Here is a 57,087-nt window from a genome sequence, read left to right as displayed (position 1 = left end):
CTGCTCGTGATGTTCGATCGCTGGCGGCGTGGGTCGTTCGTCTTCGGGGCGGCGCTGCTCGTCGGCGCCGTGCTGCGAGCCTTCATACCGTCGTCGCAAGCCGGGTTGCTGCAGGTCAGGGGTAAGACGTTCGACGTCACGGTGATGGCGACGGTCGGCGGTGTGATGCTGTGGCTGGCGGCGTCGATCGACTCCTTGGGCACGGATTGATTACAATAGAGACCTGAGCGTGACCTGACGGCCAGTCGTCCGCTCGACCAGGCACTTTCCGCTGCCCTGCCGCAGACGCACCGACCGCTGGAGTTTGTATCACTGCATCACCAACCGACGACACCGTGAGCGAAGTGACGTCCATGGGCGTGTCAGCAGGTGCTGGCATGATCCACTACGTCCTCCTGACGCGTGACGATCTCGGTCGCAGTGTGGTCGACTCGCGCGTCATCGACGTCGACCCCACCGACGGTCTCGATGCCGCCGGCCGCGTCAACGCCGGGATCGACGTGATGCTGACCGCGGCTCGCGAGTCCGCGACGAGGGTGGGACCCATCGGGGTGGCCGCACGCACGGGCAGTCAGCGCCGACAACTGCGTTCGAGGGGCAGCGGCCCCCGTCGCCAGGTCCGCCTCGCCGGCGAGGACGAGGCCGTTCTGGCCTACCTCGCCGACACCGGGGAGGTCGACCGCTTCACCGCCGCGGTCGTCGTCGACTGCGGCGACACCGGTATGTCTCTCTACACCGTCGACCCCCGCGAGGGCCGGATCGGCAATCCCGAACACTCGACGGTTCTGAGCGGCCGTCGCCTGGACCGATCCATCGTCGACCAGCTGACCGCGGACAACCCGGCCCTCGGTGAAGCCGGCCGCACCCGGGCCGATCGCAGCGAGTTGCGCAGCGCCTGCCGGACCGCGAAGGAAGAGATCTCCTACGGCGGGACTTCGTCCGCGGCCGAGTCCGTGGTGGCGGTCTCGGCGGGCGCGGGGCGCGTGACGCTGTCGGCGGCGCATGTCGAGCAGGCGATCGAGCCGATGATCCGGGACGCGAGAGAGGTGTTCACCCGGTACATCGACGCCGCACGATCGCGCGGCGTACGGCCGGACGCAGTGATCTTCATCGGCGGCCTCGCCAACCTTCCCGCGGTGCGCACGATCGCATCGGGGCATGATCTGGAAGTTGTCGGTCCGACCGCTCCGGAATTGGTCGTGGCCACCGGCGCAGCCCTGCTTGCGCTCCAGAGTTATTCGGGCGCAGCGCGTCTGGCGTTCATCGGCGGCAAACCGCAACGTGAGTGGCTCTCCGCGACACCCATCGCGGTCGCCGGAGCCGTCATCGCCGCCACGCTCATGACGATCTACGCGGTGAGCTCGTCATTCGCGGATCGTCCGGCCGTTGATCCACAGCCCTCGGTCAGCAGCAGCGTGCCACCGGCCGCGGCGACCAGTGACAGCGACCCGCCGGTCGCCCCGAGACCCCCCTCGCAGCCGATCACCCGGATTCCGGATGAGCCCGTCGAGCCGACCGTCGTGGCCCCTGTCCCGACCCAACAGCCCATGCCGCAGACCGGCTGGAACGATCCGCCGGCCTGGGCGACAACGGAGTTGCCGCCGACCCGCCCGTCGACGAGCACCAGCACCCGCACGCTGTCGCCGTTCCCGTGGCCGGAGTTGCCGTTCCCGCCCGGATCGACGCCGACGATCCCGCCGGAACTGTTGCCGCCGGGTTTCCTCCCGCCGAGCGCCGCGCCCACGCCTCCGCCTCCGACGTATACGACGCCGACGCCGGAGTCTCCGCGCACCGGTTCGGCACGGCCGAGCAGCACGCGCGCCCAGGGGGCGACCCAGGCGCCGTCGGTGCCCGACTCAGGGCAGCCCGCTGATCGGGGCGGGGAGTCGGCACCGCAGATCCCGCCGTCGCCTCAGCCCAGCAGTCCGGTGCCCACGGTTCCCGCGCCGCGCTGACGAGAGGTCGCCGACGGCCGGATCGGGACGCCCTCAGGCGTCGCGTCGCGCGAGTTCGACTGTGCGCTTGAGCAGATCGCTGATGGCGTCGAACTCGGTCAGGAAGCCGTCGTGACCGGTGTCGGAGTGGACGACCTGGAGGCCGCCGACGCAGTTGCCCAGCTCCTCGGCGAGTTCGACCTGGAGCCGGATCGGGTAGAGGCGGTCGGAGTCGATTCCCCCGACGATCACCGGAACGGTGCATGCGTTGAGCGCCTTGGCTACTCCGCCGCGACCGCGACCGACATCGTGATGGTTGAGGACCTCGGTGAGGACGACGTAGCTCGCCGGGTCGAAGCGCGACATCAGCTTCGACGCCTGATGGTCGAGGTAACTCTGCACCGCGTAGCGCCCGCCGGTCAGCGGATTCTCGTCGCCCTGGGCGTCGTTCGCGAATCGGCTGTCGAGCTCGGGCTCGCTGCGATACATGAGATGGGCGATTCGACGAGCGATTCCCATGCCCTGCAACGGGGTTCGTCCAGTGCCGTGATAGTCGCCACCGCGCCAGTCCGGGTCGGCCTTGATCGCGGCGATCTGAGCGGACTGGATACCGATCTGGTCCGCGGTCGCGCGGGCGCCGACGGCGAGGACGAGTGCACTGCGCACCCGGTCGGGGTACTCGATGACCCACTCGAGGGCGCGCGCGCCACCCATCGACCCGCCGAGAACCGCACCGACGCTGGTGATTCCGAGGCGATCGAGGAGTGCCACCTCGGCGCGGACCTGGTCGAGGACGGTGATCTGCGGGAAACGCGAACCCCACGGACGGCCGTCGGGGGCGATGGAACCCGGGCCGGTGGACCCCTTGCATCCCCCGAGGACGTTGGCGGAGATGACGCACCATTCGTCGGTGTCGATGGCCTGCCCGGGCCCGATCAACCCGTCCCACCATCCGGCCGAGTCGTGGTCGGCGTCGGCGGGGCCGGTGACATGCGAGTCACCCGTCAGCGCATGGAGAGTGAGGATCACGTTGTCGCGGGACGGCGACAACGTCCCCCAGCGCTGGAACGCCAGGGTGACGTCGTCGATCCGTGCTCCGCTGTCGAGAGGCAGCGATCCGATCGGGATGCCGACGAGTTCCCCGTCTGGGACCGACTCCCAATCGGGCTGATCAGACGCTGTCGCGTTCAGGTCGATACTCACCGACAAAGCTGCCTCACCTGTTTCACTTGGCCGCCGCGAATCCCTGTTCGAGGTCGGCCAGGATGTCGTCGATTCCCTCGATGCCCACGGCCAGTCGGACCAGTCCGGGGGTCACGCCCGCGGCGAGTTGCTCCTCGGGGGTCAACTGACTGTGCGTGGTCGAGGCCGGGTGGATCACCAGCGAGCGCACGTCGCCGATGTTGGCGACGTGGCTGTGCAGGCTGAGCGCGTCGACGAACCTCTTGCCGGCGTCGACGCCGCCGGTGATCTCGAAGGCGATGATCGCGCCCTGACCCTTGGGGGCCAGTTCCTGGCCGCGCTTGTACCAGGGGGAGGACTCCAGGCCGGCGTACGCCACCGACTCGACCTGGCCGTGGCCCTCGAGGAAGGCGGCGACCTTCTGCGCGTTGGCGACATGGCGCTCGATGCGCAGGCTCAGGGTCTCCAACCCCTGTGCAAGGAGGAACGCGTTGAACGGTGCGATGGCCGCACCCGTGTCACGCAGCCACTGCACGCGGGCCTTGAGTGCGAACGCGGGCGCCCCGAGGTCGGCGAAGACCGCGCCGTGGTAGCTGGGGTCCGGGGTGGTGAAACCGGGGAACAGGTCTTTCCCGTCGCGCTGGACACGCCAGTCGAAGGTCCCGCCGTCGACGATGACACCACCGATCGCGGTGCCGTGTCCGCCGATGTACTTGGTGGCCGAATGCACGACGATGTCGGCCCCGTGGGCAAGCGGATTGATCAGGTACGGCGTGGCGACCGTGTTGTCGATGATCAGCGGTACGCCATTGCGGTGGGCGACCTCCGAGATGCCGGGGATGTCCAGGATCTCGTTGTTGGGGTTGGAGATCGACTCACCGAAGAACGCGCGGGTGTTGTCCTTGACCGCGGCCTGCCACGACGCCGGATCCTCGGGATCGTCGACGAACGTGACCTCGACGCCCAGCTTCGGCAGCGTGTAATGGAAGAGATTGAAGGTGCCGCCGTACAGGCGCGGGCTCGACACCACGTGGCCGCCGGTCTCGACGATGTTGAGGATCGCGTAGGTCTCCGCGGCCTGGCCCGATGCCACGAGCAGCGCGGCGACGCCACCCTCGAGTGCGGCGATCCGCTGCTCGACGGCATCCTGGGTCGGATTCATGATGCGGGTGTAGATGTTGCCCGGCTCGGCGAGCCCGAAGAGGTTCGCGGCGTGCTGTGTGTCGTTGAAGACGTACGACGTCGTCTGGTAGATCGGCAGCGCCCGCGCGTTCGTCACCGCATCGGCGGCCTGTCCGGCGTGGATCTGCTTGGTCTCGAAGCTCCAGTTGTCCACTGGGGAGGTGCCGTCGGCGGAAGTGCCGTCAGGGGCATCAGACATGGCGATTGATCACTTTCTACGGTCGGCAGGGCCAACTCGACCCTGTTGGGGTCCGACCTTCGGACCCGCGCTTGCCGGGGATCGTCGCTGCGATCCCACAACCCGGTCATCACCCGGAGCACCCCACCGCGGTTGGAGGGTTGCCGATCAGCCAGCCGGGGCTTGACGCTGATGCTCATGACCTGGCGACAAGGATATAACACGGATGTGAGTGCCGGAGAACCGTCCCGGTCAGGCCGCGTCCAACACTTTCCAAGCGCGGTCCGAAGGTGGCATGAGCTGTCCTCCGACCGAGTGAAATCACGTGTGGTCAGATACATAGTGCCAGGTCACGGTCGTTAGCGTCCCTCAGCGTGCTGTCGGTTTCACCGTCGCGGATCTAGCGTTCGGACCAGCCCCGGCTGCGTCGGAGGATTCCGATCGGGTGGTCCGGGTTCGCACAGGAGCGCCCCATGGCCGCGATCGCTCGTCTCCGAACCCGACGGACCTCGCTCACGATCGCCGCTCTGACCGCCCTGGCAGTCGCGGCAGCTCTCAGCCTGTCCGGGGCCCCTCCCGCGACGGCCGCCGAATGCAGCGACTCGGGCGCGGTCATCATCGTGGCCGGGACCAACGACCCGGAGAGCGCCCATCTCGTCGGTGTGAAGCAGCGCTACACCGGCAAGGTGCCGACGGTGCAGAACGGCGAGGTGGTCATCGAGGACGACCCGGGGAGTCCCTATCTCGCCGCGCCCAAGGACGTGATCCACGTCGACTACCCGACCACGCTCTGGCCACTCGGTGCCGCCGGATACGACGACAGCACCGGACAGGGCAGGAGCGCGACGGCGTCGGCGATCGCCGGCTATCAGCAACGATGCGGAGCAGGCGCCGACATCGTGGTCGCAGGCTATTCGCAGGGTGCCCGTGTCGCCGGGGACGTACTCGCCGACATCGGGAACGGTCGCAACGTCGAGCAGGTCGTCGCGACCGACGAGAACGGCGACGTCATGCTCGACGAGCAGGGCAATCCGGTTCTGGTGGACATCGTGACGGGGAACATCTCCGGCGAGCTGTACGCGGATCCCCGCCGCTCCGGCGACAAGACCGGCCGCGGTATCGAGTTGTCGTTGATCGGGATCATCCCGGGTCTGACGATGGCAGGGGCACGAGGTGCGTCCGAGACCGACGGCGGGTTCGGAGACCTCGAGGGCCGGGTGGTGTCGGTCTGCATCGATGGCGATCCCATCTGTGACCTGCCGGATCCGATCCACGACCCGATCGGCGCGATCGACGGCCTGCTCGGCTACTTCACCAAGCACAACCTCTATCCGTTCCAGATGTATCGGAATCCGCGCACATCGACGTGGAACGACGGGCGGACCGTTCGCTGCGATCCGGGGACCGCGGTGTGCGTGGTCACCGCCGATTCCGCATTCGCCGAACTCGTGCAGGGGTGGGCACGCGATCTGGGGTTTTCCGGTGACATCGGGGACTTCTTGTCCGGTCGTCCGATGATCGACCTGCCATACGGCATCGAACTCGCGAACCTGCAGCCGGTGATCCGGCTCGTGCAGGACCTCCTGCCACCGCTGCCGAAGCTCGGATATGGCGCCTATCTGCCGGATCTGTTCGTCTTCGAGGACATCCTGCAGGGGATCCTGACGCTGTCGCCGGCGAGATTCGTCGACGGAGCCACCGCCCTTGCCGCGAGCCTCCGCAGCATCGTCCTGCTCCCGGTGAACTTCGTGCGGTACTGGGCGGGAACGATCGTCGGACCGGTGGCGCCACAGGCCGGCACCGTCACGGTTCTCGCGGCGGATGCGTCGAGTCTGCGGTCGTCGACGTTCACGAGGCTCGCGACCGCAACCGGTGACGCCATCGAACCGGTTCGGGTCGAACCGGCCACCGGATCCGACGACTCGGTGATGCCGCCACCGGCCCCGGCCGACCCGACCGCCGACACTCCCGGGGGACCCGCCGGCACCGACGACGCGAGCGGTGTCGAGGCGCCCGACGAGGATCCCGCCCCGGCGCCCGTCCGCGACGAGGTCCCGGCCGCCACCGATCCGTCGTCGGGCGAGCTGTCCGGGGACGAACCGTCCCGAGAAGAACCGGCCGGGGAGGAACCGGCCGGGGAGGAACCGGCCGGGGAGGAACCGGCGGGGGACGAGCCGCCCGGAGACGACCCGGAGGCGGCCGACACGGCCCCGGCGGGAGACGGGTCCGGGGGCGGCGGCGCCGAGGCCGGCAGCTGATCCGGGGCGCACGGTCGCGGCGCCCGACCGCGACCCGGCCGATGCGATGACCGCGCGGGCAGGGGGGTGTGAATGAACTCACCGCCGTGTCCGGAATCAGGGCCTCCCGGACACGGTTGGCATCAACCGTGTCTGACGCTCTTTCCACCACCGATGCCCCGGCCGACGTCTCGCTGACGGATCGGCTCGCCGCTCCGGAGGTCCACCGTCCCGAGGGGGCCGTCTCGGTCGGCGTGTCCCGCCGGGTACGTCGCTGGACGATTCTCGCCCTCGCGCTCGGCGGTTTCGGGATCGGTACGACCGAGTTCGTCGCGATGGGTCTGCTGCCCAACATCGCCGGCTCGCTCGGAGTGTCCGAACCGACTGCCGGACATGTCATCTCGGCGTACGCGATGGGTGTGGTGGTGGGGGCTCCGCTGATCGCGGCGCTCACCGCGAGGATGTCTCGACGCACGTTGCTCATCGGTTTGATGGTGGCGTTCACCGTGGGCAACCTGGCCACGGTTCTCGCGCCGGACTACGGGCTGCTGCTGGTGGCGAGGTTCGTGGCCGGTCTGCCGCACGGCGCCTACTTCGGCGTCGCGGCGCTGGTCGCCGCTCACCTCGCGGGCCCGCGGAATCGCGCCAAGGCCGTGGGGCAGGTGATGCTCGGTCTGTCGGTTGCCAACGTGTTCGGCGTGCCGGCCGCCGCCTGGCTCGGGGAGACCTTCGGCTGGCGGTCGGCGTTCGCGATCGTCGTCGTCATCGGGGTCGCCACCGTCATCGCACTGATGCGCGCCCTTCCGGCGCTCACCGGGATGAAGACCACCGATCCGCTCACCGAACTCGGTGCACTCAAGCGGTCCCAGGTCTGGTTCACCCTCGTCATCGGGACCGTCGGATTCGGCGGGATGTTCGCGTTCTACACGTATCTGAACTCGGCGTTGACCACCGACACCGGGCTGTCGGTGTCGGTCGTGCCCTTCGCGCTCATGCTGTACGGACTGGGCATGGTGACCGGCAACTTCGTCGGCGGCTACATCGCCGACCGCAGCGTGTCGGTGGCGATCCTCGGTGGCCTCGCCGCCAGCGCCCTATCGCTCGGCGCGTTCGCGGTGCTGGCTGAGAATGCCTGGGCAGCGCTGTTTCTCACGTACATGGTGGCGCTCACCGGTACGGCGATGCTGCCCGCGCTGCAGACCAGGCTGATGGATGTGGCTGCTGACGCGCAGACCCTGGCCGCCGCGTTGAACCATTCGGCACTCAACATCGCCAACGCGGCCGGCGCGCTGCTCGGTGGTGTGGTGGTCAGCGCAGGCTACGGGTATCTCGCACCGTCGGTCGTCGGGGTGTTGCTCGCGCTGGCCGGCATCGCGGTCACCGTGGTGGCCCTTGCGACGTCGCGGCGCCGGCCGGTCGGATCCTGACCGAGCGAAGTCCTCTGTTCGACGACGAGGGCCGACCGGAGAGTTCCGGTCGGCCCTCGTCGTCGAACGCGTGGGTCAGCTGTTGGTCGGCGGTGTGGCGATGGTCTTCGAGAGATAGAGCTGCTCGCCGAGTTTGTTGATCAGCTCGAGCTGGGTTTCGAGGTAGTCGATGTGTTCTTCCTCGTCGGCGAGGATCTGCTCCAGGAGGTTCGCACTCGTGATGTCACCCTTGGACCGGCACAACGCGATTCCGGGGCGGAGTCGTTCCACGACCTCGACCTCGATCGCCATGTCCGATTCGAACTGCTCGCGGATCGACTGTCCGATGCGCAGCGGCAGCAGGCGCTGGTAGTTGGGGAGGGCATCGAGGAACAGGATTCGATCGGTCAGGATCTCGGCGTGCGTCATCTCTTCGATCGACTCGGCCCGGGTCTTGGCCGCGATCTCGGTCAGCCCCCAGCTCTGCTGCATCTTCGCATGCAGGAAGTACTGGTTGATCGCCGTGAGCTCACTGGTGAGCTGTTCGTTGAGCAGTTCGATGACCTCGTCGTCGCCACGCATGTGTCAGCCTCCGGTTCGCCGTGAATGTCCGGTCGAACCGTAACACGACAAAACCCCCCGCGCGTCGTGTCGCGCGAGGTTCGTCGGGTCGGCTGTCAGGTCATGCAGCGGTCGTCGCGGTTGACGCCCTTTCGCTCAGGATGTCGTGCAGTTGGTCCAGGCAGGTTCCGCAGCCTTCGCCCGCGCCGCATCGGTCGCTGATCGCATCGACGGTGTACGCACCTGCGTCGCAGTGTGCGTGGACCTCGTCGACCGTCACGGCGCGGCATATGCAAACGAACATCTTCGGACTCACCTTCGTGCCTGGATTAGGCAATGCTTACATATCTTAGGGTGTCCGCACAAGGGTTGCCTTACCTCTATCTGGCCGTGTGCGCCGCGGCCACGGCCGGCCGGGGCTGTCCGACCCGGTCCGTAGGATGTGGCCCCGTGCCACTCACGATCTCCACGGTGAACGTCAACGGAATCCGCGCAGCGGTGAAACATCGGTCGGAGGCCAACCGCGGCTTCCTGCCCTGGCTCGATCAGGCCGGACTGGAAGGGTCCGGGTTGGACGTGGTCCTGCTGCAGGAGGTCCGGGCCAGTGCGGAACTCGCCCGCGACGCCCTGGCGCCGGCGTTGGCCGAGGGCTGGCATCTCACGATGAGCGAGTCGGCCGTGAAGGGCCACGCGGGCGTCGGCGTGCTCACCCGGGGGGAGCCCGCCGCGGTGCGGGTCGGGTTCGGGAGCGCCGAGTTCGACGAACTCGGGCGCTATGTCGAGGTCGACCTCGACACCGATCTGGGGCCGTTGACCGCCGCGAGCCTGTACCTCCCCAAGGGGGCCGCGCTCTCCGACGCCGAGAAGGACATCGCCAAACATGACGAGAAGGTCCGGTTCATGGCCGAGTTCGGCGACCATCTCGGCCGGCTCGTCCGTCGTCGCCGGCATGTCGTCGTCGGTGGCGACTGGAACATCGCGCCCGCCGAGGCGGACATCAAGAACTGGAAGGGCAATCTGAAGAGCCCCGGTTTCCTGCCACATGAGCGTGCGTGGGTGGCCGATCTGCTGGCGGCCGGGTGGCGCGACGTCATGCGCGAGCTGTTCCCCGACGACGCCGGTCCCTACTCCTGGTGGTCGTGGCGCGGAAAAGCCTTCGACAACGACTCCGGGTGGCGTATCGACTACCAGCTCACCAACAAGATGCTGGCCGGCCGCGCGACCAAGGCCGAGGTCGCACGTGCCGCGGCATACGACCTCCGCTGGTCCGACCATGCGCCGGTCACCGTGCGGTACGAGTGACGGGATCTGACAAACTGGGCGTCATGACCAGCGACGCAGAGCGCACCGGAGACCCGTCGGCCGGTGCGGTGCCGACCCGCCCGCGTGTGCTGTCGGGCATCCAGCCGACCAGCGATTCCTTCCACCTCGGGAACTATCTCGGCGCCGTCCGGCAGTGGGTGGCGTTGCAGGACGATTTCGACGCGTTCTACTTCATCCCCGACATGCACGCGCTGACCGTGCCGTTCGAGCCGAAGGTCCTGGCCGACCGCACCCGTCTGAGCGTTGCCCAGTTGCTCGCCGTCGGCGTGGACCCCGAGCGTTCCACCATCTACGTCCAGTCCCACATCCCCGAGATCGCACAGCTGACGTGGGTCCTGTCGTGCATCACCGGCTTCGGCGAGGCGAGCCGGATGACCCAGTTCAAGGACAAGTCGGCGAAGCAGGGCGTCGACGCGGCGGGTGTCGGCCTGTTCACCTATCCCATCCTGATGGCCGCCGACATCCTGGCGTTCGGAGTCGACCGGGTGCCCGTCGGGGAGGATCAGCGGCAGCACCTCGAACTCACCCGCGATCTCGCGCAACGCTTCAACTCCCGCTTCGGCAAGGTGCTCAAGGTGCCGCAGGCGCACATCGTCTCCGAATTCGCCAAGATCTACGACCTGCAGAACCCGACCGCCAAGATGAGCAAGTCCGCCGAGACCGACAAGGGTCTGATCAACCTGCTCGACGACCCCAAGCGTTCGGCGAAGAAGATCCGCTCCGCCGTCACCGACACCGGATCGGAGATCCGGTTCGATGTCGCCGAGAAGCCGGGCGTCTCCAACCTCCTGACCATCCAGTCGGCGTTGTCCGGCGTCGGCGTCGACGATCTGGTCGCCAAGTACGAGGGCAAGGGTTACGGCGATCTGAAGGTCGACACCGCGGAGGTGCTCGCCGAGTTCGTGACCCCGCTACGGGGGCGCGTCGACGAATACCTGTCGGACCCGGCCGAACTCGACGCCGTCCTGGCCCGGGGCGCGGCCCGCGCTCGGACCGTTGCCTCCGAGACGCTGGCATCTGTCTATGACAAGGTGGGGTTCCTGGCGCCTGGCCGGTGACACCGGACCCGCAGGACGCCCGTACCGGGACCGAACAGGGACGGCCGGTCCCCGCGCTCCGACCAGGAAGGCCATTCATGACCTCCGCGCCAGACCCGGCGAAATCACCGGTGGACACCGCGAAATCGCCGGTGGACACTGCGAAGTCGGCGGTGGACACCGGGAAGTCGACCGTCGACAAGGCCAAGGCGGCCTTCGCGGCGGCGCGGGAGAAGTGGCCCGCCGTCGAGCATCTGGTGCAGACCGTCGAGCGCTACAACGATCGGCGCGGCAACGTGTACGCCGCAGCCATCAGTTTCAACGGCATCCTCGCGCTCGTCCCGATCATCATGGTGGTGTTCTCGGTGGCGGCCTTCGTGCTCGCCAATCAGCCCCAGTTGCTGGAGGACCTGCAGAAGGCCATCGTCGAAGCCGCGCCGGGCAAGATGGGTGAGCAACTCAGTGAGGTCATCGACTCCGCGATCTCCTCGCGCGCCGCGGTCGGGATCGTCGGGCTGATCGGTGCCGCGTTCACCGGGATCGGGTGGATCTCCGGCGTCCGGGTGGCCTTCACCGAGATGTACGGAGGCCGCGTCGACCGCAACCCCGTGCTGTCGAAGGTGTGGGACCTCCTCACGTTCGCGTTGCTGGGTATCGCCTTCGCTGTGACGATGGCGCTGACGACCCTCGGCAACAGCGGCCTCACCACCACGATGCTCTCCTGGGTCGGACTCGACGACGCGTCGTGGGCCCCGGTCGTGGTGCGGGCGGTCGCCATCCTCGTGTCCGTCGTCGCCAGCTGGCTGCTCTTCACCTTCGTGCTCGCGCGGCTTCCGTTGGTGCCCTTGCCCATGACACACGCGATGAAGGCCGGCTTGATCATCGCGATCGCCTTCGAGCTGATGAAATCGCTTGGTGGACTGTACCTTCAGTCGGTCCTCAGTTCCCCGGCCGGGGTTGCGTTCGGGCCGATCCTCGGTGTCTTCGTCTTCGCGTATCTGGCGTCGCGGATCGTGCTGTACGCCACCGCCTGGTGTGCGACCGACCCCATCAACAGCTCGTATCAGGTGGTCGAGGAGCCCGACGCGGAACTCCGGCGGCCGGTGGTGATCTCGCCGACCGTCGAGGTGAACCCGGCGCCCCGGGCCGGTGCGCTCGCGGCCGCCGCCGGTGTGGGCGCGGCAGTCGCCGCGCTCGTCGGAGTCCTCCGGCGACGCTGACACCCGGTCCGGGCCGGTCCGAGCCGGGATCTCGTGCAGCGTGTCAGCGCCGGCCGGCGAGTCGGAGGCCGAGCAGCAGCAGGATCACCGCCACGAGCGCGGCCACGAGTCCGATCAGAACCTGGACGGAAGTGGACGACGCCCGATCGGAACCCGTTGCCGTGGCTCGCTTCTCGGTCTGTGGGTCGGGCGGTGACGACGACGCCCCGTCCGGTGACGACGTCCGCTCCGGCGACGACGGTTCGACGAGGTGGCCCACGGAGATGGTGGGGTCGGTCCGGAATCCGTAGTCGAACATCGACGCGGCCTGATCCCAATACAGGTCGCCGTCGACGGACAGGCCGAACATCTGCACGATGACCACCGTCCGGCCGTCCCGTTCGGCGGCTCCGACGAACGTCTTGCGCGCGTCGTCGGTGTAACCGGTCTTGCCGCCGATGATCCCCGGATACCCGTCGAGGAGAAGGCGATTGGTGCTGTACATGTCGTAGGCCGGGTGATCCTTGTCGCCCGGCACGTCGGGGCGCCGCGGATATCCCGGAAAGCGGTAGGTGCGCAGCGCGATCATCTCGCGGAACGTCGGTTCGGCCAGTGCGGCGCGGAAGAACAGCGCCAGGTCGTAGGGTGACGACGACATCCCGGCGGCGTCGAGGCCGGACGGGCTCGCCGCTCGCGTGTCCTGCGCGCCGAGCAGTGCCGCCCGATCGTTCATCTTCTCCAGAGCCGCGTCGACGCCGCCGAGTTGACGCGCGAGGGCGTGCGCGCAGTCGTTTCCCGACACCAGCAACAGGCCCGTGAGCAGATCGCGCACGGTGTAGACACCCCCGGGCCCCATACCGCAGGAGTCGCCCTCGGCGGTCCAGTCCTCGGGGGTCGGTTCGACGCGTGCGGCGAGGTCGAGTTCGTCGAGGACGACGAGGGCGAGCAGCACCTTGATCGTCGATGCCGGCCGGTAACGGCCGTGGGGGTCCTTGGCGGCGATGACCCGCCCGGACCCGAGGTCGGCGATCAACCAGCCGGCCGAGGTCAGGCGCGGCGGAACAGGTTCCGCGGCGGGATCGGCGACGACGCCGCAGCCGGCGAGTTCGTCACCGCCGACGGCCGGCGACGGAACCGGCAGGGGAGTGGGGGTCGGCGAACCGGGCGCGACGACCTCGGATTCGTCGACGGCGGGCGGCGTCGCGACCTTGTGTGGGCAGTGATCGGTGGCCGGTGTGGTGATGGCCGGTGGCGGCGGGGCCGGCAGCGGGACGGCGACCGCGGGCTCGGTACCGACGACCAGGCCCACGAGCCCGAAGGTGAGCACGGCGACGAGAGCGCACGCGGTACGACGAGTCCACGTCGAGGTCATCGGCCGCACGTTACCAGCGGGAGCGCCCGTTGCCGACGACCTCGTGCAGCCATCGCCGCATCACCGCATCCGCCATCGGTGCGGTCACGCTCTCGGTGGCCGCCGCGTCGGCGGCGAACCGATCGGTGGCGGGTTCGCCGAGTACCTCGACCACCGAGGACCGCGAATCCGGATGTGACAGCCAGCCGCCGACGAGCTCGCCGCCGGCCTCGAGGTGGAACTGCACGCCGTAGCAGTTGTCCACGCGGAACAGCTGAGCGACGCAGGTTTCCGACGATGCGAGCAGTGTCGCCCCGGGCGGCAGGGTGAAGGTGTCGAAATGCCACTGCACGGTGTCGATCTCGCGAGGTGTGGGTGCCGTGACCGCGCCGCCCCACACCGGATCGGCCATACCCGCGTCGTTCAGGATCACGCGGTGCACGCCGAGTTCCGGTGCGTCAGCGGTGGACACCTCGCCGCCGAGCGCCGCGGCCAGCATCTGCGCACCCAGGCAGACGCCCCAGATGGGCATTCCCCGGTCACGGGCTCGACGCAACAGGTCGAGTTCGTCGCCGATCCATGGGATACGGTCTGCGTCACCCACGCCCATCGCGCCGCCCAGAACGACGATGGCGTCGAAACCCGTCAGATCGACCGACACGGACTCGCGCCAGATCCGTAGCGTGGTCGTCTCGGTGGTGTCGTACAACGCGGGCCCGTATGCGCCCGGCGGCTCGGACTCCGCATGCCGGATCTCCAAGACCCGCAGCCGCTCCGGCGGCTCGATCCGCTCTGTTCTGGTGCTCATGACGAGAGCAAGCGTACGGCCGCGGCGGCCATTCCTCTCGTCGACGCGGTCGGGAGTGGATCGAGCCGGGGGGCACAGCGCCGGGATCAACCGGTGCGACACGAGCTCGTGGGGCGCGGGCCGTCTGCGGTGTGGTCGGCGACGTGCTCGCCGTCGATCCGGATCTCGCATCGGGAGAGGCGACCGCCGGACTGGAACAGGGCGTCGACCGGCACATCGCCCGCGGCTCTCGTGTACACCAGGGACGCCGTCCAGTTGCCCTCCGAATCCCGTTGCAGAAGTGGGACATCGGACTGTGTCCGCAGTCGGCCGTCCGCGTCGGTCCAGGCGACGGCGCCGTTGTGCTGCTGGTCGGAGGTCAGGATGATCGTGATCCGTTGGGTGTCGGTGGTGGGTGCTGCCGCGGCCGGGGTGAAGACCAGAAGGCAGGCGAGCACACTCACCGCGAACGTCAACAGCAGCCGAAACAACAGGGCGCGGGCCATGGGGAACTCCGTTCGATGTGCGAGAGCCGATCCGGCGACCGTCCGGTCGTCCTCGGTCTCTCTTCGACGCATCGAGCGCCGGATCGGTTCCCTCGGAGTGCGGGCCTGTCCCTGCGTCAGGTGGTGACCGTCAGCGGCAGCGTGGTGAAACGGCGGACGAGGACGCCCGGCTCCCAGTGCGTCTGCCCCAGATCGATGCGGAAGGTCGAGGTGGAAGTCAGCAGATGCTCTGTCGCGAGTCGCGCCTGGAGCCGCGCCAGTGCGGCCCCGACACACAGATGCAGACCCTTGCCGAATGCGAGGTGCGACCTCCGGGCCGCCGGATCGAGGTCGATCGCAGCGGGGTCGTCGAAATGGGCCGGGTCGCGGTTGGCTGCACCCCACATCAGGAAGACGTGCGAACCGGCCGGAAGCCGCGTGTTGCCGAGCGTGGTGTCGGCGACGACGTGTCGGAAGTGGCCACGGAACGGGGTCTCGAGTCGCAGTGCCTCCTCCACGAACACCGGGATGAGTTCGGGGTTCCGGCGCAGACGATCGACGACCTCGGGATGACGGTCCAAGAGCCAGACGACACTGTTGAGCAGACTCGTGGTGGACTCGGCGCCCGCGGCGATCAACTGGAACAGGATCATCACGGCCGACTCGTGGTCGAGGCCACCCGCCGCGACGCGGGCGGCCACCTCGGCCAACGCAGTCCCGCTCGCTTCGCTCCCGGCGCCGGTGTCATTCGGCCCGCTCGCTTCGCTCCCGGCGCCGGTCAACGCCGCTGACAGATACCCCGTCAGCTCGCCGACCGCCGCGGTCGCCGTCGTCAGCTGCTCCGGCGTGATGACGCCGTCGATCAGGACATTGGTCGCGATCGCCCACCGGGTGAGTGCGGCACGGTCGTCGGCCGGGAATCCGAGCAGCTCGCACGCGACCGCCATCGGAATCCGTTGTGCCACAGCGCTCACCCAGTCGATCCGACCGTCGTGCAGATTGGCGCTCCAGGATCGCTCGAGGTGCCCGCGGATGGTCGGCTCCAGCTCTCGGATCCGCGCCGGCGAGACCGACGTCATCGCGAGCTTGCGATGATCCCGGTGGCGCGCACCGTCGGCGGTCGCGAGGACGTGCACCGCATCACCCAGACCCGCGACCGGGAACTCCGAGACCGAGCCGTCGCCGTGCCACACCATCGTGGCGGTCAGGTTCGACGAGAAGTCCTCCGGGCGGCGGACCGCGTCGGCGATGAGATCCCAGGAGCCGACGGCGAAGAACGAGGAGTCGCCGATGCGCTGTACCGGGGAGTCGGTGTGAAGGCGCGAGTAGAAGGTCGTGGGGTCCTCGGTGGTGTCCATGACACCAGGGTCGACGGCGGCGGACGCGGTGGCACGCGAATCCGGAAAGCAGAGATCGGTGGGATCGCCTGGCGCGCGGTACCGTCTCACCGTAGCGTCGTGACCAGCGGGTGACGGGCGCCCAGAGGGTGCGATCCGTCTCATTGTGAGAATGGAGGGCTCGTGGCCCAGGACTGGCTGGTCGGTGGTGAACGGCGGGACGCCGCCCGCGAACGCCTCGTCGCGCACGCCGCGGCTCTCATCGCCCGGCGCGGACTCGACGCGTTCGATCTCGACGAGCTCGGTCGCCGGGCGCACTGTTCGAGGGCGACGATCTACCGGCACGCCGGCGGGCGGGCCGCGGTGATCGAGTCCGTGTTGGCCACCACCTCGGCGCCGGTGCTGTCCGCCATCCGGGCGTCGATCGCCGACCTCACGGGACCCGAACGTGCCCGGACGGCGATCATCGAGACCTTGCGGGCCCTGCGGGGGGACCGGGTCATCCGGCAGTTCCTCCGACCGGACAACCTGATCGACGCGACGCCGACGGTCCTGTCGTCTCCCGCGGTGCACGCGGTGGCCGCCGATCTGGTCGGCGTCGATCCCGACGACCCCGCGGATGCGCGGTTCCTCATCCGTTCGGTGCTCGCCATGTTGCTGTGGCCCGCCGAGCCGGACGAGGAGGCGCGCAGCGCGGAATCCATTGTCGCCGGCCTTTTCCGCCCGGAAGCACCCTGAGGGCCACCTCGACCGTCACCGACGACGACGGCCCGCACCCCTGAGGGTGCGGGCCGTTGCCGGGCTGCAGAGAGAGTTCGAAAGGGTCAGCGCGAGAACATGAGCGCGCGCTTGACCTCCGAGATCGCCTGGGTGACCTGGATGCCACGCGGGCAGGCGTCGGTGCAGTTGAAGGTCGTGCGGCAGCGCCACACACCGTCGACGTCGTTGAGGATGTCGAGACGCTCGACGGCACCCTCGTCACGGCTGTCGAAGATGAACCGGTGCGCGTTGACGATCGCGGCCGGGCCGAAGTAGGAGCCCTCGGTCCAGAACACCGGACAGCTCGTCGTACAGCAGGCACACAGGATGCACTTGGTGGTGTCGTCGAAACGGGCGCGGTCGGCCTGGCTCTGGATGCGCTCGCGGGTCGGCTCGTTACCCGAGGTGATCAGGAACGGCTTGATCGCGCGGAACGCGTCGAAGAACGGCTCCATGTCGACGACGAGATCCTTCTCCACCGGGAGGCCGCGGATCGGCTCGATGGTGATGGTGATCTCCTTGGACTTGTCCTTGGGGAGCATGTCCTTCATCAGGAGCTTGCAGGCGAGACGGTTGACGCCGTTGATCCGCATCGCGTCCGAGCCGCACACGCCGTGGGCGCAGCTCCGACGGAACGTGAGTGTCCCGTCGAGGTAGCCCTTCACGTAGAGGAGCAGGTTGAGCAGACGGTCGGTCGGCAGCGCCGGGACGCGGAAGCTCTCGAAGCCCTGGGCGTCGGGGTTCTCCGGGTTGAAGCGGAAGATCTTGAGCGTCACCATGGTGGCCTCGTCGGGCACCGGTGGCAACGGCGGCTCGTCGGAGGACGGCGCGGGCTTGTCCAGAACAGATGTCATCAGTACTTACGCTCCATCGGCTCGTAGCGGGTTTCCACGACCGGCTTGTACTCCAACTCGATGTCCGAAAGGAGATCGGTGCCCTTCTTGTAGGCCATGGTGTGCCGCTTGTAGTTGACGTCGTCACGATCCGGGTAGTCCTCGCGGGCGTGGCCGCCGCGCGATTCCTTGCGGTTCAGGGCTCCCGCCACGGTCACCTCGGCCATCTCCAGCAGGAAGCCGAGTTCGATGGCCTCGAGGAGATCGCTGTTGAACCGCTTGCCCTTGTCATGGACACGGATGTGGGCGTAGCGCTCCTTGAACCCGTGGATGTCGGTCAGGGCCTGCTTGAGGGTCTCTTCGGTGCGGAACACCGAGGCGTTGGCGTCCATCGACGCCTGCAGTTCGGTGCGGATGTCCGCGACGCGTTCGTGGCCGTGGTCGCTGAGCAGCAGTTCGAGCCACGAATCGACCATCTCGGTGGGCGTTTCGGGGAGTTCGGCGAACTCGGCCGAGTTCGCGTAGTCCGCCGCGGCGATGCCCGCCCGGCGTCCGAAGACGTTGATGTCGAGCAGCGAGTTGGTGCCCAGGCGGTTGGCCCCGTGGACCGACACGCACGCGCACTCGCCCGCGGCGTACAGGCCGTGCACGACCTCGTCGTTGTTCCGCAGCACCTGGCCGTTGATGTTCGTCGGGATGCCGCCCATGACGTAGTGACACGTCGGGAACACCGGCACGTATTCGGTGACGGGATCGACGCCGAGATACGTGCGCGCGAACTCGGTGATGTCGGGGAGCTTCTCGTTGAGGACGTCCTCGCCGAGATGGGTCACGTCGATGTAGACGTAGTCCTTGTTCGGCCCGGCGCCGCGACCCTCGAGCACCTCGAGCACCATCGAACGGGCGACGATGTCGCGCGGCGCGAGGTCCTTGATGGTCGGGGCGTAACGCTCCATGAAGCGCTCGCCGTCGGCGTTGCGCAGGATGCCCCCCTCGCCGCGGACCGCCTCGGAGATGAGGATGCCGAGACCCGCCAGACCCGTCGGATGGAACTGGTGGAACTCCATGTCCTCGAGGGGGAGGCCCTTGCGGAAGATGATGCCCATGCCGTCGCCGGTCAGCGTGTGCGCGTTGGACGTCGTCTTGTACATGCGGCCCGAGCCGCCGGTGGCGAAGACGATCGACTTGGCGTGGAACACGTGGATCTCGCCGGTCGCGAGTTCGTAGGCGACGACGCCGGTCGCGACCTGCTCGCCCTTCTCGTTCTCGGTGAGGCAGATGTCGAGGGCGTAGAACTCGTTGAAGAACTCGACGTCGTGCTTGACGCAGTTCTGGTACAGCGTCTGCAGGATCATGTGGCCGGTGCGGTCGGCCGCGTAGCAGGCACGCCGGACCGGCGACTTGCCGTGGTCGCGGGTGTGGCCGCCGAAGCGCCGCTGGTCGATCTTGCCCTCGGGCGTCCGGTTGAAGGGCAGCCCCATCTTCTCGAGATCGAGCACCGCGTCGATGGCCTCCTTGGCCATGATCTCGACGGCGTCCTGATCGGCGAGGTAGTCACCACCCTTGACCGTGTCGAAGGTGTGCCACTCCCAGTTGTCTTCCTCGACGTTGGCGAGTGCCGCACACATGCCGCCCTGGGCCGCGCCGGTGTGGCTGCGGGTCGGGTACAGCTTGGTCAGCACCGCGGTGCGGGCACGGGGGGCGGCTTCGATCGCCGCGCGCATGCCTGCGCCGCCGGCGCCCACGATGACGACGTCGTAGCGGTGTTCCTGCATGTTCTAGGTCTCCTCTAGCCGACGCTGTTGACGTCGAAGGTCAGGAGGGCGTAGGTGCCCATCGTGAGGACGAGGATCATCGACACGGCGAGCAGCACGTTCAGCCAGAAACGGGTCGAGTCCTTGCGGGAGTAGTCGGCGATGACGGTGCGCACACCGTTGCCGCCGTGCAGCTGGGCCAGCCACAGCATGGTGAGGTCCCAGATCTGCCAGAAGGGCGAGCTCCAGCGTGCCGCGACGAACGAGGCGTCGATGCGATGCACGCCGCCGTCCCACGCCAGCATGATGAACATGTGGCCGATCGTCAGGACGACGAGCAGCAGACCCGAGAACCGCATGAACAGCCACGCGTTCTTCTCGAAGTTGCCGCCCTTGGGCTTGCGGGGCGAGCGCGGGTTGTCCAGGCTCGCGGGACGGTCGTGTTGCGTGCCGAGGGTCTTGGCGACACCGGTGGCTTCCGAGGTGGTCATCTCTGGTGTCTCCTACAGATGGCTGAACAGGATCTGCAGCAGGCGGACCGTGCCGGCACCGAAGACGATGACGAACAGGGTCATGGCCACCCACAGCATCTGCCGCTGGTACTTGGGTCCCTTGGACCAGAAGTCCACGAGGATCAGGCGCACACCGTTGAAGGCGTGGAACAGGACGCAGGCGACCAGGGCGATCTCCATGAGGCCGATGATCGGCGTCTTGTAGGTCTCGATGATCGCGTCGTACTGGTTGGGATCGACGCGGATGACCGCGGTGTCCAGCACGTGGACGAACAGGAAGAAGAAGATCGTGACGCCGGTGATGCGGTGCAGGACCCACGACCACATGCCGGGATCGCCGCGATAAAGAGATCGTCTGCGCACCGGGTCGGGTGCGACTTCGGTCGAGGTGCTCATCGGGAAAGTGGCCTCCAACATCGTCGATGGACGCGTCGAATCGGCATGCTCCGACTCGACCATGGACCCATAGGAAGAGACTCTAAACCCATGCCCATTCCGGTGGTAAATTGCCCGAACCGATCTGAGCGACAAGACATTACGACTTAGGTTTGCCTTACCCAAGCTTTGCGGTGATGAAATCCGGATGAACGGTCGATGACGCCGTGCGACAGGAGATTCACGTGGTTGCTGATATCGAGTGGGATGTGTTGCGGGACAAGGCGAAATCGATGATCGACCGGGCCTATGCGCCGTACTCCCGGTACCCGGTGGGCGCTGCCGGGATCACGGCCGAGGGTCGTGTCATCGCTGGTTGCAATGTGGAAAATGTCTCATATGGGCTGGGGATCTGCGCCGAGGTCGCGCTGGTCGCCGCCCTGGTGAACGGGGGCGACCGGGCACTGCGGGCGGTCAGTGTCTGCGACGCCCGCGGAGTGGTCCTGATGCCCTGTGGCCGGTGCCGGCAGGTGCTGCTCGAGCACGGCGGTCGCGAGCTCCTCGTCGACCACCCGGCGGGGCCCCGGCCGCTCGCGGATCTGCTTCCCGACGCCTTCGGACCCGACGATCTCGACGCGGTCCGCTCATGACGGTCGAGGACCGGGAGATCATCCACGCGGTGTCGGTCATCGCCACCAAGCGGGGCGGGCGCGCTCTCAGCGACGCCCAGATCGCGTGGGTGGTCGACGGCTACACCCGAGGCGAGGTGGCGCCGGAGCAGATGTCGGCGCTGTTGATGGCGGTCTGTCTGCGCGGCATGGATCGCCGGGAGATCGCGTCCTGGACGCACGCGATGATCGACAGCGGACGCCGGCTGGATCTGTCCGGGCTGCAGCGGAACGGGAAGTCACTCGCCACCGTCGACAAGCACTCCACGGGTGGCGTCGGCGACAAGATCACCCTCCCGCTCACGCCGCTCGTCGCATCGTTCGGTGTCGCCGTACCGCAGCTGTCCGGCCGCGGGCTCGGTCACACCGGCGGGACGCTCGACAAGCTGGAGTCGATCCCGGGATGGCGTGCCGAGGTGAGCACGGCCGACATGCTCGACCAGCTGGAGCGGGTCGGCGCGGTCATCTGCGCCGCGGGTGCCGACCTGGCCCCGGCCGACCGCAAGCTCTATGCGCTCCGCGACGTCACCGGGACGGTCGAATCCATTCCGCTGCTGGCCTCGTCGATCATGAGCAAGAAGATCGCCGAAGGGACCGGCGCGCTGGTTCTCGACGTCAAGACCGGTTCGGGTGCGTTTCTGCCGGATGAGGACGACGCCCGCGAACTGGCGTCCACGATGGTCGAACTCGGCCACGACGCCGGTGTCGACACCCGCGCGCTGATCACCGACATGAGCACACCGCTCGGACTCGCGATCGGGAACGCCGTCGAGGTGGCTGAATCGGTGGAGGTGCTCGCAGGAGGCGGTCCGGCCGACGTCGTCGAGCTCACCCTCGCCCTCGCCCGGGAGATGCTCGACGCCGCGGGGCTCGTCGACGCCGATCCGGCAACTCATCTCGCCGACGGTCGGGCGATGGACACCTGGCGGGCGATGATCGCCGCACAGGGTGGTGATCCGGACGGGCCGCTACCGCAGGCACGACACCACGACACCGTCACCGCGTCGCGCGACGGCGTCGTCGCGCAGATGGATGCCCGGGCGGTCGGCGACGCCGCGTGGCGTCTGGGCGGCGGCAGATCGAAACCGGGGGAGGCGGTCGCGGCCGAGGCGGGAGTCATCATCCATGCGAAGCCGGGGGAGCGTGTTCGGGCGGGTCAACCCTTGTTCACCGTGCACACGCAGGATGAGGACCGGATCGCCGGTGCCCGCACGTCCCTGGCCGGGGCGACGACCATCGAGCCCGACGCCGCGGAACACGCGGTCGGCGCGGGCGCCCGGCCACTGATCATCGACCGCGTTAGGTTCACTCCATGACGACGCTGACCCCGGCGAACATCTCCCTCGCCCCGAAGGTGCTCCTGCACGACCACCTCGACGGCGGACTCCGGCCCGCGACGGTCCTCGAGCTGGCCCACGAGGTGGGTTACGACGGCTTGCCGCGGGACGAGAACGGTATACAGATCGACGATGCCGAGACGCTCGGGCGCTGGTTCCGCCGGGCCGCCGACAGCGGCTCGCTCGAGCGCTACCTCGAGACCTTCTCCCACACGGTCGCGGTGATGCAGACCGCTCCTGCTTTGGAGCGCGTGGCGCGGGAGTGCGTCGAGGATCTCGCCGTCGACGGCGTCGTCTACGCCGAGGTCCGGTACGCGCCCGAACAGCATCTCGAGGGCGGGCTGGATCTCGACGAGGTCGTCGAGGCGGTGCTGCAGGGGTTCGCCGAGGGTGAGGCGGCCGCGGCCGAGCGGGGTCGGAGCATCACCGTGCGCTGCCTGGTCACCGCGATGCGCCACGCGGCCCGGTCGCGGGAGATCGCCGAACTCGCGGTCCGCTACCGCGACCGGGGAGTCGTCGGTTTCGACATCGCGGGCGCCGAGGCCGGGCATCCGCCGACCCGTCACCTCGATGCGTTCGAGTACATGCGTGCCAACTGCGCGCCGTTCACGATCCATGCCGGCGAGGCTTTCGGGCTGCCGTCGATCCACGAGGCGATCGGCTTCTGCGGGACGGACCGGCTGGGCCACGGCGTCCGCGTCTTCGACGACATCGAACTGCCCGCCGGGGTCGATCTCGCCGCCCACTCGTTCGCGGGTGCCCGGCTCGGGCAGATCGCGAACATCGTGCGGGACAAGCGGATTCCGCTGGAGTTGTGCCCGAGTTCGAACGTCCAGACCGGCGCGGTCGGCTCCTTGGCCGAGCATCCGTTCAACGTGCTGGCCCGACTCCGGTTCCGCGTCACCGTCAACACCGACAACCGGTTGATGTCCGACACCACGATGAGCAGGGAATTCGGTCTGCTCGCCGATCAGTTCGGTTACGGCTGGGCCGACTTCGAGCGGTTCACGGTGAACGCGATGAAGTCGGCGTTCATCCACTTCGACGAGCGGTTGGCCTTCATCGACGATGTCATCAAGCCCGGCTACGCGGTGCTGCTCGGCTGAGCGGCACCCGCGCCGGCGTGCGATCGACCGCCGACGGGCCGGTCAGCCTTTCTTGGTGAGGCGGGCCTCGAAGTCGTGCTCGAGCGCGCGCCACGCCTCGGCCTCGTTGTCGAACGGGCCGCTGGGCGCCATCCGCTTGGGGTCGGGGTTGACCGTGTAGTCCACGAACCATCCCAGCGGGGTGGTGGTGCCCAGGGCCTCGGTGACCGTGTTGTCGCCGGCGTAGTCGGCTGCGTCGGTGAACAGTTCGACGGCGAGGTCGAGCTGGTCGCGATCCATGCGACGCGGACCGTCGGCGATGTCGTCGGCCAGGCCGGGCAGCACGTACACGTTGTCGTCGATGACGTCGAATTCGAGAGAGCCGTCGGTCGCCTCGGTGCGGACCTCGTCGAAGGTCGACAGGTCGGCAAGGTCGTGCTCGTTCTCGTCGGCGAGGAATCGCGACAGCGAGCGCGCCGAAGTGAACACGAAGATCTTGCCCTTGCTCCCGAGGAAGACCGGATCGTCGCCGAGGTAGCAGCGGAGAGTGAGGTACTCGCCGGCGCTCGTGACGATCTTGACCGGGTCGATACCGACCGATGCCCAGAAATCGTCGTCGTCGTAGTCGTCCTCGTCGTCATGGTCGTCGTCGACGTGCTCGTCGTCCTCGGTGTCCACGGACTCGTCATCGTCGGTGTCCGCGGCACCGACGATCTCGATGTCGTCGTCGGTGGGCTCGTCCTCGTCCTCCGCGGACGCGGCGGCCTCCAACTCGGCCTCGGCGGTTTCGACGGCCTTCGCATCGACCTTCGGGGTGCTGATGACCCCGTCGATGGCGTCGAGTACGTCGTCCCAGTGCTTGGCGATCAACCGGCCGATGCGGACCCAGAGGTCGGTGCCCTCGCGGCCGTCGAAGTTGCGTGTGCCGGTCGTGACGGCTCCGAGGATCGGGTTGCCGTTGAAGAACTTGGTGACCGGCGTCAGTTCGCAGACCTCGCCGAGGATGCGCACGATCTCGAGAGCGTCCTCGAGCTCGGCGATGACCTCCGGCGTCGGATCCTCGGCGGCGAGCTCGGGCACACCGACGAGGTCGTAGCTGTGGCGCTCATCGGGGACCAGTTCCTCGGCCTGCACACCGACCACCGTCGACCAGGCGGGATGCTCGACGAGGTCGTTGTCCTCATTGGTCCGGATGAAGGCGGCGAGCTCGGCGACGCCGGGCAGTACGTACAGGTCCTCGTCGAGTCCGAGGAAGGCCTCCCACTCGTCATCGCCCTCACGCCAGCGGGGTGCCCACAGGGTGAAGCTGTTTCCGTCGGTGAGTCCGAGCTCAATCGGGACGATGTCTCCGGCCATGGGGACACAGCCTAGCGATCGTCGACGGCGAATCCAGTAGTGCCCCCACAGACGGTCGGTGGTGTGCCGACGACATTTCCGTGAACTCGGCGGGCCGGTGTCGGACATGAGCGGCCCCGGGTGCTCACCGCGGCCGGAAGAAGCCCTCGAACGCCTGGTCGAGGTTGGCGGTCCGCACCGGCGAGACGCCGACTGGGTCACCGGCTTCCACCATCTGACCGTTCCCGATGTACATGGCGACGTGCCCGGACCACACCGCGAGATCCCCGGGTTGCAGTTGCGACTGCGACACCTGGTGGCCTGCGGTGTCCTGGTCCTGGGCGAGGCGGGGTAGCTCGAGTCCGGCCTGACGGTAGGCCCACTGGGTGAAGCCGCTGCAGTCGAATCCGTCCGGCGTGGTGCCGCCCCAGACGTAGGGGACCCCGCGTTGACTGAGCGCGGCCCGCACCGCGGTCGCCGCTCGTTGATTCGGTGCGTAGGCGACCGAGCCGTCGGGCAGCGTGATCGGTATGCCGCCGGAGGTCGGGCCCGCCGACGGTCGCTCGTTCCCGTGGGCGACGCCGGTCACCTCGGCGGGAGCCGTCCGCCGGCTCAGCGCGGCCAGCGCCTCGGTGTCCGAACCGAGCTCGGCGCGAGCGCGAGCCACGATCTGCACGCCCCGGCCGAGGTGCTCGACGGCGATGGGCAGAAGCGTGAGAAGCCCTGTCGGCCCGACCAGTCCGCCGCCGAGGTCGCGGACATGCCGTTCCAAAGAGTCCACCAGTCCGTTCAGTCCGGTCGACGCGGCGTGCACGGTGCGACTCGCGTCGTCGACGAGCCGGCCGAACTCGGCGGCGCAGTCGGTGAGTCCGCCGAGCTGCTGCTGGATCGCCACCGTCGCGTCCTCGGCACCCGCCGCACCCGCCCCGTCCCAGCGGGTGCGGACCGATTCGGTGGCAGACATCGATCGGCGGCGTACCGATTCGACGGCGGCCGCGTCCGTCTGGACCCGCTCGACGGGGTTGCCCGGTGCCAGGACGCCGGTGCCCAGCGCGACGAGGAGCTGACGCAACGGCTCGATGAGGAGTTCGACGGCGATCACAGCGTCAGCTCACTGTGCGCCATGACCCCGTCGGCAGCCGCGCAGTCGCAGTCGGCGTAGGACGCGGCTGCCGAGCTCGTGGTGGACCCCACGCGCTCCTCACGCCTCGCCGCGGCCTCGAGACTCCGGCGATGCAGCGCGAGGAACTCGACGACGGCGGTGAGGAACTCGATCCCGATCAGTCCGAAGGTGATGGCGAGGTCCACCACGGCGGCCTCGTCGCTGCCGGCCTCGCCGTCGAGCATCCGGGCGTTGGTGCGGTGTACGTCGGAGAAATCGTGCAGCGCAGAGGGATCGGCCGACAGGCGGTTGCCGGCCGAGAGACCTGGACGGGCAGGCATGGGATCGGGGAGCGAAGAGGACGGGCTCATGGGATTCAGACGCGGCGCGCCCGAGATGGGTTCCATCGAATTTCGAGCGCATGACGACGGGTGGGCCGGACTCGCCCACGGGGCACGCCGCCTCTGCGGAGGAAATAGGGTGGTGAGCATGGAGTCCTTGATCGTCGACCATCCCCTCGCGGCCGCACGGCTGACCACCATGCGCGACAAGACCACCGACAACGCCGGATTCCGGGCCGCGCTGTCCGACCTGACCCAGATGCTGATCTACGAGGCGCTCGCCGGCGCGCCCCGAGCCGATGTCGCGATCGACACACCGCTGACGGCGCACACGGGTTCGAGGCTGGCATCCCCGCCCCTGCTGGTGCCGGTGTTGCGTGCCGGACTCGGCATGGTGGAGCAGGCGCACGCGATGGTCCCCGAGGCGCATGTCGGTTTCGTCGGTCTGGCCCGCGACGAGGAGACCGCGCAACCGGTGCCCTACCTGGAGTCGCTGCCCGAGAACCTGGCGGGACGCCCGGTGTTCGTCCTCGATCCGATGCTCGCCACCGGTGGTTCGATGCTGCACACGATCGAACTCCTGGTGGCCCGCAATGCCACCGACATCACTGCGGTGTGCGTTGTCGCCGCCCCGGAAGGTGTTGCCGCGCTGGAGGAATCGGGGCATCCGTGCCGGCTCGTGGTTGCCGCGGTCGATGACGGTCTCAACGAGGTCAACTACATCGTGCCGGGCCTCGGCGACGCCGGGGACCGTCAGTTCGGTCCGCGCTACTCCTAGCGGTCCGACGACGCCGAGCCTCAACCGGGCAGTGACCAGTAGGCCAGCATCGGCTCCTCGGCCAGGACGGTCCCGCCCTCGACGATGGTGAGGCTCGTCGGCGAGACGAGGTAGCGGACCGCGCCGTTGCGGGCTTCGAAGGTGTCGCCGGTGCGGGTCGGGAACTGCACCTCGATCCCGCCTTCGGGTGCGAGACCCTTGTAGTACCAGCGCCCGGTCTGGGTGCCGACCTGACAGATCACGACGCGCGACCGCGAGGTCTGCCCGACGACGACTGCGGGGTCGCCCGCGGCGTTGCAACGGGGGCCGGTCGTGAACCCCTGCCAATCCGCGCCCGAGACACCGGGGGTGGGCCGGTCGGGTGTCGGCGACGTCGTGGTGGTCGTCGTGGGGGGCGCGGCGGTCGGTGTCGCCGTCTCGGCGGATCGGGTGACGGTGCTCGTGAAGGTCGAGGCGGACGGCTGTCCGCCGTCAGCGGTGTCGCGGTCGGCGGACTCGTCGTCCGCGGGGATCAACAGCAGCGCCGCGAGCACGCCCACGACCACCAGCAGCACACCCGCGCCGATCGCCACCAGCACCGCGGGCGACGACCACGGCGACCGGGGCGGCCCCGGGGGAACCGGGCCCGACGGGTAACCGCCCTGGGGGTGGCCGCCGGGACCGGTCGGTGGATAGCTCATGTCGCTCCTTCGGTTCGGCCGGCGGACATCGGTGCGGTTCTACAGTTCGCCGATGATCTGTGCCAGCAGCTCACCCATCCGGGTCGCCGACGCGCGTCCCACCTCGAGAACCTCGGCATGGCTCAGGTGTTCGCCGGTCATGCCGGCGGCGAGGTTGGTGACCAGCGAGATGCCGAGCACGTCGAGCCCGGCGGCCCGGGCGGCGATGGTCTCGTGGACGGTCGACATCCCGACCAGGTCGGCACCCATCGTCCGCAGCATCCGGATCTCGGCGGGGGTCTCGTAGTGCGGGCCGGGCAGTCCGGCGTAGACACCCTCGGCGAGTCCCGGGTCGATACCGCGCGCGATGTCCCGCAGCCGCGGTGAATACGCGTCGACCAGGTCGACGAACCGAGCGCCCACCAGGGGGGAGCGGGCCGTGAGGTTCAGGTGGTCGGAGATGAGGACGGGTTGCCCGACCGACATGTCCGCGCGCAGGCCACCCGCCGCATTGGTGAGCACGACGGTGTGGACACCGGCTGCCGCGGCGGTGCGGACCGGGTGGACCACGCGGGCGAGGTCGTGTCCCTCATAGGCGTGAATCCGCCCCAGCATCAACAGGACCCGCCGATCACCGATCCGGACGGAGTGGACGACGCCGCCGTGGCCGGCGGCCGCGGGTGGGGCGAAACCGGGGATCGACGCCATCGGCAACGAGCGGATGGGCCTGCCGAAGGCCTCGGCCGCGGGGGACCAGCCCGATCCCAGGATGACGGCGACATCGTGTGCGGCGGCGTCGGTCTCGGCGGCGATCGTGGCCGCGGCGACGATGGCTGCGGCGTCTGCGTCGACGGTGGGGTCCATGCGCCAACCCTAAACCGTTCCGCAGCCCGCACGACCCCGTGACGGCGGTGCGCCGACCGATCGGGTCGGCGACGACGACACCGGGGGCGATAAGGTCGGGACATGCCATTTCTGAACGATGCCGGGGAGGTCGTCGAACTCCATCTCGGAGCGCGCGGTGAGGAGATCAGCGAGTCCAATCCGGAGAACCGGTTCCGGGTGGAATGGTTGGACGAGGTCGAGCGGCTGCTGGACGAGGTCGTCGCCGCCCCGACGCGTCCGCTGGTGATCACCGCCACCGGGAAGTATTTCTCGAACGGACTGGACACCGATCACATCTTCGCCGCCCCCGATCAGCTGCCCGCCTACCTCGACCGTGTCCACGCGCTGTACGCGAAGGTCCTCACCCTGCCGGTCCCCACGGTCTGTGCCGTGAACGGGCACGCCTTCGGTGCGGGCGCCATGCTCGCGCTGTGCACCGACCACGTCCTCATGCGCACCGAGCGCGGATTCTGGTCGCTGCCCGAGGCCGCCCTCAGCATGCCCTTCACCCGCGGGATGGCCACCCTGCTGCGCACTCGCCTCACCGACCGCACCGCGACCGAGGCGATGTACACGAGCCGCCGATACGGTGCCGACGACGCGGTCGGCGCGGGGATCGTGGACGAGGCCGTCGGTGCCGAACACCTCACGGCCCGGGCCGCCGAGATCGCCGGCGCCCGCGCCGCGACCGTTGGCGCCAATCTCGCACTGATCAAACGCGGACTGCGCGCACCCCTGCTCGACGATCTCGCGCGTCCGACCCCGCCCGGGGTCTTCTGATGTCGGCCGCGGGAGCGGGTTTCGCCGCGGCGGGCGATCCCATCGACTCGTGGCTCGCCGAACACGGCACCGACCTCATCGCGTGGCGCCGCGAGATCCACGCGCATCCGGAGTTGTCCCGGCAGGAGGTGCGCACCACCGAGTTGGTGATGAGCGAACTCACCGCCGCCGGGCTCGACCCGCGTCGACTGCCGTTGGGTACCGGCGTCGTGTGCGACCTGGGACCCGCCGGTGAGCCTCGGATCGCCCTGCGCGCGGACATGGATGCTCTGCCGGTCACCGAACACACCGGACTGCCGTTCACCTCGTCGGTGGAGGGCGCGTCGCATTCGTGCGGGCACGATGCGCACACGGCCATCCTGATCGGCGTCGCGAAACTGCTCGCCGCGGCCGAACCGCTGCCCGTCGGTGTCCGGTTGATCTTCCAGGCGGCCGAGGAGGTCATGCCCGGTGGCGCCCTCGACGCCATCGAGGCCGGGGTCATCAGCGGTCTCGGCCGCATCTTCGCCCTTCACTGCGATCCGCGACTGCCGGTGGGCACGGTCGGGCTGCGGTCCGGCCCGTTGACCTCCGCGGCGGACCACATCGATCTGCAACTGCATTCCGCAGGCGGGCACACGTCACGCCCACATCTGACCGGGGACCTGATCTACGCGATGGGCACCGTGATCACCGGACTGCCCGGGGTGCTGTCGCGTCGCGTGGACCCGCGGTCGGGGACGGTGATGGTGTGGGGCGCGGCCAACGCCGGCAGTGCTGCCAACGCGATCCCGCAGGAGGGACGCATGCGCGGGACGGTCCGCACCGGTGACCACACCACCTGGGCCGAACTCGAACCGCTGGTTCGCAGCGTCGTCGGTGAACTCCTGGCACCGCTCGGTGTCCGCTACGACCTCTCGTACTTCCGTGGCGTGCCGCCGGTCGTCAACGACGAGATCGCGGTCGCGATGTTCGAGCGTTCGGTCGCCGCGATCGGGCCCAGGGCCATCGCGGACACGCCGCAGTCGCCCGGTGGGGAGGACTTCTCCTGGTATCTCGAACAGGTGCCCGGAGCGATGGCCCGTCTGGGCGTGTGGGACGGGTTCGGCCCGCAGGTCGATCTGCATGCGCCGAACTTCGACCTCGACGAGCGTGCCCTCGCGATCGGCGTCCGTGCACTCGCCGGGATCGTGCTGAACGCGACGAGCGCGGCCGGTTAGTCAGCGTCGGCTACTCCGCGGGACCCGGGCCGGGACCGACGTTCCGCGACTCGCGCAGTCGCAGATCCTGCACGTATTCGGCGGGTGCACCCGCGATCTCGGCGGCCTCGGCCATGACGCCCAGATAGCGCGCCGAGGGAAGTCCGCCCTCGAATGCGTCGAGGACGTAGAGCCAGGCGAGGACCGGACCGTCCGCCGTGTCGACGCGGGCCCGGATCTTGCGGTGGATGCCGAGTTCGGAGCCCTCCCACCGGTCGAGGAGGTCCTCGTCCTCGGTGGTGACGTCGTAGAGAACCACGAACACCCGCGCGTCGGGATCGTCGCGGTCCTCGGTCACCGTGGCCAGCGACCCCTCCCAGCCGATGTCGCCGCCCCCGAAGGTCAGACGCCAGCCCCGAAGCCATCCGGTGCCCGACATCGGCGAGTGCGGCGCGCGCTCGGCCATCTGCTCGGGATGCATGTTGGATCCGTAGGCGGCATAGATGGGCACGGAAGGAGCCTAGATGGTCGTCGCCGAGTCCGGAAGGCGACACCGTCGCCCCGGCGGTGTGTGCGACCACGTTCACACCGCCGCACCCGCACGACTAGTTTGGTAGGCGGCGGACACGGGGTCGACCGTCTCGCCGACCCGAGGGAACGCACCACCCCGCGCTCCCCGTCGAGCTACAACACGCAGCCGGACGCCGCATCCCCACAAAGGATGGCGCGACGACCCGGCGTGGAGAACAGGAGTGACAGTGACCAGGATCGTCATCATCGGCGGTGGACCCGCGGGTTACGAGGCGGCGCTCGCGGCGGCCGCCTACGGCGCCGACATCACGGTGATCGATTCGGACGGGATCGGCGGTGCCTGCGTGTTGTGGGACTGCGTGCCGTCCAAGACCTTCATCGCGTCCACCGGCATCCGCACCGAAGTCCGGCGAGCTGTCGACCTGGGAATCAACATCAAGACCGACGACACCTCGGTCACGCTCCCGCAGATCCACCAGCGGGTCCGCGACCTCGCGTTCGCGCAGTCCGCGGACATCCGCTCACGGCTCATCAGCGAGGGAGTCAATCTCGTCGCCGGTAGTGCGGTGCTCGACGAACGGCAGGTCGGCGTCTCGACACACAGCGTCGTCGCGACGCTGGCCGACGGGACCACCGAACGCTACGACGGCGACGTGGTGCTGTTGGCGACGGGAGCGTCGCCGCGCGTCCTGGACGACGCCCGGCCCGATGGCGAGCGCATCCTCACCTGGCGTCAGCTCTACGACCTCGAGGAACTGCCCGAACACCTCATCGTGATCGGCTCGGGCGTCACCGGCGCCGAGTTCGTCCACGCCTACACCGAACTGGGCGTGAAGGTGACGCTGGTGTCGAGCCGCGACCGGGTGCTCCCGCACGAGGACGAGGATGCGGCCCTGGTCCTCGAGGACGCGCTCGCCGAGCGTGGCGTCGAACTGGTCAAGCACGCCCGCGCCGACAAGGTAGAGCGCCACGGCGACTCGGTCACCGCGCACCTGGCCGACGGGTCGACCGTCACCGGCAGTCACGTGCTGATGACCGTCGGTTCGGTCCCGAACACCACCGACCTGGGGCTCGACCGCGCCGGCGTCGCCGTCGGCAAGGGCGGCTACATCGAGGTCGACCGGGTGTCCCGCACATCGGTCGCCGGGATCTATGCGGCGGGTGACTGCACCGGTCTGTTCCCGCTCGCCTCGGTGGCGGCCATGCAGGGCCGCATCGCGATGTATCACGCCCTCGGCGAGGGCGTGAGCCCGATCAAGCTGAAAACCGTTGCCTCCGCGATCTTCACACGCCCCGAGATCGCGACGGTGGGGGTGTCGCAGAACGCGATCGACACCGGCGAGTACCCGGCCCGCACCGTGATGCTGCCGTTGGCCACCAACCCGCGCGCCAAGATGAGCGGTCTTCGGCGGGGCTTCGTGAAGATCTTCTGCCGGCCGGCCACCGGCGTGGTCATCGGCGGTGTCGTGGTGGCACCGAATGCCTCCGAACTGATCCTGCCCATCGCCCTCGCGGTGCAGAACAAGCTCACGGTCGGCGACCTCGCGCAGACCTTCTCGGTGTACCCGTCGCTGACCGGGTCGATCACCGAGGCCGCGCGCCAGCTGGTGCGCCACGACGACTTGGACTGAGTCGGGCCTTCCGCTGTGCACAGGCGGTGCCGGTGTTCACCGCGGCCGGGGATGCCACGGTAGGGTCGGACGAATTCGTTCGTCCCGGCCAGCGACCAAGGGGGTGTCGTGACCTCGCCGGAGGAGTCCTACAACACCCACGGCAGTCGCAACGAGCGCATGTTCGACGGCGACCGCACGCAGTGGGCCGGTATGAGCATCGACGAGATCCTCGACGTCCTGAGCACCATGGAACCGGGACGTGCGAGTGGTGACGTCCAGACGATCCTGACGGCGATCGAGTCCGTCCGGCGAGCGGCCGAACGGATGCATGCGATGTTCGGCGACAGCATGCTGGGGCTGGCGTCCGACGCGGCGCTGGAAGCGGGCCGGTCACTGTCCGCTGATCTGGCAACGACGTCGGACACCGCGAGCCGGATCGGTGATGCGCTGACCGGTGCGACGGGCATCCTCGGGTCGGCGCGCGGCCAGGAGGGACGGCTGCGCGAGTTGCAGCAGCACATCCGGGACCACCCCGAGGACGCCCCCACGGTGCGGCATGAGGCCGATCGAACCATGACGGGCGCGTACTCGTCGCCGATGATCGGGCTGCAGCACTCTCTCCCGCACGATCCGTCCGGCGCGAACGGGGTCACCGGCGGCCTCGGGTCAGCAGCGGCCGATGTGCCGTCCGGCACCGGGGGCTCTGGGTCGGATGCCGCGCGGGGCCAGGCGGGCAACACCGTGGATGCCGGTGACTTCGGCCGCCCGGCATCCTCCGGTGTGCCGGTGCCGGCCGGGGCGGCCGGGCCACCGCCGGGAGGTGGCGGCCCGGGTTCGTCGACGACGCCGGCGGGTCCGGCAGGTCCGCCGTCGGGCCCCGCGGGACGCGGTGGCACCGATGGGTCCGACGGCCTCGTGCGTGGTGGTCGTGCGACCCCCGATTCGACGCCACGAGGTGCGGCGACCTCGGGATCGCATCGTGGCGTGGGCCCCGACGGGACCGGGGAGTCCGGTTCCCGCGGAGGCGCTCCGGGCAGCGGCGTCGGATCGGGTGTCCCCGCGTCGATGGCCACGCCCGCCGTCCTGACTCCCGGGGCGCTGCCACCACCGCTCTCGGCCCCGTCCGCCACTCCGACACCGGCGTCCCCGACGGCCGGCGCACCCACATCGGCAACCCCGGCCGGCCCGGTCGGCCAGCGCCCCGCGGGGATGCCACCCGCCGGCATGCCGGGTGGCGGCCGGCGCCCCGGGGCGGACGACGCCCCCCACCGCGCCGCGCCATACCTGCACAACCGGGCACACGGGGCGGAGATCGTCGGCGACATGCCGCTCGTGGGTCCGCCCGTCATCGGCGACTGGATCCGGCAGGCGTTCCCGACAGTCCCCGAACCGCGCCCGGCCGATCCCGGCGAGACCTCGTCCCCGCGGTCCGCCCCGCCCCGCGACGCCGATTCCCCTGACGGCAACGGCACTGCAGCGCAACCGGTTTCGAACGACGACCGAACGACCGCGGACGGTCCGGTCCCCGCGAGACCGGAGCCGGTGTGATCGGGAAGTCCCGCAGGCGACGACGGGTGACACCGTGCTGAGGCGTGTCGACCGGCTGCCCGGCGGCGTCGCCCGACTCGTCGATGCGGTCCCGGACGAAGACCTCACCGCGTGTCTGCACCTCATCGTCGCCACCGTTCTGGATGTGACGGCGGTGTCGACGCCCGAGATCCGGGAGATCATCGGCCAGTGGCGTCGGCAGGGCGGTACGACGGCGGCGGGGATCGCCCGGCTCCGTCTCGTCGCGGCCCAACACGACTTCGACGCGTTCGCGCATCAGCGCCGCGGCGACGTCGGCGCCCAGCGCGAGAGCTTCCGGCGCGCCCGCGCCGTCGATTGCGCGGTCGCGGCGATGTCGACGTCGGCCGCCGGCGAATCACCCCGCGACGCGCTCCGCGACACGGCATACGAGGCCGCGGCCGCGCTCGGCGGGAGTGCCGGCGTGGTCGCCGTCCTCGCCGACCACGTGGTGTGAGGGGCGGCCCCGTCAGGTCAGGCCGAAGCTGTGCTCGACCGCCCGGTTCCACCCCGCATAGAGGCGGTCGCGTTCGTCCGCATCCATCCCCGGCTCCCACCGCTTGTCCTCGGCCCAGTTGGCGCGGATGTCGTCCTCGCTCTCCCAGAAGCCCACCGCCAGCCCGGCCGCGTAGGCCGCGCCGAGGGCGGTCGTCTCGTTGACGACCGGGCGCACGACGGGTACGTCCAGGATGTCGGCCTGGAACTGCATGAGCAGTTCGTTCACCACCATCCCGCCGTCGACCTTCAGCGTCGACAGGTCCACCCCGGAGTCGGCCTGCATCGCCTCGATGACCTCACGCGTCTGGAAAGCGCTGGCCTCCAGCGCCGCTCGCGCGATGTGGCCCTTGTCCGCGAACCGGGTCAGACCCACGATGACGCCACGGGCATCGGAGCGCCAGCGCGGTGCGAAGAGTCCGGAGAACGCCGGGACGAAGTAGACGCCGCCGTTGTCGTCGACCCCGCCGGCCAGTTTCTCGACCTCGGACGCCTGCGAGAACAGCCCGAGGTTGTCGCGCAGCCACTGGATGAGCGAACCGGTCACCGCGATCGAGCCCTCGAGTGCGTATCGTGCGGGCTGCTCGCCGATGCGGTAGCAGACGGTGGTGAGCAGTCCGTGCTCGCTGAAGACCGGCTCGGTGCCGGTGTTGAGGAGCAGGAAGTTGCCGGTCCCGTAGGTGTTCTTGGCCTCGCCCGGTTCGAGGCAGGCCTGGCCGAAGGTCGCGGCCTGCTGGTCGCCGAGGATGCCGGCGAGCGGTACCCCGGGGAGGGGGCCGTTGCCCCGGAGGGCGCCGAAATCGCCTGAGGAACTCCTGATCTCGGGCAGCATGGCCATCGGGATGCCCATCTCGGCGCAGATGTCGGCGTCCCAGGTCTGGGTCCGCAGGTCCATCAACATGGTGCGCGATGCGTTGGTGACATCCGTGACGTGCCGGCCGCCGTCCACCCCGCCGGTCATGTTCCAGGCCATCCAGGAGTCCATTGTGCCGAAACACAATTCACCGTTCTCGGCGCGTTCGCGGAGGCCGTCGACGGAATCGAGGAGCCAGCGGGCCTTCGGGCCGGCGAAGTAGGTCGACAACGGCAGGCCGGTGCGATCGCGGAACCGGTCCATGCCGACATCTCCGGCCAGCTCGGTGCACAGATCATCGGTTCGCGTGTCCTGCCACACGATGGCGTTGTGCACCGGCTTGCCGGTGTCGCGCTCCCAGATCACGGTGGTCTCGCGCTGATTGGTGAGGCCGCAGGCGACGATGTCCTTCGCGGTCAGTTCGGCCGACGCGAGGGCAGCGGCGCCGACGCGCCGGGTGTTACGCCAGATCTCGGCGGCGTCGTGCTCGACCCAGCCCGCGCGCGGGAAGATCTGTTCGTGTTCGAGCTGCTCGACGCCGACGACGCGCCCCTTGTGATCGAAGATCATCGCCCGGGTCGAGGTGGTGCCCTGGTCGATCGCCGCCACATATTTGCCTGACCTACCCACGCCGGACAGTGTCGCACGCTGTCCGACTCGCCGAGATCAATTAGGCTCGGCAACCATGAACACCGAGTTCAACCCGGACCGGCCGGCCGACATGGGGCCCCTCTACCGCGCCGAGGCGTGGCGGAGATTCGGGGAGGAGCAGTTCGACGTCGTGGTCATCGGCGGCGGCGTGGTGGGCGTCGGCGCCGCACTCGACGCGGCGACGCGCGGCCTGCGGGTGGCGCTCGTGGAGGCGCGCGACATCGCCTCGGGCACGTCGAGCCGGTCGTCGAAGATGTTCCACGGTGGGCTCCGTTATCTCGAGCAGCTCGAATTCGGGCTCGTGCGTGAGGCTCTGCGCGAACGCGAGTTGTCGCTGCGGTTCCTCGCCCCGCACCTGGTGAAGCCCCTGCCGTTCCTGTATCCGCTCACGCAACGTGTCTGGGAGCGGCCCTACGTCGGAGCCGGCATCTTCCTCTACGACCGGATGGGTGGCGCCAAGTCCGTTCCCGGACAACGGCATGTCACGCGATCGGGCGCGCTGCGCGTGGCGCCGGCACTCAAACGCAACTCGCTGATCGGCGGGATCCGGTACTACGACACGGTCGTCGACGACGCTCGCCACAGCCTCACGGTTGCCCGCACGGCGGCCAACTACGGGGCGGTCATCCGGACCTCCACCCAGGTGATCGGATTCCTGCGCGAGTCCGACCGCGTTCTCGGAGTCCGGGTGCGCGACACCGAGAACGGCGACGTCACGGAGATCCGTGCGCACTGTGTGATCAATGCCGCCGGGGTGTGGACCGACGAGGTGCAGGCGCTGTCCAGACAGCGCGGGCACTTCAAGGTCCGCGCCTCCAAAGGGGTGCACATCGTGGTGCCCCGCGACCGCATCGTCAGCGAGACCGCGATCATCCTGCGCACCGCCAACTCGGTGCTGTTCGTCATCCCGTGGGAGACGCACTGGATCATCGGCACCACCGACACCGACTGGAACCTCGACCTCGCGCATCCGGCCGCCACCCGCGCCGACATCGACTACATCCTCGAACGCGTCAACGAGGTCCTCGTGACCAAGCTGACCCACGACGACATCGAAGGTGTGTACGCGGGACTGCGTCCGTTGCTCGCCGGTGAGGACGACGAGACCTCGAAGCTGTCGCGCGAGCACGCGGTCGCGACCGTTGCACCCGGTCTCGTGTCGATCGCGGGCGGCAAGTACACCACCTACCGGGTGATGGCCGCCGACGCCGTGGACGCCTGCAACGACTTCATCCCCACCCGCGTCGCGCCGTCGATCACCGAACGGGTCCCGCTGCTCGGCGCCGACGGCTACTTCGCGCTCATCAACCAGTGCGAGCACCTGGGGCAGCGTTTCGGCTTGCACCCGTATCGCATTCGGCGGTTGCTCAACCGGTACGGCTCACTGATCGACGACGTGCTCTACTACGCCGACGGTGACAAGAGCCTGCTGCAGCCGCTCGCCGCGGCGCCGCAGTATCTGCGCGTCGAGGTGGTGTATGCGGCGGTCGACGAGGCGGCGCTGCATCTCGAAGACGTGCTCGCCCGCCGCACCCGTATCGCCATCGAGTACTCCCACCGCGGGGTCGACTGCGCCGACGAGGTGGCCGACCTGCTCGCGCCGTTGCTCGGCTGGACCACCGAGCAACGCGACTTCGAGGTCGCGACCTACATCGCGCGGGTGGAGGCCGAGGTGGCCTCCCAGCAGCAGCCCGATGACGACTCCGCCGACGCACTACGCGCCGCGGCGCCCGAGGCGCGCGCCGAGATCCTGGAGCCGGTGCCCGTTCCGAAGTGACGGCGGCCCGGTCAAGTCGGGACGTTGGCCTCTGTCCCTGCCCCTGATCGCGCGGCACGATCGGGGTGGGGGAGAAGGAGACGGTCATGGTCGACGAATCGGTTCGGGTACTCACCCCCGACGAGGCCTGGAAGCTGTTGGGAGCCGCTGATTTCGGCAGGCTCGCCCTGAGTGTCGACGGTCAACCCGACATCTTCCCGGTGAACTTCCACGCGATCGACGGCCGCATCCTGCTGCGGTCCGGCGAGGGCACCAAATTGTCGGAGCTGGCGGTGAATTCGCGGGTGGCGTTCGAGACCGACGGACACACCGACGCCGACGGCTGGAGCGTGGTCGCCAAGGGGACGGCGCGGATCCTCGTGTCGTTCCACGAGATCGAGGCGGCCGACCAGCTTCCGCTGCGACCCTGGATCGCAACGATGAAGTACCACTACGTGGAGATCACGGTCGACTCGATCACGGCCCGCCGCTTCGAGTTCGGGCCCGAGCCCGAGCGCTACCCCGTGTGAGGGGGCCGCGGCCGCCTCAGATCTGACACCGGGGACACCAGTAGACCGAGCGCTCCCCGCCGGGGGATTCGTGTTCGCCGCGCTTCACCGGGGTCGCACAGCGCCGGCACAACCGACCGTGACGGCCGTACACCCACATCCGCGCGTTGGGTGAGGTGTTGCCCGTGGTGGTGCGCGCCGAGCGCATCCGGTTGGCCCACAGGAGGCGCCGGCTGAGATCGACCACCGGGCCGAGATCCACCTCGCCCACCGGCCGGGTGGGGAGGACACGGCGGAGGAAGCAGATCTCACTGCGGAAGACGTTGCCGATCCCCGCGATCAGGCGTTGATCGAGGAGTGCCGACCCGATGGTCTCGTCGGGGTGCGCGGCGAGTCGCCGGATCGCCTCCTCACGATCGAAGTCGTCGGCGAGCAGGTCGGGACCGAGGTAGGCGAGCGCCGCGTCCGGGTCGGCGAGGAGTTCGAGGACCCCCAGGTCGAAACCCACGGCCTCGTGGTCGGCAGTTCGCAGGACCGCACGCGCTTGATAGGCGGGCCGCCGCCACCGTTGCCCGCGAGGATGAACGTGCCAGGCCCCCTCCATCTTCAGGTGCGAGTGGATGCTGACGGCGTCGCCGGCTCCCGGGCTGCTCTCGGCGACGTCGATCAGCAGATGTTTGCCCACCGAGCGCACCGCCGACACCTCCCGTCCGGAGAGATCCGCGGTCGCCAGTGACGGGATGCGGAAGTCCGACGACTCGAGCACGCGACCGGCGAGACCGGCCCGCAGACGCGCCGCGGCGGCGAAGACGGTGTCGCCCTCAGGCATCGCTCTCCTCAGGCATGATCACCGTAGCGTAGCCGGATGCCGCGCGGGGTCGTCGAGAACCCGGCTTCGACGAGCACCTTGCCGAAGTCGGTGGCGCGCACCGGCTCCGAGTCGATGTGATCGATCGTCAGGCGGGAGATCCGGCCGCGCCGAACCAGTGCGACCAGCGCCCCGGCCGCCGACTCCAGCCGCGGGATGGAATCGCTGAACGTGAGCAGCGTCTTGCCACCGCGCTCGACGAAGCACACGAGTTCGCCGTCGACGAGCACCACGAGCGCCCCCGGTTTGCGACCCGGGCGGTGTCCGGCCTCGGTGTCGCGGGACGGGGGCCAGTCCAACGCCGCACCGAAGGGGTTGGCCGGGTCGGTCGCGGCCAGCACTGTCGCCTCGCGGGGCGGTTTGCGATCGGGGAGTGCATGCCGACGCAGCTCGTCGACCGTGGCGGGCGAGGCGAACTGCGCCCCGCCGAGACCGTCGACGTAGTAGCCGCGGCGGACGTGTCCGTTGTCCTCGAAGACGGTGAGCGCCTTGTAGACCCGCGCGAATCCGCCGGTGACCTCTTCGGAGACGACGCTCCCGCGGGTGATCACGCCGTACCGGGTGAGCAGTTGGTCGCAGAGGCCCTGGGTGGCGATCGTCGGTTCGGTCGAGGGATGGTCGAGGGCGAACCAGCGGCCGCTCGCGGTCGGGGACACCGGCGGTGACGTGGAGTGTTCGGTCAGGTACCGGGCGGACAGACGACCGGCGCGGAGGCGGGGCGCCCGCCCCCGTGCGCGATGAGCCGGGGCCGAGCGAGGGGCGGACGGGTTTCGTCGTGGCTGCAGGAGGGCCCGGACGGGCGCGAAGCTGTCGTTGCTGACCTGTCCCGCCCACACCAGGTCCCACAGAGCGGTCTCGATGTCGGCGGCAGGCGTCGTGGTGCCGGTGCTGATGTCGGCGGCGATCTGTGGGAAGCGCAGTGCGCCGCCGGGTTCGAGTGCGGCCGTGACCCCGTCGTGCACCGGGGTCGTGTCGATCTCGTTGGCGTCGGGCAGCGTGAGGACGGCGACGTCGGCCGGATGCAGCGCGACCCACCCGTCGGAGTTGCCGATCCGGCCGTGCCCCGACCAGATCACCTCGCCGGCGCTGAGCAGTTCGTCGAGCATCGGCGGCGCGTAGTCGGAGACCCGCGCGGGCAGGACCAGTGACTCCCATGCCGACGCCGGGAGCGGGAATCCGGCGAGCTGGTCGATGACGGTCGCGACCCCGTCCACGCCGCGCAATCTGGTCCCGGGCGAGGCGTGCTGCCAGTCGAGGAGGAAACGGGTGAGGACGTCGGTGCCGACCGGAGCGACCTCGGCGCGGCTCGCCGCGAGGGAACCGCGTCGGATCTGCCCCAGCACGTCGGTGTGGCACCACTGGCCCTCCCGCGGAGTGGTGTCGCCACCCTCCGGCAGGAAATCGCCCTCGACGACGCGTCGTTCCGAGGCCAGGCGGTTCAGGGTGTCGCGCACGACCCCGGTCGCGATGCCCAGCGCCGCGGAGGCCTCGGGCACGGTGAACGGCCCGTGGGTACGGGCATACCGGCCGATCAGGTCCCCGACCGGATCGGGGACCGGTTCGAGAAAGGCCGCCGGGATACCCAGCGGTGCAGGGACTCCCAGCGCATCCCGCAACCGCGCGGTGTCGTCGATTGCGGCCCACAGCGCGCGCGAGTTGTGGTTCACCGAGATGATCTGGCCGCTGCGGTGCAACTCGGCGAGGACATCGGTCGCCGGCTCGTCGCCGCGGTACCGGGCCTCGACCTCCTCGGTGGTGAGGGGTCCCAGCCACCGCAGCAGGTCGACGACATCCTCGGCGTCGCGGGCCTGGCGTTCGGGAGACAGGCGTTGGAGACGGGCGATCACGTCGGCGATGACGGCCGGATCGAGGAGTTCGCGGAGGTCGACGCGACCGAGGAGTTGTGCCAGCAGGCTGGTGTCGAGAGAGAGCGCGGCCGCCCGGCGCTCGGCGAGCGGGGCGTCGTCGGCGTACATGAACGCCCCGACGTAGCCGAACAACAACGATGCGGCGAACGGTGACGGGCTCTGTGTCTCGGTCTCCACGACCCGGATGCGGCGTGTGCGGATGCGGGTCAGCAGATCGAGGAGGGCGGGGAGGTCGTAGACGTCCTGCAGGCACTCTCGGACGGCCTCGAGCACGATCGGGAAGTCGGGGAACTTGGAGGCGACGGACAGCAGTTGGGCGCTGCGCTGGCGCTGCTGCCACAGCGGGGCACGCCGTCCGGGGTCGCGTCGCGGCAACAACAGTGCGCGAGCGGCGCATTCGCGGAACCGGGAGGCGAACATCGACGAGTCCGCGAGACCGTCGGTCACGAGCTGCTCGACCTCGTCCGGGTCGAGGAGGAACACGTCGGCACCGGGCGGGGCGTCGTCGGTGTCGGGCATGCGCAGGATGATCCCGTCGTCGGAGGCCGTGGTGGCACCCTCGATGCCCAGGGTCTCCAGCAGGCGCTGCGAGATCGCGCTCGCCCAGGGTGCGTGGACACGTAAACCGTAGGGGGAGTGCAGGATCACCCGCCAGTCGCCGAGCTCGTCACGGAACCGCTCGACCACCAGGGTGCGGTCGGTGGGGAGGTGTCCGGTCGACTCCCGCTGCTCGGCGATGAGGGTCTCGAGGTTGGTGCGGGCGTTGTCGGTGAGGCCGAGGCGTTCGGCATGGTCGTCGAGCTTGCCGGGGTCGGCGATCGCACCGGTGAACGCACCGATCGCAGCGCCGAGTTCGGCGGGGCGTCCGATCGCGTCGCCGATCCAGAACGGCAACCGGCCCGGCTGACCGAACGCGGGGGAGACCAGGACGCGGTCGTGGGTGATGTCCTCGATCCGCCAGCTGGTCGCGCCGAGTGCGAAGACGTCGCCGACACGCGACTCGTAGACCATCTCCTCGTCGAGTTCGCCGACGCGCGTTGCCTTCTCGCCGACCATGAACACACCGAAGAGGCCGCGGTCGGGGATGGAACCGCCCGAGGTGACCGCGAGCCGCTGCGCTCCGCGCCGGCCGGTGATCACCCCGGCGTCGCGGTCCCAGTTCACCCGCGGGCGCAGTTCGGCGAACTCGTCCGACGGAAAACGACCCGCGATCAGGTCGAGGGTCGCGTCGAAGACGCCCCGGCCCAGTTCGCGATAGGGCGCCGCGCGGCGAATCACCTCGTACCAGTGGTCGACCTCGAGGTCGTCGACCGCGGCGGCCGCGATGGTCTGCTGGGCGAGGATGTCGAGGGGATTCTGCGGGACCTTGATCTCCTCGATCGCCCCGTCGAGCATGCGGCTCACCGTCACGGTGCAGTGCAGGAGATCGGTGCGGTGCTTCGGGTACAGGATGCCCTGGCTGATCTCGCCGACCTGGTGGCCGGCGCGGCCGATGCGCTGCAGCCCGCTGGCCACCGACGGCGGGGACTCCACCTGGATCACGAGGTCGACCGCGCCCATGTCGATGCCGAGTTCGAGGGAGCTGGTCGCGACGACGCAGGACAGGCGCCCGGCCTTCAGGTCGTCCTCGATCTGGGCGCGCTGCTCCTTGCTGACCGAGCCGTGATGCGCGCGGGCCAGGACGGGTTCGGCGCCCGAGCTCGCGCCGCTGCCCATGACGAACGCGGGGGCGCCGCCGGCGACCGACGGATTGCCGGTCGGTTCGGCCGGCTGCCCGTGGCGTTCGGCGTGGATCTCGTTGAGCCGGGCGGTGAGTTTCTCGGCGAGGCGCCGGGAGTTGGCGAACACGATCGTCGCCCGGTTGGCCTCGATCTGGTCGACGATCGAGGCCTCGACGTACGGCCACAGCGACCCGGCGGTCGGGGAGAACGCGTCGTCGAGTGCGGCGGGGTCGGCATCGGACACCGGGGGTGGGATGTTGGCCATGTCCTCGACCGGAACATCGACGCGGAGGTCGAACGTCTTGTCGGCCTTGGGCTTGACCACCTGACACGGCGCGGCGCCGGACAGGAACCCCGCCACCACCTCCGGCGGCCGGACGGTCGCCGACAACCCGATCCGCTGCGCGGGCTTCTCGAGCAGCTCGTCGAGTCGTTCGAGGGTCAGCGCGAGGTGCGTACCGCGCTTGGTGGCGGCGACCGCGTGCACCTCGTCGACGATGACGGCCTGGACGCCGGTGAGGCTCTCTCGCGCGGCCGACGTGAGCATCAGATACAGCGACTCCGGCGTCGTGATCAGGATGTCGGGCGGTGTCTTGACCAGTGCGCGGCGGTCCGCGGCGGAGGTGTCACCGGACCGGACGCCGACGGTGATGTTCGGTTCGGGCAGGTTGAGCTCCTGAGCCGCCCGCGTGATGCCGGTCAGCGGGGCCCGCAGGTTGCGTTCGACGTCGACGGCCAATGCCTTGAGCGGCGAGATGTAGAGGACCTTGGTGCCGGCGGGCCGCGAGTCCGGGTCGGCGGCGAGGCGGTCGAGGGCCCACAGGAACGCGGCGAGGGTCTTGCCCGATCCGGTGGGGGCGATGACCAAGGTGTGCGAGCCGTCGGCGATCGACGTCCACGCACCCTTCTGCGCGGCGGTGGGAGCGGTGAAGGCGCCGGAGAACCACCGTCGGGTGGGGGCGGTGAAGCGGTCGAGCACCGAAGCGCGGGGCATCTCTCCACTATGTCTCACGCGTACGACAGAGCGCGGTATAGAGTCATCCCACGCCTGTGCGGGGAATCCGGTGAGAGTCCGGAACGGTCGCGCCACTGTGAACGCTGCCCATATCGACACCGTAGATATGTCGACGCGGTCGACGTGTCGACATATCGACGCGGTCGATGGTGACGGGGTGACGTGAGTCAGGATGCCGTGCCGGCGCGTAGCAGTCCTCCGGACTGCTACACCACGACATCTCCGACGCGAGATCGGCGAAAGGACCCCACCATGACAGCTCCCCGCACTGTTGCAGCCGTACAGGCCGCCCCGGCCCGTGCCCTGCCCGTACCGAACCTGTCGGTCGCGAGTGCAGCCCTCTGGCTCAGCCTGACCGTGCTCCTGGCGGGTCTCGCCTACTACTTCCTCGGGTACGACCAGGGCGTCGTGTCCGTCTTCGGCTCCGACACCCACGTCCACGAGTTCGTGCACGACGCACGCCACTTCCTCGGCTTCCCCTGCCACTGAGCCGGCCTGACCGGCCGTATCCCACAGGAAGCCAAGTACATATGGAGAAGAAATTCATCGGCGCCGGCCTGCTCGCAGGTCTGATCGCCGGAATCGTCTCGTTCGTGTTCGCCCGGTTCTACCTCGAACCGGTCGTCGCCAAGGCCATCGACTACGAAGGCGCCCGTTCGGAGGCCGAGGAGGCACTGGCCCACGCCGCCGAACCGGGTGGCCACACGCACGGTGAGGGCGGCGAGCTGTTCACGCGGGCCATGCAGGAGAACCTCGGCGCCGGTGTCGGCAACGTCGTGTTCGCGGTGTGCATGGGTGCGTTCTTCGCGGTGGCGTTCACGGTGCTCTGGAGTCATCTCGGCAGTCGCCATCCGGCGACCGACCCGCGCGCGGTCGCGGGTGTGCTCGGCGCGATCGGTTTCGTCGCCGTGTTCGCCGTTCCGTTCTTCGCCTACCCGGCGAATCCGCCCGCCGTCGGCGACGACGACACCATCGGCGAGAGGACCGGAGCCTTCCTCACCATCAGTGTGGCGTCGGTGATCCTGGCCATCGCGGCCGTGGTCCTGGCGTTGTGGCTGCGTCCGCGGATCGGCGGATTCGTCTCGGCCGTCGCCGCTGTCGCGGCCTACCTGGCCGGCATCGCGATCGTGCTCGCGTTCCTGCCGTCCTTCAGCGAGGTCCCCGAGCCGGTTCGCAACGACGCGGGTCAGATCGTGTTCCCGGGCTTCCCCGGTGACGTGATCGGGGACTTCCGGGTCTACGCCATCGCCAACCAGGTGATCCTGTGGACGGTTCTCACCGTGGTGTTCGCCCTGCTGCTGGGGGCGATGGCGCGCTCGCGTACCGCCGACCGCGCCCCGGCGGTCGCCGCCCAGCACTGAGGCGGCGATCGTTTCGCGCATGCAGATCATCACCGCCGGTCGCACCGGCCCCAATCGGTCGGTGCGATTCGGCGGTGATCCGGTTCTGGACGAGCGGGGCCGCCGGGACGTGCTCCGCCTGGCCGCGACTTCCGCGCGCACGATCGACAGTTGCGGTCCGGAGATCGCGACCCGGGAGACCGCCGAACTCCTGGGTGCCTCCGACGCCCTCGTCGACGACGCCCTGCGAACGCTGGACGTCGGAACGTGGGCCGGGCGGACTCCGGAGGAGATCGATCCCGCCGATCTCGGCGCATGGTTCGCCGATCCCGGTGCCCGGCCACACGGGGGTGAGAGTGTCGAGGATTTCGTCGGCCGAGTCCACGCCTGGCGCGTCGGGCACTCCGGGCTCGCCGACCGTTGTGTGGTGGTGGCGATGCCGGTTGCCCAAGCCCTGCTGTGCCCGGACGCAGAGCGGTTCTTCGCCCACGAGGTCCGCCCCGCGACCATCTACACCTGCGCGAACACCTGATAGGAACAGATTCGCGACGGCGTACCTAGACATCGGCAGTGACTCCTGACACAGTTGGGGACGACGAAACTGAAACATGTTCGCCCCCGGGCGGACACCGGTCTGGGAGTGTGACGATGTTCGAGTGGTCCGATGAAGATCTGATGGTTCGGGACGCCTTGCGGGCGTTCATCGACAAGGAGATCCGGCCCCATCTCGACGAACTCGAGTCCGGCGTCCTGCCGCCGTACGACATCACCCGCAAGCTGTTGTCGAGCTTCGGTGTCGATGCCATGGCCAAGGATGCGCTCGAGAAAGAACTCGAGGCAGAAGCCAAGGGGGAGAAGAAGAAGTCCTCCGGCGACGGCGGCGGCATGGGTGGCTCGATGTTCATGATGGTCAACATCGAACTCGCGGGTGTGTGTCTGGGCCTCGTCGCGTCGCTGGGTGTGAGCATGGGGTTGACCGCCTCGACCATCCGCGGCAAGGGCACGCTGGCGCAGAAGAAGCGGTGGCTGCCCGAGCTGGTGACCATGGAGAAGGTCGGCGCCTGGGCGATCACCGAACCCGACTCCGGGTCGGATGCGCTCGGCGGCATGAAGACCACGGTTCGTCGTGACGGTGACGACTACATCCTGAACGGGCAGAAGACCTTCATCACGAATGGCCCCTACGCCGACACCATCGTCGTGTTCGCCAAGCTCGACGACGGCAGCGGAACGCCGATGCGCGACCGCAAGGTGCTGTCGTTCGTGCTGGACAAGGGTATGCCGGGGCTCACCCAGGGCAAGCCGTTCAAGAAGATGGGCATGATGAGTTCGCCGACCGGTGAGCTCTTCTTCGACAGCGTCCGCGTCGGCAAGGACCGTCTCCTCGGTGAGACCGAGGACACCGGCGCCGATTCGCGTGGATCCGAGGGCGCCAAGGCCGGTTTCACCGCGGAGCGCGTCGGGATCGCCGCCCTGTCGCTGGGCATCATCAACGAGGCGCAACGGCTGTCGATCGATTACGCGAAGAACCGCAAGCTGTGGGGTCAGGAGATCGCCCAGTTCCAGCTCATCCAGCTGAAGCTGGCCGAGATGGAGGTGGCGCGGATCAATGTCCAGAACATGCTCTTCAGCGCCATCGAACGCGGCAAGGCGGGTAAACCGCTCAGCCTGTCCGAGGCGTCGGCGATGAAGCTCTACTCGTCGAAGGCGGCCACCGACGTCGCCATGGAGGCGGTGCAGCTGTTCGGCGGCAACGGTTACATGGCCGAGTACCGCGTGGAACAGCTTGCGCGCGATGCCAAGTCGCTCATGATCTACGCGGGGAGCAACGAGATCCAGGTGACCCACGTCGCCAAGGGGCTGCTTCGCGGCTGAGGTACACGCTCCAGCTGTGGTCAGGCGGCGCGGTGGGGACGCCACGCCAGGTACCACAGCTGGAGCCAGTCCAGTTGCGGTGGCGCGATCCGGGTCTCGGGTCGGTGCCGTGGCACGCGGACGCGCAGCGCACCGGGCGTGATCGTGCACCGCACCGGCGTCGTGAGCTGGAGCGACTCGCCATCGACCCCGACGGGGATGACCTCGGCGTCGGCGTCGACGGTCACCTCGGTGGCGGTCCGCTGGACGAGCCCCTGATCGTGCGTACGCCGCAGGAGTCCGACGGCCTGCCGGGTGTCGGACACCGAGACGGTGACGACGCCCAGGCGCCCCTCGTCGATGCGGGTGCGACGACCGAGCCCGGCCACGTCGTTGGTGGCATACGGGCCGTTGCTGACCAGGATCGCCTGGGGGTCGGCAACCGACTCGTTCCCGATGACAGCGCGCAGACCAGACGTCGAGCCTCTGCCCAGCAGGTCGGGGAGCATGCGTAACACCGTGCGCGTCTTGTCATCCCGGTATTGCGGGCTCTGGACGACTTCGGCGTAGATCCCGAACGACGCGTTGTTGACGAAGGGGCGGCCGTTGATGTGACCGAGGTCGACGCGGAACTCGACGCCGTCCCGTAAAGCGTCGAGACACCGGGCGGGATTCTGACGGTCGAGTCCGAGATCGAGCGCGAAATGGTTTCGGGTGCCGGCGCTGACGACCAGGAAGGGGACGCCGGATTCGGCGGCCACGCCCGCGACGAGCGCCTGGGTGCCGTCACCGCCCGCGACCCCGAGCAGGTCGGCTCCGCGGGCCACGGCGTCTCGCGCCAGCTGCACCACGTCGATCTCCACCGGCCCGTCGAGCAACGCGACTTCGGCGCCCAGGGACTCGGCCTGACGCTGCAGGTCGAACCGGACGACCTTCCCGCCACCGGAACGTGGATTCATGATGATGAACGGACGGTGGACATCCGGGGCCGCGTGCTCGGGCATCAGCGAGTCGATGCGGGACGGTCGGAGCGCGCGCCGGCCGCACCCCACCGCTGCGCCGGCCAGCAGCGCGGCGACGATCACGACCCACAGCTGTCGCTCGCGGATGAGGAACACCACGAGCAGGGGGACGGGGGCGACGGCGAGAACGGCCGCGACCACCCGTAGGACGCCCCGGCTGATCAGGAACCAGTACAGCGCGACGACGATGACCATGACGCAGCCGACGCAGATGATCAGCAGACCGAGAAGGCCGAGGATCCCCGCGGCGGCCACCGGGAGCAGGATCGCGGCCACGGCCAGGGCCATGGCCGCGCGCGCCCACCACCTGCGAGTGGTGGGCGGCGCGACCTCGGCGGCGACCGACGCCTGGCTCATACGGTCTCGACGACCGGCGCCGCGTCGCCCGACGGCTTCTCCTCATCCGGCGTCGCCCCACTCTCGGCCCAGGTCTTCGCCGGCCTGATGACGAGTTCGAGGATCAGCAGGGCGAGGAGCCCGAAGACGGCGATGAGCAGCACCACCAGCCCGGTCGGATAACTCCAGAACACGAGGAGCAGCGCTGCGATACCGATGATCGCGCTGCGCAACGCGATCCGTGCACGGAACAGGCTCTCCTCGAACGCGTTCGGCGGTCGTGACCGCCGCATCCGTTGCACCGAGTCGAGGCCTTGGCCGAACCCGCGTCGCACCGCCGCGGCCGACGCCGACCCGCCCAGCAGGTAGGCCCCGACGGCGACCACGAGGCCGAGGACCGCCACGGCACGCAGGGCCAGACGCACCGGGTCGAGCACGGTGTCGATGGCGGCGGATGCGGCGTCGGGGGAGAGGATGTCGGGAGGCATCGCATCGAGGTAGAGCGCTCGCCCGATCAGCAGGCCGATGGCCAGGACGAGCATCGCGAGGACCAGCGAGAGCCCCGCGAGTGACAGAGCCCGCATGCGCCGGCCGCGGGGTGCGACCGCGACCGCGGCGAACGCGAGCGCGATCGTCAGCCACGGCAGGACGTCGGCGGCGGTGTCGAGCGCCGAGACGGCGCGTTGGGCCCGAACGAGTTCGGGCGAGCGGAAGAGGACGAACTGCTTGTCGACAGCGGGGATCTTCTCGGCGAAGGTGAATCCGCGGTCGAGCAGGCGTACCTTGACGTTGTCGATCACGGTGCCCAGCGAGATGCTCACCGTGCCGGAGTCGTCCACGGTCACCGACGACGGCCCGACATCGCCCGTCACCACCGCGACCAGGGCCGTGTGTGCGGCCCGATTCGCCTGCAACCACAGCGTTTCGAACTGATCGCTGGCGACGAATGACGACACGGTCTGCTGGACGAATCCGCGTGCCTGGCCGGCCAGCACCGGGGCGAGGCCCTCGACCGCACGATCGACGCGCGGTGCGTTCTCGGTGGCCGGAACCGCGTCGGTCAGGGTGGTCAGCGCGGACGCGGTGAGCGCCTCGACGTCGATGCGACTGAAGATCTCGTCGGTGATCGTGTTCGAGATCTCCGCTTGGACAGCGGGGTCCGAGGCGAGCGGCGCGACGGTGCTGACGTAGCGATCGGTGTCGAGGATCTCGCCGCGGACGAACCGCGAGGTCACCGAGGTGATGGCGAGCACCGCGACGAGCACGCACAGGAGCGCGACCGCGAACCAGCGCCACCGGTGCCGCTGTATCGACGTCGCGGCACCGGACGGAGGCCCGCTCCCGGTCTCCTGGCGTAACTGTGCGACTTCGGCTCTGAGTCGTTCGAGTTCGGTGCGTTCGGCATCGGTGATGCCGACGCTGCGCTCGACGTCGTGCCCGTTGGTGTCCGTGGTCATCTCGACCCCGCCTGGTCGCCCGGGCCCCCTACCGGTACTCGGCCTTGGGGTGCCAGGTGGACACGGCCCAGATGACCACGATGTCGAGGGCGATGATCAGGATCGACCACCACGGGTAGTAGGGCAACCACAGGAAGTTGGCGATGATCGACAGGCCCGCGATCACGATCGCGGTGAACCGCGCCCAGGTCGCGCCGTTCATGAGTGCGATACCGACGATGACCATCACGACGCCGAGGGCGATGTGAATCCAACCCCAGGTGGTGAAGTCGAGCTTGTAGACGTACTCGAGGCCGCGGACGAAGACCTCGTCCTCGGCGACGGCGGCAATACCCTGGGCGAGCTGGATGACACCGAGGACGGTCAGGATGATCGCGGCGCCGACGGATGTCCCCGCGGCGATGCCCTGCTTGACGGATGGACCGTGGTTCTCGTTGGTGGGTGCGGTGTGAGTCATGGCGACGCCCTTCTCTGGACAACTGTGACAAGCAGGAGTTTCCGCCCGAAGTTCCGCCGCCGCAAGCGATGGGCGAGAGTGGGCGCAGATTTGTGACCACCGCGCCGCGGCCCGATGTGGTTGTCGCGCAGAGTGTTCGCGGTGCTAACGAATCGAGTTCACTCCGACCGGGTGAGCCGCCAGATCCGGTCTCGCGACATCGGCGTCTCACAAGGCCTGACGCCCAGCGCCCGTCGGATCGCGTTGGCGAGTGCCGGCGCAACCGGGTTGTACGGTGACTCGCTCATCGACTTGGCGCCGAACGGACCCAGCTCGTCGCTGGTGTCGGCGAAATAGACCTCGGTGACGGGGACGTCGGCCATCTGCGGCACGCGGTAGACCCGGAAGACGTTCGTCAGTGGCCGCCCGTGGTCGTCGATCATGATCTCCTCGTACAGGGCGGTCCCGATTCCTTGTGCGACACCGCCTTCGACCTGTCCCCGGCACTGCTCGGGGTTCATCACGGTGCCGGCGTCGGCCGCATGGACCGATTGCAGGATGCGTACGGTGCCGGTCTCGGTGTCGACCGCGACGCGGAACGCCTGCACGTTGAACGCGATGGATCTCATCTCACCGCGTTCGGCGCCCGCGGCGACGGCGCGCGGGCCGCCCGGGTGGTCGACCCGGTTCGACGGATCGACGGCACCGATGAGGTCGGCGAACCCGACGACCCGGCCGTCGACGAGTGCGCCGTCGGCGACGAGTCCGATCGCTGTGGGTTCGGAGCCGGTGAGGCGCGCCGCAGCGTCGACGAGGGCGTCGCGCAGCGCGAGACAGGCCGAGTACACGGCCTTTCCGGCGACCGTCGTGCCGGCCGAGGCGAAGGCCCCGGTGTCGTGGGTGACGGCATCGGTGTCGCCGTGCCACAGCGAGACGCGATCCAGCCCGGTCGACAGGGCGGTGGCGACGATCTGGGCGTGCACGGTGGTGGTGCCGTTGCCGAACTCGGCGGTCCCGACCCCCACGTGGTAGGTGCCCGCGGCGTCGACCGCGACGGTGACGTCGGCGAAGTGCCCGCGCGGGGCCATGGTGGCGATCGCGGCGATGGCCATGCCCTCACCCACGCGCCATCGTTCGCCCGGCGGTGCCTCGACCCCGTTGCCGCTGCGCATCGCCCGCTCGGCGAGGTCGAGACACTGGTCCAGTCCGTAGCTGCCGTAGACCAGGTCGACCTCGGGCTCGGCGCGTGCGATGAGGAGTGGGTCGCCGTCGGCGACGGCGTTGCGACGCCGGAACTCGAACGGGTCGATGCCGAGTTCGATCGCGAGTTCGTCCATGGCGCTCTCCACGGCGAAGACCACCTGGCCGAGGCCGTAACCGCGGAACGCGCCCGAGGGCGGGTTGTTGGTGTAGACGACCTCGGCGTCGAGCCGCTTGACCGGGCAGTTGTACACCGACACCGATTCGGCGCAGGCGTGGAACATCACGCCGATCGCGTGGTTGCCGTAGGCGCCGGTGTCCGACAACAGGTTCACCCGCAGGCCCGTCAGCCGGCCGTCCTCGTCGGCGCCGACGTCGACGGTGACCCGCATCGGATGCCGGTAGGTGGTTCGGGTCAGCTCGTCGGTGCGCGTCATCTCGTAGGCGCAGGGTTTGCCCGTGCGGAGTACGGCGAGGGCGACGAGGTCCTCGGTCAGCATCTCCTGTTTGCCGCCGAACCCGCCGCCCACGCGGGCGCTGAAGACCCGGATGCGCTCGGGTGGCAGGTCGACGAGGAGCGCGAGCTCGTTGCGGACGAGGAACGGGACCTGCGTACTGGTCCGGATGACGAGGCGTCCGTGCTCGTCGAGCCACCCGATCGAGCCGTGTGTCTCGAGCTGGGCGTGCGAAACCCGTCCGCTGGACCAGGTTCCGTGCACGGTTGCCGACGACGCGGCGAGGGCGTCGTCGATGTCGCCGCCGAAACCCTCGTGGAAGGTGGCGACGACGTTGCGGTCGGCCTCGGCGACCCGGTCGGCGGGCGTGCGATCGGGGTGGAGCAGCGGCGCCCCGGGAGTTCGGGCCTCCTCCGGGTCGAACACCGCCGGGAGCACCTCGTAGGTGACGTCGATGAGCGCCAGCGCCTGGTCGGCGACGGCCGGGGACGACGCCACCACCGCCGCGACCCGTTGGCCGACGAACCGCACGACCGGGTCGAAGACGAGTGTGTCATCCGGGTCCTCGAGGCGATTCTCGTGCCGACCCGTGGAAAACCTGGCGGTCGAGACGTTCTCGTGGGTGAGGATCAGTTCGACGCCCGGGAGCGCGGCCGCGTCGGTGGTGTCGATGGCGGTGATCCGTGCGTGTGCGTGCGGCGACCCGAGCACGTGGATGTGCAACGTCCCGGGCGTCGGGACGTCGAAGGTGTACGGCTCGGTGCCGGTCACCACCCGTCGAGCCGCGATCGGGTTGACCGAACTGCCGACGAGGGGGCGTGGTCCGGTGGCCGGAGGCGCCGCGGTCGGGGCGTCGACGGGCGCGACGGCCGCGGTGATCGCATCCCAGATGGAGCGATAGCCGGTGCAGCGGCACAGGTTTCCCTTCATCCGGCGCGGCAGGTCGGGAAGATGGTCGGCGGTGACGGTGGAGGCCGTCACGATCATCCCGGCGGTGCAGAACCCGCACTGGAACCCGAAGTTGTCGACGAACGACTGCTGGACGGGGTGCAGGTCGTCCGGGGTACCGAGGCCGGAGACCGTCGTGACCGACTTCCCGGCGGCGCGATGAGCGGGAAAGATGCAGGAGTGCACGGGTTCTCCGTCGACGAGCACCGAGCACGCCCCGCAGTCCCCGGCGTCGCAACCCTTCTTGACCTCGTAATGGGCGTGCTCGCGCAACAACATTCGCAGGCATTGTCCCGCGGCGGGTTCGGCGTCGAGTTGCTCGCCGTTGACCTCGAACCTCATCCGTCGGCTCCGAATCCCTCGTCGGTCACCGGCGTCCGCCGGGCCAGTTCCGCTCGGATCTCCTCGCCCAGGACGGCCGAGACCCCGCGGCGCCAGTCGGCCGAGCCCAGCGGATCGGTGTAATAGCCGCTGGCCGCGACGATGTCGTCGTGGAGCGCGTCGCGGGTCGGCACCACGGGGTAGCGCAGGACCGTCGGCCATTCGGTGGCTGCGGTGATCCCGAAGGTGGCGGCGCCGTCGTCGTCGACCCGGCCGGTCACCACGGCCCCCGAGCGGCCGAGTTCGGCGAGGGCGATCTTGCGCACCGCGGTCCGCGCACGCAACGCATGACCAGGGAAATCGATGGCGCGCAGTACTTCTCCCGGTCCGAGCAGATTGATCCCGTTCCCGATGACCAGCTCGGCGACGGGCAGGTCGCGGTCGGTGCCGTCGGGTGTCCACACGTGCGCGGTCGCATCGAGTCCGACCGCGAGGGAGACCATCGACGCCGCGGCGAATGACCGGCAGATGTTGCCGCCGACCGTGGCCATGTTCCAGATCTTGAACGACGCCAGCAGCGCGTTCGCGCACTGCGCGAACATGGGTTGGGCCTCGAAGCCGGGGCGCGGCGGGATCGCGGCGAGCTCGGCGATCGTGCAGGTGGCCGCGATCCGGAGGCCGCCTCCGGGCAGGTTTTCGACAGGTGCCCAATCCATCTCGCTCAGGTCGACCAGTCCGGTGGTCGCCGGCTGTGGCTCGGAGAACACCCACGTGCCACCGGCGACGATCTGTTCACCGGGACCGGGGAACGCCTCGTCGCGGACGCGCGCGAACCGGTAGTGGGAGACGGCGGTGAGGTCCATCAGCGTGCCTTGTCGAGGAGGCGGGGTGCAGCGGTGAGTGGCTCCCACCGTACGAGGCCGATGCGCCCGCCGGAGCGGATCGCAGAGATCGACGTCGAAAGAAGCACGGCGTCACGCTACGTGCATCCGGTGCGGTCCGCATCTCGTGGCCGGCGGGCCGGTTCCGAGTCCTCGTCGTCGCGTCAGACCGGGGTTTCGGTGCTGCGTCCGTGCGCAGGAATCGCGAAGGCGACCACCGCGGCGATCACGCTCATCACGAGGGCGATGCCGGAGGCCCACAGATACCCCTCGGCGGTCGGGACCCCGATCGAGGTCCCGTCGGCGACGGGAACCGAGATCATCGACCAGGTGAGCAGCATGCCGACCGCCGCGGCGGCGGTCGAGGTCCCGACGATCCGCATGAGTGCGTTGACACCATTGGACTCACCGGTCTGCTCCACACTGACCGATTGCATGATCAGGGCCGGCATCGCGGAGTAGGCGATGCCGAGGCCCGCGCCGATGCAGCAGGCGATCACGAGCATGTGAATCCACGTCAGATCCCATGGGCCGGCGATCCCGACGATGAAGATCACGTAGCCGATGCCGATGATGACCGCGCCCAGGGCGAGCGAGATCCGCGCGCCGAAGACGGCGTTGATGCGGCCGCTGATGTGCGAGAACATGAACATGACCAGTCCGCTGGGCGCGAGGATCAGACTCGCGTGGACCATGTCGTACCCGAAGCCGTCCGGGCTGTTCGTCGGGGCCATCAGCAGCTGGATCGGGATGAGTTGCATGGCGTAGAAGGCGAACCCGGTGGCGATCGAGGCCAGATTCGTCAGCAGCAGGGGGCGCTTGGCCAGGATGCGGAGATCGATCAGCGGACTGGCGCGACGGAGCTCGACGAAAACCCACACGCTCGTGGACACCACGAAGCCGGCGAACAGGCCGAGCGTGAGTGGGTGGGACCAGCCCCACTCGGCGCCCTTCGACAGCGGCAGCAGCAAGCAGACGAGCAGCACGGTCAGGCCGAGCGCGCCGAGGGCGTCGAACCGGCCACCGGAGGGCTTGGCGGTCGAGCGCACCGTGAGGGCCACACCGACACCGGCCAGGGTGGCGGCGCCCGCACACGACCAGAACAGGGCGTGCCAGCTCACGTGTTGGGCGATGAGGGCGGCGACCGGTAGGCCGAGTGCACCGCCGATACCGAGCGAGGCGCTCATGGTTCCCACCGACGAGCCGAGGTGGCGGGGCGGGACGATGTCGCGCATCACGCTGATCCCGAGCGCGACGATGCCGAAGCCGAGACCCTGCAGCCCGCGGCCGATGATGAACAGCGGGAGGGATGTCGCGACGGCACACGCGACGGATCCGACGGCGACGAACCCGAGACTGACCAGGATGGCGAGGCGTTTGCCGTACATGTCGCCGATCCGCCCGCCGATCGGTGTCGCGACCGCCCCGAGCAGCAGGGTGATGGTGATCGCCCACGTGGTGTCGGAGGCGTCGGCGTGCAACAGCGCGGGGAGTTGGGGGATCAGCGGGACGATGATGGTCTGCATCAGCGCCACGACGATCCCGGCGAGGCAGAGCACCGCGACCGCCAGTCGGGGGTGGGGTTTCTCGGCGGCGTGATCGGGGGGCGGGAGATCCGGGGTACTGTCCGTTGTTCCGTCGGCGTCGGTGCGGCTGGTCACGCCGTCATCCCGCTGGTTCCGATCATCGATTGTTCACACCTCCGAACGATCAGGATATCGCGCGGGTCACCGACGCAAACGTTCGCGTCCGCCGGAGCGGGCCGGACCGGCCAGGCGAGCGGACTACCCGAGCTCGGCGGCGCCGACGGGGTGCGGCCATCGCGGGGTGAGTCCGTCGCCCGACGAGACGCCGCGGATACGGCGCATCACCCATGGCCCGAGGAAGGTCCGCGCCCATTCCGCATTCTGGCGTCGTTGCTCCCGCCGGGTCGCGACCGCGGCGGCGGCGAGGGTCGCCGGCGTGAGATCGTGGTCGACCCCGAGCAGGTCGAGGACCCGGCCGGACATGTGTGCGTGTCCGAGCGGCGACATGTGCAGGCGGTCGTTGTCCCACATGCGGTAGTCGTCATACCCCGGCATCCGCCAGAAATCGCAGATCAGTGCGCCGTGATGCTCGGCCACGGCGCGGACGAGTTCGTTGTAGATCGCGACGCGCCCGCGAAGCATCCGGAAGACCGGAGCCCATCCGGTGTCGTAGGCGGTGAAGACGACGACGGTGGCGCCGGTCGCGGCGAGGTCGCCGAGTGCTCGGTCGTAGCGCGCGATCATCGCGTCGACGTCGAGGGACGGACGCATGAGGTCGTTTCCGCCGGCGTAGATGGTGACGAGGTCGGGGTCGAGTTCGATGGCCGGGCCCACCTGTTCGGCGATCACCTGGTCGAGCAGCCGGCCGCGGATGGCGAGGTTGGCATACGTGAACTCCCCGCCGTCTGCTGATGCGGCGAGCCGTTCGGCGACGCGGTCGGCCCATCCCGCACACCGTTGGGTCGGGTCGGATCCGGATCGCCGACGCCTTCGGTGAACGAATCGCCCAATGCGACGTAACGGGTGAAGCCCACGAGCGCGCCTTCCTGTCGAGTGGTCGGAACGACGCTAATCCCGACCGCCGGTCGCGGCCAAAGCATGCTCGGGACGGAACGATCGATCGGCATTCCGACGGAGCGCTCGATCGGCATTCCCGAATTACCGCGGCACCGGATCTCTCATTGCCGAACGGCACTGGAGAGTATTTCTCAACACTGTCGCAATGAGTGCCACGTACATTGCGCGGCAATTGTTTTCGCCCCCGGTGACGGGGTCGCCGCACCCC

The 57,087-nt window shown here is 69.1% G+C and carries 50 protein-coding genes, 1 pseudogene and 2 riboswitches (1 of these 53 cut by a window edge); of the genes and pseudogenes, 23 read left to right on the top strand and 28 right to left on the bottom strand.

What is annotated here, in order from left to right:
• Window positions 1-210 carry the 3' portion of a DUF3017 domain-containing protein gene (locus MHN80_RS06870; protein WP_004021699.1) on the top strand. It extends 54 nt beyond the left edge of the window, so the window shows 210 of its 264 coding nt (coding positions 55-264); the start codon falls outside the window, past its left edge; its stop codon occupies window positions 208-210.
• Window positions 211-377: 167 nt separating this feature from the next.
• Window positions 378-1,955 (top strand): Hsp70 family protein, encoded by a 1,578-nt coding sequence (locus tag MHN80_RS06865; protein ID WP_239400479.1) that lies wholly within the window; start codon window positions 378-380, stop codon window positions 1,953-1,955.
• Window positions 1,956-1,988: 33 nt separating this feature from the next.
• Here the strand turns inward: MHN80_RS06865 and MHN80_RS06860 are convergent, their stop codons facing one another.
• On the bottom strand, window positions 1,989-3,143 hold the full coding sequence (locus MHN80_RS06860) for a homoserine O-acetyltransferase (protein WP_239400477.1): 1,155 nt from the start codon (window positions 3,141-3,143) through the stop codon (window positions 1,989-1,991).
• A gap of 16 nt (window positions 3,144-3,159) precedes the next feature.
• Window positions 3,160-4,497: a bifunctional o-acetylhomoserine/o-acetylserine sulfhydrylase gene (locus tag MHN80_RS06855; protein ID WP_004021696.1), complete on the bottom strand. Its 1,338-nt coding sequence runs from the start codon at window positions 4,495-4,497 to the stop codon at window positions 3,160-3,162.
• 62 nt (window positions 4,498-4,559) lie between these two features.
• Window positions 4,560-4,680, bottom strand: a riboswitch (SAM riboswitch).
• A gap of 269 nt (window positions 4,681-4,949) precedes the next feature.
• Between MHN80_RS06855 and MHN80_RS06850 the strand changes: the two genes are divergently transcribed.
• Together MHN80_RS06850 and MHN80_RS06845 are read left to right on the top strand one after the other, a co-directional pair.
• The gene (locus MHN80_RS06850) at window positions 4,950-6,734 is read left to right on the top strand and encodes a cutinase family protein (RefSeq protein ID WP_239400475.1); all 1,785 of its coding nucleotides are present in this window, start codon (window positions 4,950-4,952) and stop codon (window positions 6,732-6,734) included.
• Between the two features lie 128 nt (window positions 6,735-6,862).
• Complete coding sequence (locus tag MHN80_RS06845) at window positions 6,863-8,140, top strand: MFS transporter (protein ID WP_101819266.1); 1,278 nt, start codon at window positions 6,863-6,865, stop codon at window positions 8,138-8,140.
• Between the two features lie 75 nt (window positions 8,141-8,215).
• Here the strand turns inward: MHN80_RS06845 and bfr are convergent, their stop codons facing one another.
• Together bfr and MHN80_RS06835 are read right to left on the bottom strand one after the other, a co-directional pair.
• The gene (gene bfr, locus MHN80_RS06840; RefSeq protein ID WP_004021693.1) at window positions 8,216-8,701 is read right to left on the bottom strand and encodes a bacterioferritin; all 486 of its coding nucleotides are present in this window, start codon (window positions 8,699-8,701) and stop codon (window positions 8,216-8,218) included.
• A gap of 100 nt (window positions 8,702-8,801) precedes the next feature.
• Window positions 8,802-8,984: a bacterioferritin-associated ferredoxin gene (locus MHN80_RS06835; protein ID WP_010841902.1), complete on the bottom strand. Its 183-nt coding sequence runs from the start codon at window positions 8,982-8,984 to the stop codon at window positions 8,802-8,804.
• A 146-nt stretch (window positions 8,985-9,130) separates the two neighbouring features.
• On the opposite strand from MHN80_RS06835, the gene MHN80_RS06830 reads away from it, so the two are divergent.
• From MHN80_RS06830 to MHN80_RS06820, 3 genes are all read left to right on the top strand, one after another.
• Window positions 9,131-9,982 carry an exodeoxyribonuclease III gene (locus MHN80_RS06830; RefSeq protein WP_101819086.1) on the top strand — a complete coding sequence of 284 codons (852 nt, stop codon included), beginning with the start codon at window positions 9,131-9,133 and terminating at the stop codon, window positions 9,980-9,982.
• Window positions 9,983-10,005: 23 nt separating this feature from the next.
• Entirely contained in the window at window positions 10,006-11,061 is a 1,056-nt protein-coding gene (trpS, locus tag MHN80_RS06825) for a tryptophan--tRNA ligase (protein WP_033203737.1), read from the top strand.
• A gap of 77 nt (window positions 11,062-11,138) precedes the next feature.
• On the top strand, window positions 11,139-12,260 hold the full coding sequence (locus MHN80_RS06820; RefSeq protein ID WP_239400473.1) for a YhjD/YihY/BrkB family envelope integrity protein: 1,122 nt from the start codon (window positions 11,139-11,141) through the stop codon (window positions 12,258-12,260).
• 43 nt (window positions 12,261-12,303) lie between these two features.
• Here the strand turns inward: MHN80_RS06820 and MHN80_RS06815 are convergent, their stop codons facing one another.
• From MHN80_RS06815 to MHN80_RS06800, 4 genes are all read right to left on the bottom strand, one after another.
• Window positions 12,304-13,611 (bottom strand): D-alanyl-D-alanine carboxypeptidase family protein, encoded by a 1,308-nt coding sequence (locus tag MHN80_RS06815; RefSeq protein ID WP_239400471.1) that lies wholly within the window; start codon window positions 13,609-13,611, stop codon window positions 12,304-12,306.
• A 10-nt stretch (window positions 13,612-13,621) separates the two neighbouring features.
• Window positions 13,622-14,398 carry a type 1 glutamine amidotransferase gene (locus MHN80_RS06810; protein WP_239400469.1) on the bottom strand — a complete coding sequence of 259 codons (777 nt, stop codon included), beginning with the start codon at window positions 14,396-14,398 and terminating at the stop codon, window positions 13,622-13,624.
• Window positions 14,399-14,484: 86 nt separating this feature from the next.
• On the bottom strand, window positions 14,485-14,883 hold the full coding sequence (locus MHN80_RS06805; protein ID WP_239400467.1) for a hypothetical protein: 399 nt from the start codon (window positions 14,881-14,883) through the stop codon (window positions 14,485-14,487).
• Between the two features lie 116 nt (window positions 14,884-14,999).
• A complete protein-coding gene (locus MHN80_RS06800; protein ID WP_239400465.1) occupies window positions 15,000-16,220 on the bottom strand; it encodes a cytochrome P450 in 1,221 nt (406 codons plus the stop codon).
• 162 nt (window positions 16,221-16,382) lie between these two features.
• On the opposite strand from MHN80_RS06800, the gene MHN80_RS06795 reads away from it, so the two are divergent.
• Entirely contained in the window at window positions 16,383-16,937 is a 555-nt protein-coding gene (locus tag MHN80_RS06795) for a helix-turn-helix domain-containing protein (protein WP_354560166.1), read from the top strand.
• Window positions 16,938-17,023: 86 nt separating this feature from the next.
• Here MHN80_RS06795 and MHN80_RS06790 read toward each other — a convergent pair whose 3' ends face one another.
• Genes MHN80_RS06790 through sdhC form a run of 4 tightly spaced genes read right to left on the bottom strand, consistent with a single transcriptional unit; the run spans window position 17,024 to window position 20,453 of the window.
• A complete protein-coding gene (locus MHN80_RS06790; RefSeq protein WP_004021684.1) occupies window positions 17,024-17,812 on the bottom strand; it encodes a succinate dehydrogenase iron-sulfur subunit in 789 nt (262 codons plus the stop codon).
• The gene (gene sdhA, locus MHN80_RS06785) at window positions 17,812-19,566 is read right to left on the bottom strand and encodes a succinate dehydrogenase flavoprotein subunit (protein ID WP_004021683.1); all 1,755 of its coding nucleotides are present in this window, start codon (window positions 19,564-19,566) and stop codon (window positions 17,812-17,814) included. Before sdhA ends, MHN80_RS06790 begins: the two co-directional genes overlap by 1 nt.
• Before the next feature lie 14 nt (window positions 19,567-19,580).
• A complete protein-coding gene (locus MHN80_RS06780) occupies window positions 19,581-20,036 on the bottom strand; it encodes a succinate dehydrogenase hydrophobic membrane anchor subunit (RefSeq protein WP_004021682.1) in 456 nt (151 codons plus the stop codon).
• A 12-nt stretch (window positions 20,037-20,048) separates the two neighbouring features.
• Entirely contained in the window at window positions 20,049-20,453 is a 405-nt protein-coding gene (gene sdhC / locus MHN80_RS06775) for a succinate dehydrogenase, cytochrome b556 subunit (RefSeq protein ID WP_004021681.1), read from the bottom strand.
• A gap of 224 nt (window positions 20,454-20,677) precedes the next feature.
• Between sdhC and MHN80_RS06770 the strand changes: the two genes are divergently transcribed.
• The 3 genes from MHN80_RS06770 to MHN80_RS06760 are packed head-to-tail and all read left to right on the top strand — an operon-like array spanning window position 20,678 to window position 23,543.
• A complete protein-coding gene (locus MHN80_RS06770; protein ID WP_064571643.1) occupies window positions 20,678-21,082 on the top strand; it encodes a cytidine deaminase in 405 nt (134 codons plus the stop codon).
• Window positions 21,079-22,416 (top strand): thymidine phosphorylase, encoded by a 1,338-nt coding sequence (locus MHN80_RS06765; protein WP_239400463.1) that lies wholly within the window; start codon window positions 21,079-21,081, stop codon window positions 22,414-22,416. The genes MHN80_RS06770 and MHN80_RS06765 overlap by 4 nt, the downstream gene beginning before the upstream one ends.
• The gene (locus tag MHN80_RS06760; protein WP_239400461.1) at window positions 22,413-23,543 is read left to right on the top strand and encodes an adenosine deaminase; all 1,131 of its coding nucleotides are present in this window, start codon (window positions 22,413-22,415) and stop codon (window positions 23,541-23,543) included. The genes MHN80_RS06765 and MHN80_RS06760 overlap by 4 nt, the downstream gene beginning before the upstream one ends.
• A gap of 42 nt (window positions 23,544-23,585) precedes the next feature.
• Here the strand turns inward: MHN80_RS06760 and MHN80_RS06755 are convergent, their stop codons facing one another.
• From MHN80_RS06755 to MHN80_RS06745, 3 genes are all read right to left on the bottom strand, one after another.
• Window positions 23,586-24,878, bottom strand: coding sequence for a hypothetical protein (locus MHN80_RS06755; protein WP_064571601.1), 1,293 nt, complete (start codon window positions 24,876-24,878; stop codon window positions 23,586-23,588).
• A gap of 124 nt (window positions 24,879-25,002) precedes the next feature.
• Window positions 25,003-25,959 (bottom strand): C40 family peptidase, encoded by a 957-nt coding sequence (locus MHN80_RS06750; protein WP_239400459.1) that lies wholly within the window; start codon window positions 25,957-25,959, stop codon window positions 25,003-25,005.
• Entirely contained in the window at window positions 25,956-26,300 is a 345-nt protein-coding gene (locus MHN80_RS06745) for a type VII secretion target (RefSeq protein ID WP_239400457.1), read from the bottom strand. The genes MHN80_RS06750 and MHN80_RS06745 overlap by 4 nt, the downstream gene beginning before the upstream one ends.
• Before the next feature lie 148 nt (window positions 26,301-26,448).
• Here MHN80_RS06745 and upp point away from each other — a divergent pair, with 148 nt between their 5' ends.
• A complete protein-coding gene (gene upp, locus MHN80_RS06740; protein WP_239400455.1) occupies window positions 26,449-27,078 on the top strand; it encodes a uracil phosphoribosyltransferase in 630 nt (209 codons plus the stop codon).
• Window positions 27,079-27,098: 20 nt separating this feature from the next.
• On the opposite strand, the gene MHN80_RS06735 is transcribed toward upp, so the two are convergent.
• Together MHN80_RS06735 and MHN80_RS06730 are read right to left on the bottom strand one after the other, a co-directional pair.
• A complete protein-coding gene (locus MHN80_RS06735) occupies window positions 27,099-27,758 on the bottom strand; it encodes a hypothetical protein (protein WP_239400453.1) in 660 nt (219 codons plus the stop codon).
• 39 nt (window positions 27,759-27,797) lie between these two features.
• Window positions 27,798-28,601 carry a purine-nucleoside phosphorylase gene (locus MHN80_RS06730; protein WP_101819078.1) on the bottom strand — a complete coding sequence of 268 codons (804 nt, stop codon included), beginning with the start codon at window positions 28,599-28,601 and terminating at the stop codon, window positions 27,798-27,800.
• A gap of 102 nt (window positions 28,602-28,703) precedes the next feature.
• Here MHN80_RS06730 and MHN80_RS06725 point away from each other — a divergent pair, with 102 nt between their 5' ends.
• Both MHN80_RS06725 and MHN80_RS06720 read left to right on the top strand, forming a co-directional pair.
• Complete coding sequence (locus tag MHN80_RS06725) at window positions 28,704-29,402, top strand: enoyl-CoA hydratase/isomerase family protein (RefSeq protein ID WP_101819077.1); 699 nt, start codon at window positions 28,704-28,706, stop codon at window positions 29,400-29,402.
• A complete protein-coding gene (locus MHN80_RS06720) occupies window positions 29,402-30,601 on the top strand; it encodes an amidohydrolase (RefSeq protein ID WP_239400451.1) in 1,200 nt (399 codons plus the stop codon). Before MHN80_RS06725 ends, MHN80_RS06720 begins: the two co-directional genes overlap by 1 nt.
• Before the next feature lie 10 nt (window positions 30,602-30,611).
• Here MHN80_RS06720 and MHN80_RS06715 read toward each other — a convergent pair whose 3' ends face one another.
• On the bottom strand, window positions 30,612-31,091 hold the full coding sequence (locus MHN80_RS06715; protein WP_004021668.1) for a gamma-glutamylcyclotransferase: 480 nt from the start codon (window positions 31,089-31,091) through the stop codon (window positions 30,612-30,614).
• A gap of 247 nt (window positions 31,092-31,338) precedes the next feature.
• Between MHN80_RS06715 and MHN80_RS06710 the strand changes: the two genes are divergently transcribed.
• The 3 genes from MHN80_RS06710 (at window position 31,339) to MHN80_RS06700 (ending at window position 34,747) form a co-directional block, all read left to right on the top strand.
• Window positions 31,339-32,742: an NAD(P)H-quinone dehydrogenase gene (locus tag MHN80_RS06710; RefSeq protein ID WP_239400449.1), complete on the top strand. Its 1,404-nt coding sequence runs from the start codon at window positions 31,339-31,341 to the stop codon at window positions 32,740-32,742.
• 108 nt (window positions 32,743-32,850) lie between these two features.
• Window positions 32,851-34,272 carry a hypothetical protein gene (locus MHN80_RS06705; RefSeq protein WP_239400447.1) on the top strand — a complete coding sequence of 474 codons (1,422 nt, stop codon included), beginning with the start codon at window positions 32,851-32,853 and terminating at the stop codon, window positions 34,270-34,272.
• 34 nt (window positions 34,273-34,306) lie between these two features.
• The gene (locus tag MHN80_RS06700) at window positions 34,307-34,747 is read left to right on the top strand and encodes a hypothetical protein (RefSeq protein ID WP_064571595.1); all 441 of its coding nucleotides are present in this window, start codon (window positions 34,307-34,309) and stop codon (window positions 34,745-34,747) included.
• Window positions 34,748-34,759: 12 nt separating this feature from the next.
• On the opposite strand, the gene glpK is transcribed toward MHN80_RS06700, so the two are convergent.
• Window positions 34,760-36,247 carry a glycerol kinase GlpK gene (gene glpK / locus MHN80_RS06695; protein WP_239400795.1) on the bottom strand — a complete coding sequence of 496 codons (1,488 nt, stop codon included), beginning with the start codon at window positions 36,245-36,247 and terminating at the stop codon, window positions 34,760-34,762.
• Window positions 36,248-36,323: 76 nt separating this feature from the next.
• On the opposite strand from glpK, the gene glpD reads away from it, so the two are divergent.
• Window positions 36,324-38,066, top strand: coding sequence for a glycerol-3-phosphate dehydrogenase (glpD, locus tag MHN80_RS06690; RefSeq protein ID WP_004021663.1), 1,743 nt, complete (start codon window positions 36,324-36,326; stop codon window positions 38,064-38,066).
• 86 nt (window positions 38,067-38,152) lie between these two features.
• A complete protein-coding gene (locus tag MHN80_RS06685; protein WP_239400445.1) occupies window positions 38,153-38,575 on the top strand; it encodes a pyridoxamine 5'-phosphate oxidase family protein in 423 nt (140 codons plus the stop codon).
• Between the two features lie 16 nt (window positions 38,576-38,591).
• Here the strand turns inward: MHN80_RS06685 and MHN80_RS06680 are convergent, their stop codons facing one another.
• The gene (locus tag MHN80_RS06680; RefSeq protein WP_239400443.1) at window positions 38,592-39,383 is read right to left on the bottom strand and encodes a DNA-formamidopyrimidine glycosylase family protein; all 792 of its coding nucleotides are present in this window, start codon (window positions 39,381-39,383) and stop codon (window positions 38,592-38,594) included.
• Window positions 39,384-39,391: 8 nt separating this feature from the next.
• On the bottom strand, window positions 39,392-44,005 hold the full coding sequence (locus tag MHN80_RS06675) for an ATP-dependent helicase (RefSeq protein WP_239400441.1): 4,614 nt from the start codon (window positions 44,003-44,005) through the stop codon (window positions 39,392-39,394).
• Between the two features lie 61 nt (window positions 44,006-44,066).
• Window positions 44,067-44,203: riboswitch (cobalamin riboswitch) on the top strand.
• 75 nt (window positions 44,204-44,278) lie between these two features.
• Between MHN80_RS06675 and MHN80_RS06670 the strand changes: the two genes are divergently transcribed.
• The 4 genes from MHN80_RS06670 to MHN80_RS06655 all read left to right on the top strand — a co-directional run bounded on the left by MHN80_RS06670 (window position 44,279) and on the right by MHN80_RS06655 (window position 47,241).
• Window positions 44,279-44,515 carry a CbtB-domain containing protein gene (locus MHN80_RS06670; RefSeq protein ID WP_004021659.1) on the top strand — a complete coding sequence of 79 codons (237 nt, stop codon included), beginning with the start codon at window positions 44,279-44,281 and terminating at the stop codon, window positions 44,513-44,515.
• Between the two features lie 41 nt (window positions 44,516-44,556).
• The gene (locus MHN80_RS06665; RefSeq protein WP_101819072.1) at window positions 44,557-45,387 is read left to right on the top strand and encodes a CbtA family protein; all 831 of its coding nucleotides are present in this window, start codon (window positions 44,557-44,559) and stop codon (window positions 45,385-45,387) included.
• Window positions 45,388-45,406: 19 nt separating this feature from the next.
• A complete protein-coding gene (locus tag MHN80_RS06660; protein WP_239400439.1) occupies window positions 45,407-45,898 on the top strand; it encodes a histidine phosphatase family protein in 492 nt (163 codons plus the stop codon).
• Window positions 45,899-46,014: 116 nt separating this feature from the next.
• On the top strand, window positions 46,015-47,241 hold the full coding sequence (locus MHN80_RS06655) for an acyl-CoA dehydrogenase family protein (protein ID WP_239400437.1): 1,227 nt from the start codon (window positions 46,015-46,017) through the stop codon (window positions 47,239-47,241).
• A 20-nt stretch (window positions 47,242-47,261) separates the two neighbouring features.
• Here MHN80_RS06655 and MHN80_RS06650 read toward each other — a convergent pair whose 3' ends face one another.
• The 7 genes and pseudogenes from MHN80_RS06650 to MHN80_RS06620 form a co-directional block, all read right to left on the bottom strand.
• Window positions 47,262-48,599: a diacylglycerol kinase family protein gene (locus MHN80_RS06650; RefSeq protein ID WP_239400435.1), complete on the bottom strand. Its 1,338-nt coding sequence runs from the start codon at window positions 48,597-48,599 to the stop codon at window positions 47,262-47,264.
• On the bottom strand, window positions 48,596-50,035 hold the full coding sequence (locus tag MHN80_RS06645; RefSeq protein ID WP_239400434.1) for a hypothetical protein: 1,440 nt from the start codon (window positions 50,033-50,035) through the stop codon (window positions 48,596-48,598). The genes MHN80_RS06650 and MHN80_RS06645 overlap by 4 nt, the downstream gene beginning before the upstream one ends.
• 28 nt (window positions 50,036-50,063) lie before the next feature.
• Entirely contained in the window at window positions 50,064-50,492 is a 429-nt protein-coding gene (locus tag MHN80_RS06640) for a hypothetical protein (RefSeq protein ID WP_101819065.1), read from the bottom strand.
• Window positions 50,493-50,650: 158 nt separating this feature from the next.
• On the bottom strand, window positions 50,651-53,416 hold the full coding sequence (locus MHN80_RS06635) for a molybdopterin-dependent oxidoreductase (protein WP_239400433.1): 2,766 nt from the start codon (window positions 53,414-53,416) through the stop codon (window positions 50,651-50,653).
• Window positions 53,413-54,258, bottom strand: coding sequence for an FAD binding domain-containing protein (locus MHN80_RS06630; protein WP_004021648.1), 846 nt, complete (start codon window positions 54,256-54,258; stop codon window positions 53,413-53,415). Before MHN80_RS06630 ends, MHN80_RS06635 begins: the two co-directional genes overlap by 4 nt.
• Before the next feature lie 182 nt (window positions 54,259-54,440).
• The gene (locus MHN80_RS06625) at window positions 54,441-55,937 is read right to left on the bottom strand and encodes an MFS transporter (protein ID WP_239400431.1); all 1,497 of its coding nucleotides are present in this window, start codon (window positions 55,935-55,937) and stop codon (window positions 54,441-54,443) included.
• 123 nt (window positions 55,938-56,060) lie between these two features.
• Window positions 56,061-56,836, bottom strand: a pseudogene (locus MHN80_RS06620) (SGNH/GDSL hydrolase family protein).
• Window positions 56,837-57,087 lie beyond the last annotated feature (251 nt).

The organism is Gordonia sp. McavH-238-E, from assembly GCF_022348225.1.
GTDB classification, from domain to species: Bacteria; Actinomycetota; Actinomycetes; order Mycobacteriales; family Mycobacteriaceae; genus Gordonia; species Gordonia terrae.
Note: the sequence above shows the minus strand (reverse complement) of the source record. Positions and strands in the feature narration are given on the sequence as shown.

Excerpts from the sequence above, each read along its gene's own strand:
- MHN80_RS06865 (WP_239400479.1), top strand. The coding sequence starts at position 378 with ATGATCCACTACGTCCTCCTGACGCGTGACGATCTCGGTCGCAGTGTG.
- MHN80_RS06855 (WP_004021696.1), bottom strand. The coding sequence starts at position 4,497 with ATGTCTGATGCCCCTGACGGCACTTCCGCCGACGGCACCTCCCCAGTG.
- MHN80_RS06850 (WP_239400475.1), top strand. The coding sequence starts at position 4,950 with ATGGCCGCGATCGCTCGTCTCCGAACCCGACGGACCTCGCTCACGATC.
- bfr (WP_004021693.1), bottom strand. The coding sequence starts at position 8,701 with ATGCGTGGCGACGACGAGGTCATCGAACTGCTCAACGAACAGCTCACC.
- MHN80_RS06835 (WP_010841902.1), bottom strand. The coding sequence starts at position 8,984 with ATGTTCGTTTGCATATGCCGCGCCGTGACGGTCGACGAGGTCCACGCA.
- trpS (WP_033203737.1), top strand. The coding sequence starts at position 10,006 with ATGACCAGCGACGCAGAGCGCACCGGAGACCCGTCGGCCGGTGCGGTG.
- MHN80_RS06820 (WP_239400473.1), top strand. The coding sequence starts at position 11,139 with ATGACCTCCGCGCCAGACCCGGCGAAATCACCGGTGGACACCGCGAAA.
- MHN80_RS06815 (WP_239400471.1), bottom strand. The coding sequence starts at position 13,611 with ATGACCTCGACGTGGACTCGTCGTACCGCGTGCGCTCTCGTCGCCGTG.
- MHN80_RS06810 (WP_239400469.1), bottom strand. The coding sequence starts at position 14,398 with ATGAGCACCAGAACAGAGCGGATCGAGCCGCCGGAGCGGCTGCGGGTC.
- MHN80_RS06805 (WP_239400467.1), bottom strand. The coding sequence starts at position 14,883 with ATGGCCCGCGCCCTGTTGTTTCGGCTGCTGTTGACGTTCGCGGTGAGT.
- MHN80_RS06800 (WP_239400465.1), bottom strand. The coding sequence starts at position 16,220 with ATGGACACCACCGAGGACCCCACGACCTTCTACTCGCGCCTTCACACC.
- MHN80_RS06790 (WP_004021684.1), bottom strand. The coding sequence starts at position 17,812 with ATGACATCTGTTCTGGACAAGCCCGCGCCGTCCTCCGACGAGCCGCCG.
- sdhA (WP_004021683.1), bottom strand. The coding sequence starts at position 19,566 with ATGCAGGAACACCGCTACGACGTCGTCATCGTGGGCGCCGGCGGCGCA.
- MHN80_RS06780 (WP_004021682.1), bottom strand. The coding sequence starts at position 20,036 with ATGACCACCTCGGAAGCCACCGGTGTCGCCAAGACCCTCGGCACGCAA.
- sdhC (WP_004021681.1), bottom strand. The coding sequence starts at position 20,453 with ATGAGCACCTCGACCGAAGTCGCACCCGACCCGGTGCGCAGACGATCT.
- MHN80_RS06765 (WP_239400463.1), top strand. The coding sequence starts at position 21,079 with ATGACGGTCGAGGACCGGGAGATCATCCACGCGGTGTCGGTCATCGCC.
- MHN80_RS06760 (WP_239400461.1), top strand. The coding sequence starts at position 22,413 with ATGACGACGCTGACCCCGGCGAACATCTCCCTCGCCCCGAAGGTGCTC.
- MHN80_RS06755 (WP_064571601.1), bottom strand. The coding sequence starts at position 24,878 with ATGGCCGGAGACATCGTCCCGATTGAGCTCGGACTCACCGACGGAAAC.
- MHN80_RS06745 (WP_239400457.1), bottom strand. The coding sequence starts at position 26,300 with ATGCCTGCCCGTCCAGGTCTCTCGGCCGGCAACCGCCTGTCGGCCGAT.
- upp (WP_239400455.1), top strand. The coding sequence starts at position 26,449 with ATGGAGTCCTTGATCGTCGACCATCCCCTCGCGGCCGCACGGCTGACC.
- MHN80_RS06735 (WP_239400453.1), bottom strand. The coding sequence starts at position 27,758 with ATGAGCTATCCACCGACCGGTCCCGGCGGCCACCCCCAGGGCGGTTAC.
- MHN80_RS06730 (WP_101819078.1), bottom strand. The coding sequence starts at position 28,601 with ATGGACCCCACCGTCGACGCAGACGCCGCAGCCATCGTCGCCGCGGCC.
- MHN80_RS06725 (WP_101819077.1), top strand. The coding sequence starts at position 28,704 with ATGCCATTTCTGAACGATGCCGGGGAGGTCGTCGAACTCCATCTCGGA.
- MHN80_RS06720 (WP_239400451.1), top strand. The coding sequence starts at position 29,402 with ATGTCGGCCGCGGGAGCGGGTTTCGCCGCGGCGGGCGATCCCATCGAC.
- glpD (WP_004021663.1), top strand. The coding sequence starts at position 36,324 with ATGAACACCGAGTTCAACCCGGACCGGCCGGCCGACATGGGGCCCCTC.
- MHN80_RS06685 (WP_239400445.1), top strand. The coding sequence starts at position 38,153 with ATGGTCGACGAATCGGTTCGGGTACTCACCCCCGACGAGGCCTGGAAG.
- MHN80_RS06680 (WP_239400443.1), bottom strand. The coding sequence starts at position 39,383 with ATGCCTGAGGGCGACACCGTCTTCGCCGCCGCGGCGCGTCTGCGGGCC.
- MHN80_RS06675 (WP_239400441.1), bottom strand. The coding sequence starts at position 44,005 with ATGCCCCGCGCTTCGGTGCTCGACCGCTTCACCGCCCCCACCCGACGG.
- MHN80_RS06670 (WP_004021659.1), top strand. The coding sequence starts at position 44,279 with ATGACAGCTCCCCGCACTGTTGCAGCCGTACAGGCCGCCCCGGCCCGT.
- MHN80_RS06665 (WP_101819072.1), top strand. The coding sequence starts at position 44,557 with ATGGAGAAGAAATTCATCGGCGCCGGCCTGCTCGCAGGTCTGATCGCC.
- MHN80_RS06660 (WP_239400439.1), top strand. The coding sequence starts at position 45,407 with ATGCAGATCATCACCGCCGGTCGCACCGGCCCCAATCGGTCGGTGCGA.
- MHN80_RS06655 (WP_239400437.1), top strand. The coding sequence starts at position 46,015 with ATGTTCGAGTGGTCCGATGAAGATCTGATGGTTCGGGACGCCTTGCGG.
- MHN80_RS06650 (WP_239400435.1), bottom strand. The coding sequence starts at position 48,599 with ATGAGCCAGGCGTCGGTCGCCGCCGAGGTCGCGCCGCCCACCACTCGC.
- MHN80_RS06645 (WP_239400434.1), bottom strand. The coding sequence starts at position 50,035 with ATGACCACGGACACCAACGGGCACGACGTCGAGCGCAGCGTCGGCATC.
- MHN80_RS06640 (WP_101819065.1), bottom strand. The coding sequence starts at position 50,492 with ATGACTCACACCGCACCCACCAACGAGAACCACGGTCCATCCGTCAAG.
- MHN80_RS06635 (WP_239400433.1), bottom strand. The coding sequence starts at position 53,416 with ATGAGGTTCGAGGTCAACGGCGAGCAACTCGACGCCGAACCCGCCGCG.
- MHN80_RS06630 (WP_004021648.1), bottom strand. The coding sequence starts at position 54,258 with ATGGACCTCACCGCCGTCTCCCACTACCGGTTCGCGCGCGTCCGCGAC.